Origin of the sequence: Nocardia sp. NPDC050713, from assembly GCF_040654315.1 — a bacterium.
GTDB lineage: Bacteria > Actinomycetota > Actinomycetes > Mycobacteriales > Mycobacteriaceae > Nocardia.
In genome coordinates this window covers 56,213-111,431 of record NZ_JBFAHS010000009.1, presented here as the reverse complement: position 1 = coordinate 111,431, position 55,219 = coordinate 56,213, and the positions used below count along the sequence as shown (strand labels likewise).

Annotated in this window: 58 protein-coding genes and 1 pseudogene (2 of these 59 cut by a window edge); 32 read left to right on the top strand and 27 right to left on the bottom strand. The window is 67.8% G+C overall.

From position 1 onward, the window contains the following. The 3 genes from AB0H49_RS18490 to AB0H49_RS18480 form a co-directional block, all read left to right on the top strand. A protein-coding gene (locus tag AB0H49_RS18490; protein WP_354999012.1) for an adenylate/guanylate cyclase domain-containing protein crosses the window boundary here: on the top strand, window positions 1–770 show its 3' portion. The gene continues 751 nt to the left of window position 1, outside the view; the window shows 770 of its 1,521 coding nt (coding positions 752–1,521); its start codon lies beyond the left edge, outside the window; the stop codon is at window positions 768–770. A 5-nt stretch (window positions 771–775) separates the two neighbouring features. Next, the gene (locus AB0H49_RS18485; RefSeq protein ID WP_357252876.1) at window positions 776–1,870 is read left to right on the top strand and encodes a YbhN family protein; all 1,095 of its coding nucleotides are present in this window, start codon (window positions 776–778) and stop codon (window positions 1,868–1,870) included. Window positions 1,871–1,999: 129 nt separating this feature from the next. Beyond that, window positions 2,000–2,359, top strand: a complete 360-nt coding sequence (locus AB0H49_RS18480; protein ID WP_354998474.1) for a DUF3054 domain-containing protein — start codon at window positions 2,000–2,002, stop codon at window positions 2,357–2,359. A 95-nt stretch (window positions 2,360–2,454) separates the two neighbouring features. On the opposite strand, the gene AB0H49_RS18475 is transcribed toward AB0H49_RS18480, so the two are convergent. Continuing rightward, complete coding sequence (locus AB0H49_RS18475; RefSeq protein ID WP_357252871.1) at window positions 2,455–4,065, bottom strand: NTF2-like N-terminal transpeptidase domain-containing protein; 1,611 nt, start codon at window positions 4,063–4,065, stop codon at window positions 2,455–2,457. Window positions 4,066–4,519: 454 nt separating this feature from the next. Between AB0H49_RS18475 and AB0H49_RS18470 the strand changes: the two genes are divergently transcribed. Together AB0H49_RS18470 and aroQ are read left to right on the top strand one after the other, a co-directional pair. Next, entirely contained in the window at window positions 4,520–5,116 is a 597-nt protein-coding gene (locus AB0H49_RS18470; protein WP_354998472.1) for a hypothetical protein, read from the top strand. Window positions 5,117–5,130: 14 nt separating this feature from the next. Next, window positions 5,131–5,568, top strand: a complete 438-nt coding sequence (aroQ, locus tag AB0H49_RS18465) for a type II 3-dehydroquinate dehydratase (protein WP_354998471.1) — start codon at window positions 5,131–5,133, stop codon at window positions 5,566–5,568. A 136-nt stretch (window positions 5,569–5,704) separates the two neighbouring features. On the opposite strand, the gene AB0H49_RS18460 is transcribed toward aroQ, so the two are convergent. After that, a complete protein-coding gene (locus AB0H49_RS18460; protein WP_357252867.1) occupies window positions 5,705–6,151 on the bottom strand; it encodes a nitroreductase family deazaflavin-dependent oxidoreductase in 447 nt (148 codons plus the stop codon). Window positions 6,152–6,573: 422 nt separating this feature from the next. On the opposite strand from AB0H49_RS18460, the pseudogene AB0H49_RS18455 reads away from it, so the two are divergent. The 3 genes and pseudogenes from AB0H49_RS18455 to AB0H49_RS18445 all read left to right on the top strand — a co-directional run. Continuing rightward, a pseudogene (locus AB0H49_RS18455) lies at window positions 6,574–7,365 on the top strand (ABC transporter ATP-binding protein); the annotation flags it as partial. Beyond that, window positions 7,362–8,213, top strand: a complete 852-nt coding sequence (locus AB0H49_RS18450; RefSeq protein ID WP_357252864.1) for an ABC transporter permease — start codon at window positions 7,362–7,364, stop codon at window positions 8,211–8,213. The pseudogene AB0H49_RS18455 and the gene AB0H49_RS18450, both read left to right, overlap by 4 nt. Further along, window positions 8,203–8,445, top strand: coding sequence for a helix-turn-helix transcriptional regulator (locus AB0H49_RS18445; RefSeq protein WP_354998467.1), 243 nt, complete (start codon window positions 8,203–8,205; stop codon window positions 8,443–8,445). The genes AB0H49_RS18450 and AB0H49_RS18445 overlap by 11 nt, the downstream gene beginning before the upstream one ends. Before the next feature lie 135 nt (window positions 8,446–8,580). Here the strand turns inward: AB0H49_RS18445 and AB0H49_RS18440 are convergent, their stop codons facing one another. Beyond that, window positions 8,581–9,435 carry an NAD(P)-binding domain-containing protein gene (locus AB0H49_RS18440; protein ID WP_357252860.1) on the bottom strand — a complete coding sequence of 285 codons (855 nt, stop codon included), beginning with the start codon at window positions 9,433–9,435 and terminating at the stop codon, window positions 8,581–8,583. Window positions 9,436–9,443: 8 nt separating this feature from the next. Then, complete coding sequence (locus AB0H49_RS18435) at window positions 9,444–10,325, bottom strand: NAD(P)-binding domain-containing protein (protein ID WP_357252857.1); 882 nt, start codon at window positions 10,323–10,325, stop codon at window positions 9,444–9,446. Window positions 10,326–10,463: 138 nt separating this feature from the next. Here AB0H49_RS18435 and AB0H49_RS18430 point away from each other — a divergent pair, with 138 nt between their 5' ends. Then, a complete protein-coding gene (locus AB0H49_RS18430) occupies window positions 10,464–10,817 on the top strand; it encodes a helix-turn-helix domain-containing protein (RefSeq protein WP_357252854.1) in 354 nt (117 codons plus the stop codon). Window positions 10,818–10,921: 104 nt separating this feature from the next. Beyond that, complete coding sequence (locus AB0H49_RS18425; RefSeq protein WP_357252852.1) at window positions 10,922–12,037, top strand: glycerate kinase; 1,116 nt, start codon at window positions 10,922–10,924, stop codon at window positions 12,035–12,037. Window positions 12,038–12,079: 42 nt separating this feature from the next. On the opposite strand, the gene AB0H49_RS18420 is transcribed toward AB0H49_RS18425, so the two are convergent. After that, window positions 12,080–13,660, bottom strand: a complete 1,581-nt coding sequence (locus AB0H49_RS18420; RefSeq protein ID WP_357252849.1) for an alpha/beta hydrolase — start codon at window positions 13,658–13,660, stop codon at window positions 12,080–12,082. A 160-nt stretch (window positions 13,661–13,820) separates the two neighbouring features. Here AB0H49_RS18420 and AB0H49_RS18415 point away from each other — a divergent pair, with 160 nt between their 5' ends. Continuing rightward, window positions 13,821–14,132, top strand: coding sequence for a GNAT family N-acetyltransferase (locus AB0H49_RS18415; protein WP_354998461.1), 312 nt, complete (start codon window positions 13,821–13,823; stop codon window positions 14,130–14,132). 22 nt (window positions 14,133–14,154) lie between these two features. On the opposite strand, the gene AB0H49_RS18410 is transcribed toward AB0H49_RS18415, so the two are convergent. Beyond that, window positions 14,155–14,916, bottom strand: coding sequence for a 1-acyl-sn-glycerol-3-phosphate acyltransferase (locus tag AB0H49_RS18410; RefSeq protein ID WP_354998460.1), 762 nt, complete (start codon window positions 14,914–14,916; stop codon window positions 14,155–14,157). Between the two features lie 174 nt (window positions 14,917–15,090). On the opposite strand from AB0H49_RS18410, the gene AB0H49_RS18405 reads away from it, so the two are divergent. From AB0H49_RS18405 to AB0H49_RS18395, 3 genes are all read left to right on the top strand, one after another. Further along, the gene (locus AB0H49_RS18405) at window positions 15,091–15,735 is read left to right on the top strand and encodes a YqgE/AlgH family protein (RefSeq protein WP_354998459.1); all 645 of its coding nucleotides are present in this window, start codon (window positions 15,091–15,093) and stop codon (window positions 15,733–15,735) included. Between the two features lie 67 nt (window positions 15,736–15,802). Further along, on the top strand, window positions 15,803–16,378 hold the full coding sequence (locus AB0H49_RS18400; protein ID WP_354998458.1) for a sigma-70 family RNA polymerase sigma factor: 576 nt from the start codon (window positions 15,803–15,805) through the stop codon (window positions 16,376–16,378). After that, window positions 16,375–17,085 (top strand): zf-HC2 domain-containing protein, encoded by a 711-nt coding sequence (locus AB0H49_RS18395; protein WP_357252844.1) that lies wholly within the window; start codon window positions 16,375–16,377, stop codon window positions 17,083–17,085. Before AB0H49_RS18400 ends, AB0H49_RS18395 begins: the two co-directional genes overlap by 4 nt. A 45-nt stretch (window positions 17,086–17,130) precedes the next feature. Here AB0H49_RS18395 and AB0H49_RS18390 read toward each other — a convergent pair whose 3' ends face one another. From AB0H49_RS18390 to AB0H49_RS18380, 3 genes are all read right to left on the bottom strand, one after another. Beyond that, window positions 17,131–17,901, bottom strand: coding sequence for an ABC transporter permease (locus AB0H49_RS18390; protein ID WP_357252841.1), 771 nt, complete (start codon window positions 17,899–17,901; stop codon window positions 17,131–17,133). Beyond that, complete coding sequence (locus AB0H49_RS18385; protein WP_357252838.1) at window positions 17,898–18,875, bottom strand: ATP-binding cassette domain-containing protein; 978 nt, start codon at window positions 18,873–18,875, stop codon at window positions 17,898–17,900. Before AB0H49_RS18385 ends, AB0H49_RS18390 begins: the two co-directional genes overlap by 4 nt. Before the next feature lie 133 nt (window positions 18,876–19,008). Beyond that, on the bottom strand, window positions 19,009–19,524 hold the full coding sequence (locus tag AB0H49_RS18380; protein WP_357252835.1) for an EXLDI protein: 516 nt from the start codon (window positions 19,522–19,524) through the stop codon (window positions 19,009–19,011). Window positions 19,525–19,686: 162 nt separating this feature from the next. Between AB0H49_RS18380 and AB0H49_RS18375 the strand changes: the two genes are divergently transcribed. From AB0H49_RS18375 to AB0H49_RS18355, 5 genes are read left to right on the top strand one after another with little or no spacing between them, the layout of a single operon-like run. After that, the gene (locus AB0H49_RS18375; RefSeq protein WP_357252832.1) at window positions 19,687–21,357 is read left to right on the top strand and encodes a thiamine pyrophosphate-binding protein; all 1,671 of its coding nucleotides are present in this window, start codon (window positions 19,687–19,689) and stop codon (window positions 21,355–21,357) included. After that, entirely contained in the window at window positions 21,354–22,013 is a 660-nt protein-coding gene (locus AB0H49_RS18370) for an SRPBCC family protein (RefSeq protein WP_354998452.1), read from the top strand. The genes AB0H49_RS18375 and AB0H49_RS18370 overlap by 4 nt, the downstream gene beginning before the upstream one ends. 8 nt (window positions 22,014–22,021) lie before the next feature. After that, a complete protein-coding gene (locus AB0H49_RS18365; RefSeq protein WP_354998451.1) occupies window positions 22,022–23,065 on the top strand; it encodes a 3-oxoacyl-[acyl-carrier-protein] synthase III C-terminal domain-containing protein in 1,044 nt (347 codons plus the stop codon). Next, window positions 23,062–24,096, top strand: coding sequence for an aminotransferase class I/II-fold pyridoxal phosphate-dependent enzyme (locus AB0H49_RS18360; protein ID WP_357252829.1), 1,035 nt, complete (start codon window positions 23,062–23,064; stop codon window positions 24,094–24,096). The genes AB0H49_RS18365 and AB0H49_RS18360 overlap by 4 nt, the downstream gene beginning before the upstream one ends. Window positions 24,097–24,139: 43 nt before the next feature. Further along, window positions 24,140–24,526 (top strand): cupin domain-containing protein, encoded by a 387-nt coding sequence (locus AB0H49_RS18355; protein WP_354998449.1) that lies wholly within the window; start codon window positions 24,140–24,142, stop codon window positions 24,524–24,526. Between the two features lie 350 nt (window positions 24,527–24,876). On the opposite strand, the gene AB0H49_RS18350 is transcribed toward AB0H49_RS18355, so the two are convergent. Together AB0H49_RS18350 and AB0H49_RS18345 are read right to left on the bottom strand one after the other, a co-directional pair. Further along, window positions 24,877–25,137: a hypothetical protein gene (locus AB0H49_RS18350; RefSeq protein WP_357252826.1), complete on the bottom strand. Its 261-nt coding sequence runs from the start codon at window positions 25,135–25,137 to the stop codon at window positions 24,877–24,879. Between the two features lie 72 nt (window positions 25,138–25,209). Beyond that, a complete protein-coding gene (locus AB0H49_RS18345) occupies window positions 25,210–25,617 on the bottom strand; it encodes an SdpI family protein (protein WP_357252823.1) in 408 nt (135 codons plus the stop codon). A 114-nt stretch (window positions 25,618–25,731) separates the two neighbouring features. Here AB0H49_RS18345 and leuS point away from each other — a divergent pair, with 114 nt between their 5' ends. Further along, entirely contained in the window at window positions 25,732–28,578 is a 2,847-nt protein-coding gene (leuS, locus tag AB0H49_RS18340; protein ID WP_357252820.1) for a leucine--tRNA ligase, read from the top strand. Window positions 28,579–28,662: 84 nt separating this feature from the next. On the opposite strand, the gene AB0H49_RS18335 is transcribed toward leuS, so the two are convergent. Then, window positions 28,663–29,364 (bottom strand): SDR family oxidoreductase, encoded by a 702-nt coding sequence (locus tag AB0H49_RS18335; RefSeq protein ID WP_357252817.1) that lies wholly within the window; start codon window positions 29,362–29,364, stop codon window positions 28,663–28,665. A 206-nt stretch (window positions 29,365–29,570) separates the two neighbouring features. Here AB0H49_RS18335 and AB0H49_RS18330 point away from each other — a divergent pair, with 206 nt between their 5' ends. Beyond that, a complete protein-coding gene (locus AB0H49_RS18330; protein ID WP_357252814.1) occupies window positions 29,571–30,908 on the top strand; it encodes a glycogen debranching protein in 1,338 nt (445 codons plus the stop codon). A gap of 61 nt (window positions 30,909–30,969) precedes the next feature. Here AB0H49_RS18330 and AB0H49_RS18325 read toward each other — a convergent pair whose 3' ends face one another. Next, window positions 30,970–31,395: a hypothetical protein gene (locus tag AB0H49_RS18325; protein WP_357252811.1), complete on the bottom strand. Its 426-nt coding sequence runs from the start codon at window positions 31,393–31,395 to the stop codon at window positions 30,970–30,972. Continuing rightward, window positions 31,392–31,625: a hypothetical protein gene (locus AB0H49_RS18320; RefSeq protein ID WP_357252808.1), complete on the bottom strand. Its 234-nt coding sequence runs from the start codon at window positions 31,623–31,625 to the stop codon at window positions 31,392–31,394. The genes AB0H49_RS18325 and AB0H49_RS18320 overlap by 4 nt, the downstream gene beginning before the upstream one ends. Before the next feature lie 124 nt (window positions 31,626–31,749). Between AB0H49_RS18320 and AB0H49_RS18315 the strand changes: the two genes are divergently transcribed. Then, window positions 31,750–32,475, top strand: coding sequence for a glycoside hydrolase family 25 protein (locus AB0H49_RS18315; protein ID WP_354998442.1), 726 nt, complete (start codon window positions 31,750–31,752; stop codon window positions 32,473–32,475). A gap of 87 nt (window positions 32,476–32,562) precedes the next feature. Here AB0H49_RS18315 and AB0H49_RS18310 read toward each other — a convergent pair whose 3' ends face one another. From AB0H49_RS18310 to AB0H49_RS18300, 3 genes are all read right to left on the bottom strand, one after another. Next, window positions 32,563–34,629 carry a PhoX family phosphatase gene (locus tag AB0H49_RS18310; protein ID WP_357252805.1) on the bottom strand — a complete coding sequence of 689 codons (2,067 nt, stop codon included), beginning with the start codon at window positions 34,627–34,629 and terminating at the stop codon, window positions 32,563–32,565. An 86-nt stretch (window positions 34,630–34,715) separates the two neighbouring features. Beyond that, window positions 34,716–35,519 (bottom strand): hypothetical protein, encoded by an 804-nt coding sequence (locus tag AB0H49_RS18305; protein WP_354998440.1) that lies wholly within the window; start codon window positions 35,517–35,519, stop codon window positions 34,716–34,718. 125 nt (window positions 35,520–35,644) lie between these two features. After that, the gene (locus AB0H49_RS18300) at window positions 35,645–36,181 is read right to left on the bottom strand and encodes a lipoprotein LpqH (protein WP_357252801.1); all 537 of its coding nucleotides are present in this window, start codon (window positions 36,179–36,181) and stop codon (window positions 35,645–35,647) included. A gap of 134 nt (window positions 36,182–36,315) precedes the next feature. On the opposite strand from AB0H49_RS18300, the gene AB0H49_RS18295 reads away from it, so the two are divergent. The 6 genes from AB0H49_RS18295 to AB0H49_RS18270 all read left to right on the top strand — a co-directional run bounded on the left by AB0H49_RS18295 (window position 36,316) and on the right by AB0H49_RS18270 (window position 42,699). After that, window positions 36,316–38,046 (top strand): hypothetical protein, encoded by a 1,731-nt coding sequence (locus tag AB0H49_RS18295; RefSeq protein ID WP_357252798.1) that lies wholly within the window; start codon window positions 36,316–36,318, stop codon window positions 38,044–38,046. Beyond that, entirely contained in the window at window positions 38,046–39,038 is a 993-nt protein-coding gene (locus AB0H49_RS18290; RefSeq protein ID WP_357252795.1) for a hypothetical protein, read from the top strand. The genes AB0H49_RS18295 and AB0H49_RS18290 overlap by 1 nt, the downstream gene beginning before the upstream one ends. Then, window positions 39,038–40,549 carry a tetratricopeptide repeat protein gene (locus AB0H49_RS18285; RefSeq protein WP_357252792.1) on the top strand — a complete coding sequence of 504 codons (1,512 nt, stop codon included), beginning with the start codon at window positions 39,038–39,040 and terminating at the stop codon, window positions 40,547–40,549. The genes AB0H49_RS18290 and AB0H49_RS18285 overlap by 1 nt, the downstream gene beginning before the upstream one ends. A 163-nt stretch (window positions 40,550–40,712) precedes the next feature. Then, window positions 40,713–41,975 carry a CHAT domain-containing protein gene (locus AB0H49_RS18280; RefSeq protein ID WP_357252789.1) on the top strand — a complete coding sequence of 421 codons (1,263 nt, stop codon included), beginning with the start codon at window positions 40,713–40,715 and terminating at the stop codon, window positions 41,973–41,975. A gap of 98 nt (window positions 41,976–42,073) precedes the next feature. Then, window positions 42,074–42,403: a type II toxin-antitoxin system RelE/ParE family toxin gene (locus AB0H49_RS18275; protein WP_357252786.1), complete on the top strand. Its 330-nt coding sequence runs from the start codon at window positions 42,074–42,076 to the stop codon at window positions 42,401–42,403. Beyond that, a complete protein-coding gene (locus AB0H49_RS18270) occupies window positions 42,367–42,699 on the top strand; it encodes a helix-turn-helix transcriptional regulator (protein WP_357252783.1) in 333 nt (110 codons plus the stop codon). The genes AB0H49_RS18275 and AB0H49_RS18270 overlap by 37 nt, the downstream gene beginning before the upstream one ends. 61 nt (window positions 42,700–42,760) lie before the next feature. Here the strand turns inward: AB0H49_RS18270 and AB0H49_RS18265 are convergent, their stop codons facing one another. From AB0H49_RS18265 to AB0H49_RS18255, 3 genes are all read right to left on the bottom strand, one after another. Further along, window positions 42,761–43,057, bottom strand: coding sequence for a hypothetical protein (locus AB0H49_RS18265; protein ID WP_357252780.1), 297 nt, complete (start codon window positions 43,055–43,057; stop codon window positions 42,761–42,763). Window positions 43,058–43,268: 211 nt separating this feature from the next. Further along, window positions 43,269–43,994, bottom strand: coding sequence for an amino acid ABC transporter ATP-binding protein (locus tag AB0H49_RS18260; protein ID WP_354998433.1), 726 nt, complete (start codon window positions 43,992–43,994; stop codon window positions 43,269–43,271). Window positions 43,995–43,997: 3 nt separating this feature from the next. Further along, window positions 43,998–45,791, bottom strand: coding sequence for an ABC transporter substrate-binding protein/permease (locus AB0H49_RS18255; protein ID WP_354998432.1), 1,794 nt, complete (start codon window positions 45,789–45,791; stop codon window positions 43,998–44,000). A gap of 392 nt (window positions 45,792–46,183) precedes the next feature. On the opposite strand from AB0H49_RS18255, the gene AB0H49_RS18250 reads away from it, so the two are divergent. Then, window positions 46,184–47,440 carry a cytochrome P450 gene (locus tag AB0H49_RS18250; RefSeq protein ID WP_357252776.1) on the top strand — a complete coding sequence of 419 codons (1,257 nt, stop codon included), beginning with the start codon at window positions 46,184–46,186 and terminating at the stop codon, window positions 47,438–47,440. 18 nt (window positions 47,441–47,458) lie between these two features. Here the strand turns inward: AB0H49_RS18250 and AB0H49_RS18245 are convergent, their stop codons facing one another. The 5 genes from AB0H49_RS18245 to AB0H49_RS18225 form a co-directional block, all read right to left on the bottom strand. Then, window positions 47,459–48,253, bottom strand: coding sequence for an LLM class F420-dependent oxidoreductase (locus tag AB0H49_RS18245; RefSeq protein WP_354998430.1), 795 nt, complete (start codon window positions 48,251–48,253; stop codon window positions 47,459–47,461). A 404-nt stretch (window positions 48,254–48,657) separates the two neighbouring features. Beyond that, a complete protein-coding gene (locus tag AB0H49_RS18240) occupies window positions 48,658–49,077 on the bottom strand; it encodes a hypothetical protein (protein WP_354998429.1) in 420 nt (139 codons plus the stop codon). 154 nt (window positions 49,078–49,231) lie between these two features. Further along, window positions 49,232–49,570, bottom strand: a complete 339-nt coding sequence (locus AB0H49_RS18235; protein ID WP_357252772.1) for a hypothetical protein — start codon at window positions 49,568–49,570, stop codon at window positions 49,232–49,234. 198 nt (window positions 49,571–49,768) lie between these two features. Next, complete coding sequence (locus AB0H49_RS18230; protein ID WP_357252769.1) at window positions 49,769–50,197, bottom strand: hypothetical protein; 429 nt, start codon at window positions 50,195–50,197, stop codon at window positions 49,769–49,771. 158 nt (window positions 50,198–50,355) lie between these two features. Next, window positions 50,356–50,691 carry a hypothetical protein gene (locus AB0H49_RS18225; protein WP_354998427.1) on the bottom strand — a complete coding sequence of 112 codons (336 nt, stop codon included), beginning with the start codon at window positions 50,689–50,691 and terminating at the stop codon, window positions 50,356–50,358. A gap of 437 nt (window positions 50,692–51,128) precedes the next feature. Here AB0H49_RS18225 and ugpC point away from each other — a divergent pair, with 437 nt between their 5' ends. After that, window positions 51,129–52,220 (top strand): sn-glycerol-3-phosphate ABC transporter ATP-binding protein UgpC, encoded by a 1,092-nt coding sequence (gene ugpC / locus AB0H49_RS18220; protein ID WP_354998426.1) that lies wholly within the window; start codon window positions 51,129–51,131, stop codon window positions 52,218–52,220. A 162-nt stretch (window positions 52,221–52,382) separates the two neighbouring features. Here ugpC and AB0H49_RS18215 read toward each other — a convergent pair whose 3' ends face one another. Continuing rightward, window positions 52,383–52,886 carry a helix-turn-helix domain-containing protein gene (locus AB0H49_RS18215; RefSeq protein WP_354998425.1) on the bottom strand — a complete coding sequence of 168 codons (504 nt, stop codon included), beginning with the start codon at window positions 52,884–52,886 and terminating at the stop codon, window positions 52,383–52,385. Between the two features lie 110 nt (window positions 52,887–52,996). On the opposite strand from AB0H49_RS18215, the gene AB0H49_RS18210 reads away from it, so the two are divergent. After that, window positions 52,997–54,166, top strand: a complete 1,170-nt coding sequence (locus AB0H49_RS18210) for a thiolase family protein (protein ID WP_357252764.1) — start codon at window positions 52,997–52,999, stop codon at window positions 54,164–54,166. A 73-nt stretch (window positions 54,167–54,239) separates the two neighbouring features. Here AB0H49_RS18210 and AB0H49_RS18205 read toward each other — a convergent pair whose 3' ends face one another. After that, on the bottom strand, window positions 54,240–54,557 hold the full coding sequence (locus AB0H49_RS18205; RefSeq protein ID WP_357252761.1) for a hypothetical protein: 318 nt from the start codon (window positions 54,555–54,557) through the stop codon (window positions 54,240–54,242). Window positions 54,558–54,671: 114 nt separating this feature from the next. Here AB0H49_RS18205 and AB0H49_RS18200 point away from each other — a divergent pair, with 114 nt between their 5' ends. Further along, window positions 54,672–55,219, top strand: partial view of an o-succinylbenzoate synthase gene (locus tag AB0H49_RS18200; RefSeq protein ID WP_357252759.1) — the 5' portion only. The gene runs 424 nt beyond the window's last position; the window shows 548 of its 972 coding nt (coding positions 1–548); it begins with the start codon at window positions 54,672–54,674; its stop codon lies off the right edge, out of view.

Genomic DNA, 55,219 nt, shown 5'->3' with positions numbered 1-55,219 from the left:
GCGCCCGCGACGTGCAGGTCGAGGTGTTCGACGGCAGCGAGATAGGTCTGCTCCAGGTCGGCTTCAACCGGATGATGGAGGAGGCGGCCAAGCGGCGCCAGCTCCAGGAACTGTTCGGCCAGCACGTCGGCGAGGAGGTCGCCCAGCGCGCCCTCGACTACGGCACCGAGCTCGGCGGCGAGACCCGGTTCGTCGCGGTGCTGTTCGTGGACATGGTCGGCTCCACCGCGACCGCCGCCGAACGGCCGCCCACCGAGGTGGTGAGCCTGCTCAACGAGTTCTTCCGGATCGTGGTCGACGTGATCGACCGCCACCACGGGTTCGTCAACAAGTTCGTCGGCGACGCGGCGCTGGCCATCTTCGGCGCGCCGCTGGACCGGCCGGACGCGCCCACCGCGGCGCTCGCGGCGGGTCGCGAACTGCGCGAGGCGCTGCGCGAAGTGCCCGGGCTCGACATCGGCATCGGCGTCTCCGCCGGTCTCGCGGTCGCCGGAAATATCGGCGCCGCCAATCGTTTCGAATACACGGTGATCGGCGACCCGGTCAACGAGGCCTCCCGCTTGACCGAATTGGCCAAAGACCAACCCGGCCGGGTGCTCGCCTCCGGCAGCGCGTTGTATTTCGCGGAGGAAAGCGAGCAGGAGTTCTGGATCGCGGGCGAGGAAGTGCAGCTGCGCGGTAGGCGACGGAAAACGCGATTGGCCTGGCCGAAAGAAGGCGCCGACCCGCGCACCGATGCCGACGCCGAAACAATTCCTTCGCTAGGCTGATCGGCGTGACGGCCAACGGGGATCCAGCGGGCGAGCCTGCACCGCGAGCGTCCACCGTCGAGCAGGGCCGGCGCAAATTCTGGTGGGTCAAATGGTTGCTGGGCGCCGCGCTGCTGGCTTTGTTGATCGGCGAAGGCGTCTATCTGTGGCCGCGACTACACGAATCCTGGCGAAAGCTCACCGAAATTCATTGGGGCTGGGTCGCGGCCTGTATCTGGTTTCAAGCGCTTTCGATGAGCGGATTCGGCCGGGTGCAGAAACAACTGCTGCACGCGGGCGGCGTCGATGTGAGTCAGCGCAAATCCGTGGCAGTCGTCTACGGCGCGACCGCGATGTCGGTGACATTGCCCGCGGGACAAGTCTTCTCCACCGCGTTCACCTATCGACAGACCCGGCGTTGGGGCGCGAGTCCGATCGTCGCTTCCTGGCAGCTGGTCATCTCCGGTGTGATCGCCACCGCCGGGCTGGCGCTGCTCGCCGTCGGCGGCGCGCTGCTGGTCGGCAACCGAGTCGGGCCGTTCAAGCTGATCCTCTCGCTCGCCGCGGTGGCCGCCCTGATCTGGGCGGGCAACTACATCTCGCGCAATCCGGGCTCACTGGAGAAGGTGCTGCGGAGGCTGCTCGCGCTGGTCAACCGGATTCGTAAACGGCCAGCGGACCACGGGATGGCGAAGGTCGCCGAGATCCTCACCCAGCTCGAGTCGGTGGATCTCGGCAAACGCGACGGGTTCTGGGTGGCGGGCTGGGCCGTCGTGCACCGATTCGGCGACGTCGCCTGCCTCGGCGCGGCCTGCTACGCCGTCGGCGCCGAGCCGAAACTCGCCGGACTGCTCATCGCCTTCACCGCGGGCAAGGCCGTCGGTTCCATCCCGTTCGCCCCCGGCGGCATCGTCTACGTCGACGCGACACTGATCTACGGCCTCACCGCGGGCGCTGGACTGCCCGCCGCCCAAGCGGTCGCCGCGGCGTTCGTCTACCGCATGATCAGCTTCATCCTGGTCGCGATCGTCGGCTGGATCGTCTTCGCGTTCCTCTTCCGCACCCCGTCGGCCGACGAGGTCGCTTACGAAAAGGAATTCGAAACCCGCCGCACGCTGTGACCACCTCACGCGACCGGTCGGAGTAGATCTTCGCCGGGGATGCTGTGAACCGCCGCGTGACTCGTCAGGGCAGGTCTCGGGGCGGTGTCGTGATCGAGATCGAAATGACGCCGCACTACGCTTGCGCAGGTGAAGAGACTGGCTCCGGTGGCGGCAGACGCAGTGTTGGTGATCTTGTTCTGTGTCATCGGGCGGCGCAGTCATGACGAGGCGGTGATCGCGGGGCTCCTGAAGACGCTGTGGCCGTTCGCGATCGGGCTGGCGATCGGGTGGGCTATCGCGCTGGCCGTCGGCGGTCGCGCGGGGCGTTTCGACGGGACGGTCGTGTGGCCCACGGGAGTCGTTGTCTGGTTGTCCACGCTCATCGGCGGTATGGTGCTGCGCGCGATCAGCGGGCAGGGGACCGCTTTCAGCTTCGTGCTGGTCGCGGGCACGGTGCTCGCGTTGTTCCTGCTGGGTTGGCGCGCGGCGATCCGGGCGCTCAACTGATTCGCGGAACCGATTGGACCCGCTCGACCCGCTCTTCCGTCGTCACGATGAAGGCCTCGGGCCCGAGCGCCGCACGAGCGATCAGCCCCTGCTGATCACGGCTCCGGCGTCGCCAGCGACTGCAACATCCGGGCCGCCATCCGAGCGGTCGCGTTCCCGCTGTCCACATCGTTGATGTGAATAGCGAACGCCAGATCGCCCATGTTGGCGATCAACCAACCGTCCTCGCCCGCGGTCGCCGCGTAGGCGATCACGGGGTGCGGTCGCAACGGTGTCAGATGGGGAGCCCCGGTGGCCTCGCGCAACATGGTGCGCAGCCGTTCGGTCAGCTCGCCGCCCAACGGCGCCAGCTGCGCGTCGGTGCCGCCGGTGCGCGCGACCTCGATCTTCGGCGCGGGCACCTCGCCGCGCGCGATCGACGCCGCCGCGATCGCCATCCCGAACGGGCTGGCCAGCACCGCGTCCGACCCGCCGCCCTGGCGTACCTGCTCGGCGCTGCGCCCGGCGATGGCGAGCCGTCCGGTGACCTCGTCCAGCCCCGGCACCTGGTAATCGATGCCGATGCCGAGCCTGCTCGCGGCCTCCGCCGCTTCCTGCACCGAGACGTCCTGCGGCGCCTTGCCATTGGTCGCCGCCGCGACGGCACGGAACAGCTCGATATTGCCGCCCACCGGATACAGACCCGTGAACGCGACCGGACCGTGCGCGCTGGCCTGGCTGTTCTGCGCGACCGCGACCACCGCGCCGCTGGACGGCTGGATCGCCACGATGGAGGCGGGCGTGCCGACGCTCACCACCGCGTCCTCGGCGGCGCGCTGCAAGCGCTGGTCCATGGTGGCGATGATGTCCGGCCCCGGCGGACCCTGGTAACCGGCGACCTGGCTGATGAATCGCCCGTCCGGCTCGAAGATCTGCACGCCCCAGCCGGAGTGCTCCTCCTGGCTGGTCTCCCATACCTTGCGCAGCGCGTCCAGCTGCGGTGACCAGACCCGGCGGTCCGAGGAGATCAGGCGCGGGTGCTTCTCCATCACCACACCGGGAATCGGCGCCATGCGCGGTTCGAGGATCGCGAAATCACCCTCGCGCAGGTTGACCGCGACGATCGGCTTGCCCTGCGAGGACGCCAGCTGCTGCATCAGCGACGGACCGGTGATCAGCGGCGCGACCGGCTCGATGGCCTTGGCCAGCGCGTCGGTGGAGGCGACCGGGTCGGACATCCGCGTGGGATCGAGCTTGATCACATTGATGACCTGCTCGTGCATCAGCGGTGCGCCGACCATGTCGAGCACCCGGGGCGGCGGCTTCGGCGTGGTGCGCACCAGCTTCACGGTGCGGTTGCCTTGCAGCTGCGGCATCACGACCGACGGCTCCCACGAGATCCGCCAGCCGATCGCGAGCTTGCGCACCGTGCCCTGGATGCTGTATTCCCAGTTCTTGTTCTCGCCGAAGCTCCAGTCGACGTCCATGCTGAAGATCGCCGACTGCGCGTCCAAGCCGATGAATTGGGTCTTCTGGTAGTCGACCTTGCCGGGAGCGAGACCCTCGAACATTTGCTTCAGCGTTGCGGAAGCGGCGTTCGGGTAGGAGGTGAGCTCCGATGCCTTCTTGTAATCCTGCTGATCGAGAAGTTCGGTGAAGCGCTCGACGACGGCCGCGGGCTCATTGGGTTCCTCGCGAAACCCGCAGGAGCCCATGGTGACTGCCACAGCCGCCACTCCCGCGAGTGCCATTGCGCCCCGAACGCGAAAGCGGCGGGATCCCCACACATCCATGTCGCCCACTCTTCACTCTTGTCACTCCAGCAACAAGACCACCGTACCTGAAATGAACCTGTTCGCGACGTCCCGGTGACCGGGCCGTTACCCATGCTCAGCATTGTCAATTGTGCCCGAAGACAGCTTCTCCGATGGCCCGAACGATAACGGCATCCAGTCACAAGGCGATAACCGGCGCCGCTACCGTACCGGCCGGAACGCGAACGCGGGCGATAACCACCTACGCCGATGATCCGTCTCGAGCCGAACCCGCTCGGCACAATGCGACCTCCCTGGAGTACCCCCTTCCGACCCTGTTCACGCAGAGCGGAACCGCCGTGCTGTCTTGCGGCGTAATCTTGTAATCATTGAAAGCACTGCACGACAGTAAGTCAGGTGACGCGCCATGAGAAACGAACATCGCGGACGAGGTTTCGGACGCCCCGGCGGTTGGCAGCAGGCCGATCTCCCCGACCCCGCCGACGTGCCCGACTGGTTCGCCGGACGATTGCCCAGCGACTGGTTCGTCGGCAAACCGGTCATCGAAGTCGACCGCGACGAGATCGTGGTGATCGGCGAACTGCCACTGCCCAAGCCCGAGCGCGCCGACGGCGAGGACACCGAAGCGCCCACCGAGAAGATCCCGACCGCGACGAAAGAGGGCGCCGTCGCCCGCTTCCGCGAATCCACCCGCCCCGCGCGGATGCAGATCGCGGGCGAGGCCCAGCGCCGCTACGCCCGCAATGTCGCGTGGGGCGTCTCGGTGGACGGCGAGCGAATCATGTTCACCCAGCTGGCAGTTCCCGTGATGACGCGGCTGCGCCAGCAGGAGCGCAAGGTCCTCGACACCCTTGTCGACTCCGGCGTCGCCCGTTCCCGCTCGGACGCGCTGGCCTGGACGGTGAAACTCGCGGGCAAGCACGCCGAGGCGTGGCTCGAGGAGCTGCGCACCGCCATGCGCAAAGTGGACGACCTGCGTTCGGAAGGTCCGAAGGGTCTGTGAATTAGGGTGACGGCATGGCCGATACCGCACCGATCCTGGTACTCAACGGGCCGAACCTGAACATGCTCGGCACCCGCCAGCCCGAGGTGTACGGTTCGGCCACGCTCGACGACGTGGTCGAGCTGTGCGAGCGGACCGCGGCCAGGTTCGGCAGGGAGGTCGTCGCGTTCCAGTCCAATCACGAAGGGGCGCTGATCGATCGGATCCACCAGGCGCGGGGAGCCGAGTCGGGGATCGTGATCAATCCCGGCGGACTGACCCACACCTCGGTGGCGTTGCGCGACGCGCTGGTCATTCCGGAGGTGCCGATCGTGGAGGTGCACATCAGCAATGTGCACGCGCGGGAGGAATTTCGGCACCATTCGTTCATCTCGCCGATCGCGACGGCGGTGATCGCGGGAATGGGGATTCGGGGATACGCCGCGGCGATCGAATTTCTCGCTACTCGCTGAAGTAACCCCGCCTGCACGGCCGTTTTCGGCGGACTCCGCGCATTCCTCCGACCTTCGCTGGACTTCCTTCAGCGTGCGCCGTGGTTTCCCCTATCGGGCGCAGCGGATTTCGGCGGACTTTCCGCCGACGCAGGAATCAGGCGAGGCGGAAGACCGGGAAACCCGGTGCGATAGCGGCGAGTTCGGCGTCGGTGGCGTTCTTCGTCACGCCCTCGAAGAAGCGGTTGACCTCCCAGCCCCACTTCTCCAGGTACACCCGCAGCACCGGAACCTTGTCCGCGTCGGCGACCTCGGTGGCCGTGAACGCCTCGGCCTTGCGCCCGAGCCGCAGCTCGCCCTCGCCCGCGACCCGCAGATTCCGCACCCACTGCGTGTGCCCGCGCGGCGCGACCAGGTAGCGCGTGCCGGTCTCGTCGACGAGCAGGTTCACCATCGTCGTCCGCCACTCGCCGCTTTTGCGACCCCGGACGGCCAGCAGCCGCGAATTGGCGATGCTGATCCCCAGCTTGGGCAGCCAGTTGAAGATGCGGTTCATGACGGGATCGAGGCCGGTGGGGGCGATGTAGCGGATGCTGGCGTTCATGGCGACTCCTGTTGTGAGCGGTGCTCTCTGTTGAGAACAATGATCCACCCGCCTGGCCGTAAAAGTCAAGAGCACTGCTCTCGCTATCTTCATGGTGCCCGTACGACCCTCACCCTTCGGGTAGCGGGATCAGCTCCAGATGTTCGGCCTCTGACGTTTCAGCGGCTCCGCCGTGCCCGGCAACCAACTCCACACCCCCACCGTGCGAAACCAGCCATCTACCGCACACGCAGCGCAAATAGCGAACGGAACGATGCGAGGACACGAGCATCGGCGAGGACCACGAGCAGGTGGGGCAGGTGTCGGGCATAGCTCACCCTGAATAACCAACGCCCATAAGGCAACGCCCCACGCCGCGCGGCTCCGAACTCGAGATCCATTCCGATCGGCAGGACTTCGCGCTCTCCGGTTATGTCCGCTGCCAGCCCACCACGATCGAAATCCTCGAAGGCTTCCGCATCCGTTCGGCGGGCCGGGTCGAGGTGCTCGGCGCGGATCCGGCGCACGGCGACGAGGCCTGGCGGGCACGCATCGGCGTCGTCCTGCAATCCTGGCGTGATCATGGCAAATGGCGTGTGCGCGAGCTGCTTTCACACCTCGGTGCCTACTACGCGCCGTACGGCTCCGAGCGGATCCGCCGACCTTGGGACACCGACGACCTCATCGCGGCCGTCGGCCTGACCGAACAGGCGGGCGCGAAGATCATGTCGCTGTCGGGCGGCCAGCGCCGCAGGCTCGACGTGGCCATCGGCATCGTGGGCCGCCCGGAACTGCTCTTCCTCGACGAGCCGACCGCAGGCTTCGATCCGCAGGCCCGCCGCGAATTCCACGACCTCGTACACCGTCTGGCCGACGACCAGCAGACCACCATCCTGCTCACCACCCACGACTTGGACGAGGCCGAGAAGCTGGCCGACCGCATCCTGATCCTGGCGGGCGGGCGGATCATCGCGGACGGCTCGGCCGACGAACTGTCCCGTCGCATCGCGGGCGAGGCCGAGGTGCGCTGGACCCGCGACGACCAGCGCTTCGTGCACACCACCACCGAGTCGACCAAGTTCGTCTACGAGCTGTTCATGCAGTACGGCGAGGACATCGGCGAGCTGGAGGTGCGGCGCGCGTCGCTCGAGGACACGTATATGACACTGGTGCGACAGTTCGAATCCGGCGAGGTGGAGAACGAGGTCCACGCCTTGGAGGAGGTGAAGCGATGAACCCGACGACGAACGCGGTCCGCGCCGGCTTGTCCCGCGGCTGGATCGAGCTGCGGCAATCGGTGACCAACGGCCAAGATCTGTTCGGCATGCTGTTCTGGCCGGTCATCATGGTCGTGGTGCTGTTCTTCATGCGCGACGCGACATTCGAAGCCAGCGGTTTCGATCTCGGCTCGCTCGCGCTGCCGAGCATCCTTGGCATGCTCGTCGCCTTCAACGGGATATTCGGCATCGGCCAGTTGCTCAGTATGGAGCGCGAGGACGGAACCTTGTTGCGCGCCAAGGCGACTCCGAACGGAATGGTCGGCTACTTGGTCGGCAAGGTGGTCACGGTGTCGGGCTGGGTGCTCGTGCCGTTCGTGATCGTGCTGATTCCGGGGTTGTTCCTGGTGGGCGGCACCGAGCTGAACACCGTCGGCGCCTGGCTGTCGCTGATCGGTATCGTGTTGCTCGGCATGCTGGCCACGCTGCCCATCGGCGCGTGCATCGGTTCGCTGTTCGTCAGCCCGCGCGGTGTCGGGTTCGCCTCCATGCCCATCATGGGACTCGTCGCGGTGTCCGGCATCTTCTACCCGATCACCTCGATGCCGGGTTGGGTGCAGGGGCTTGCTCAATGCTTCCCGGTGTACTGGCTCGGCCTCGGCATGCGCGCGGCGATGTTGCCGGACGAGGCCGCGTCCGTCGAACTGGGCGGCTCCTGGCGGCATCTGGAAACGGTTGCGGTGCTGGGCATCTGGGCGGCCGCCGGGTTCCTCGTCGCGCCGATCCTGTTGCGCAGGATGGCGCGGCGGGAGTCCGGTTCCAGCGTCGCCGCCCGTCGCGAGAAGGCCATGCAGCGTGCCTACTGAGGTCATCTACAACCGGATCGCCATGCTGCGCGCCGAACGCGGCATCTCCCGACGCGAGCTGGCGGAGGCGCTCGGCGTGCACTACCAGACGATCGGTTACCTCGAGCGCGGCGAGTACAGCCCCAGCCTGCACTTGGCGCTGCGGATAGCGCAGTATTTCGAGGTGGCGGTGGAGGTCGTGTTCTCCACCGCACCGTTCCCCAGGCTCGGGTCGGCGGCCGAAAGCGCTTGACCGTGAGGCGCTTTCGGTTGTGATGCCGCACGCTCCCGTGCCGATGGCGAATCTGTCCGGGGCGCAGTTGGTTCGGCTGGACCGGATCTGCGGCTCGGACCGACCACGGCGGTGAGGTCGAACCGCCCGGAGACGCTATTCGACCGCGCCGCGGAGCAGCTGGTACGTCGGCACCGGCTCTCCGGCCCGTTCGCTCTCCGCCAGCGCCCGGTCCCAGATCGCCCGCGCCGACCGCAGCAGCGAGGTGTCCACCCCGAGGTCGTCGCCGGTTTCGACGACGTGCGCGGCGCCCGCCGCCATCATCCGCAGATTGCCGAGATCACCCCAGCCGCCCGCCCGCGCGGCGGACGCCATCGCGGCGTAGAAGTCCTCGGCGTCGTGCATCGCGCGCTGCGCGAAAGGCAGGAAACGCCCGATGTCGTCACCGGCCCGGTCGATCATCGCGAACGCCTGCTCGATACCGAGAAACCACGGCAGGAACGCCGCGTAGACGGCTTGGTAGTAGAGCTGCGCCAAGCCGTCGTCGTCGCCGAGGTACTCATGGGATGCCAGGAGATCCAACAGTTCTCGATGTTCCTCGAACACCTCTCGCGGCCCGCTGTAGAAGATGTACGAGGCGGGCAGGGCGAGACCCTCGGGCTGCGCCATGACGCCCGCGGCGAGGAACCGCCCGCCCCGCTCGCGCACCCATGCGGCACCCGCTCGCGTGTCGGCGGGCGAATCCGACGACGCGTTGACCACGACCTTGCCGGACAGGCGGCCCTCCGCCTGCCCGAGCACGTCGTACATCGCCGCGTAGTGGGTGAGGCTGAGCACGATCACCTCGTTGGCATCGAGCGCCTCGGCAACCGTCGCCGCGCGCTCGGCGCCGAGTTCGACGACGGCGTCGGCGCGGGCGGCGGTGCGGTTCCATACGGTCACCCGGACACCGGCGTCCAGGAAGGCCCGCACCATCGCCTGGCCCATCGGACCGAGCCCGACGACCGTCACCGAGCGGGTCATACCTGGCGCTCGCCCAGCATGAGCTCGTAGGTGGAGACCGCCTCGCCGCGTTCCTCGCTGGCGGCGACCGCCTTGCGCCAGAAGTCCTGTGCGGTGTGCGAGAAGGTGGCGTCGACGCCGACCTCCTCGCTGGCGTCGATGATGTGCTGCGCGCCCGCGACCATCATCTTCAGACTGGCCAAGGACGCCCAGCCGCCCGCCTGGTTGGCGACGGAGAACTCCTGCATGAAGTAGGGGTACGCCTCGCTGGAACGCACCGCGTACGGCACGAATTGCGCGATGTCGTGACCCGACTTCGCGATCATGGCGGTGGCTTGGTCGAAGGCGAGCAACCACGGATGGAAGGTGGTGAGCAGCGCCTGGTAGAAGATCTGGGCCAGACCGTCGTCCTCGCCCAGGTACTCCTGCGGGCTCAGCGGGCGCAGCAGTTCGGCGTGCGCGTCGAACACCTCGCGCGGACCGCTGTAGAAGATGTAGGACGCGGGGTGGGTGATGTTGTCACCGGCCGACATCACGCCGCCGGAAATGAACTGCGCGCCGCGCTCGCGCACCCATGCCGCGCCCGCGCGGGCCTTTTCCGGCGAATCGGAGGACAGGTTGGCGATCACCTTGCCCGCCAAGTGGTCCTCGGCCTGGCCGAGCACGTCGTACATCGCGGCGTAGTGGGTCAGGCTGAGTACGGTCACCTCGTTGGCGTCGAGCGCCTCGGCGACCGTCGCGGCCCGCTTGGCGCCGAGTTCGACCATCGCGTCGACCTTGTCGGTGCTGCGGTTCCAGACGGTCACCTCGACGCCCGCCTCGAGGAACGCCCGCACCATCGCTTGGCCCATCGGGCCGAGCCCGACGACGGATACGGAGCGGGTGGACTGCTCGGACATTGTGTGCCCCTTCGGTTCTGGTTCTGCTGGTTCGCGGCGCCGGAAACGATGGTCGTCTGTGCAGGTAGAGTCGACAAGACCGTACGTCGAGGTGGGGATACTTACCTCGAGGTCCGAAATATGGTCAGGAGGTCGGCGATGAACGGCAACAGTGGCGTAGATCACGATGCGTGCGGCATGTCGGTCGCCATCGACGTCGTCGGCGGGAAGTGGAAGCTGCACCTGATGTGGGTGCTCGGCGAACAACCACAACGCTTCGGCGAGATCCGGCGCCTGCTCCATGGTGTGAGCGAGAAGGTCCTCGCCGAGAATCTGCGGCAGATGGAGGCCAGCGGTGTGGTGCATCGCGAGGTGTTCCCGGAGATTCCCCCGCGCGTCGAGTACTCGCTGACGCCTATCGGGCAGGAGCTCGCGGTGGCGCTACGGCCGCTCGAAGAGTGGGGCGACAAGCACCGGGCGGAGTTGCTGGGGAATCTCGCGTCGGTGGGGTGAACGAGCCCGCTGCCCGGTTGTGCCGCGGCGAGGTGGCTGACCGGGCTACGAGCGCGCGGACGGCGTGACATGCGACCGCCTCCCGCCGCGCCGACAATGTGGGGATGACCGCCGCACCGCGGGTGCTGCTCGCGCCTGACAAGTTCAAGGGTTCGCTGACCGCCTTTGAGGTGGCGGCCGCGCTGGCGGCCGGGATCGCGGCGGTGCGTCCGGATGCGGAGATACGGCGGGTTCCGATCGCCGACGGCGGTGACGGGACCGTGGACGCGTTCGTCGCCGCGGGGTGGGAGCGAGTCGAGACGATCGCGCCGGGACCGACGGGTGTGCCTGCGCCCGCCGCCTACGCGGTGCGTGGCGATACGGCGGTCGTGGAGCTGGCAGAGGTCGTCGGACTGCTGAAACTTCCTGGCGGCCAGTTCGATCCGCTCGGCGCGGGTACGGAGGGGCTCGGCGTCGTCATCGCGGACGCACTCGACCGCGGAGCGACGCACATCGTGCTCGGCTTGGGCGGCAGCGCGTCCACCGATGGAGGTGCGGGTCTGCTGCGCGCTCTAGGAGCCCGCGTGCTCGATGCCACTGACCTCGAATTGCCCTCGGGTGGAGCGGCTTTGGCGCGCGCGACGCGGATCGATCGCAGCGGCCTGCACCCGAAAGCCGCCGCGGCCCGTTTCACACTCGCCTGCGACGTGGACAACCCGCTGCTCGGCCCGAAAGGCGCGGTCGCGGTGTACGCCACGCAGAAGGGCGCCGACGCGGAGCAACGGACGATTCTCGAAGCGGCGCTGACCACTTGGGCGAACCTACTCGGCCTGGAGTTCGCCGAACGCCCAGGCGCGGGCGCGGCGGGCGGCACCGGCTTCGGCGCCCTCGCGGTACTCGGCGCCCGAGTACGCAGCGGCATCGAGGTACTACTCGAACTCCTCGACTTCCCGGCTCTGCTCCGCGACGCGACCCTCGTCGTGACGGGCGAAGGCGCCCTCGACGCGCAAAGCCTGCACGGCAAAGCTCCCATCGGCGTATGCCACGCGGCGCGCACCGCGGGCGTCCCGGTCGTCGCGGTAGCCGGTCGCGTCCAGCTCCCCCTGGATGCCCTGCACACCGCGGGCTTCACCACCGCGTACTCGCTGAGCGACCTCCAACCCGATCCCGCCCGTTCCATGGCGAACGCCGCACAACTGCTCGAACAAGTCGGCGCGCGCATCGCCGAACACGAACTCTGACACCGACGCCCACTTCGAAGCACGTTCAAGCCGCGGCCCGCGTCACCGACTCGGCAGCGGGGCCTGTTCTGCGTGGGTGGTCGCGACCTGGCCGGTGCGCAAGTAGGTGAGCACCGCGTCGTCGACCGCGGGGTTTCCACGACCGAAGGTGCCGTGGTCGCCGCCCTCGACCGTGATCAGCGAACCCTGGAGCGCTCGCGCCATCGCGGGTCCGCCCTCGTACGGCGTGAGTGCGTCGTGGCGGCTTTGCAGCACAAGGGGTTTGACGCGAAGGTCGGCGCCGGTGAGGGGGACCGGCTCGGCGATAGGGCGCCAGGATCCGCAGCTGAGGCCAGCGCGGACCAAGTCGGCCCGGGCGTCCATGGCGTTGCCACCGGAGGCGATGGTGCCGATGGCGGCGCCGATCAGTTCCGGGCGGCCGGGCACCGCGTTCTCGTTGCAGGTGATGGCGGAGAAGACGAAGCGGCCGGTGGGGTCGGTGGCGGTGGCGCCCTCGATGGCGAGCAGTCGCTGCACGTTCGCCGGATCGACGTTGGCGTCGGACATGGCCCGCGCGAAGGTCGGCCAGAAGGAGCGGGTGTAGGTGGCCACCGCGGTCGCGCCGACCAGCGGCACCTGGGCGGAGCTGCCGCCGGATATCAAGGTGCGCACCAGATTTTGCAGTTTGCCGCCCTGCTCCATCGTGCCGTTGTAACCGTCGCGGGCGAGCTCGGCCAGCGGTTCGGGCAGTTCGCCGGGCAGATCGGCCACGCTCGCCGGCGGCGGCGTCAGGTTGGCGTACCAGCCGCCGCCCTGCGCGGAGACCAGCCGCACCCAGTTCTGGTAGACGCGCAAAGCCGTGTCACCGAGCCGGTATTCGCCGTTGTGCTCGGCGATCCAGGCGAACAGGTCGTCGAGACGCTGCTTGCCCGCGGCTTGCTGCTGGGCGAACTCCTCGGTCCACACCCAGTCGGGGTGCACGTTGGAGTCCAGCACCATCCGCTCCACGCGGTCCGGGAACAGCGAGGCGTAGACGGCGCCGAGATAGGTCCCGTACGAAGTGCCGAGATAGCTGATCCGCTCGACGCCGAGCGCGGCGCGCACCGCCTCCATGTCGCGGGCGGTGTTCTCGGTGGTGATGGTGTCCAGGTAGCCGGGCTGTGCCGCGTCGCAGGCCTTCTTGATCTCGTCGCGGCTGCCGCCGCCGATCGACACCTGTTGTCCCTCAGCTGTTTCCGATGCGCAGCGGAGCGGAGTGGCCCAGCGCAGACCGCGCGGCTGCACCGCTATGCGGTCGTAGTGGGCGTTCAGCTCGGTGGGCATGACCTCGATCCGCTGCGCCCAGTAGGCGAGACTGTCCGCGCCGGGACCGCCGGGGTTGGTGAAGATGACGCCGTGCCGTTCGCCGGTGGCGGCGATCCGGCTGACGGTGAGATCGATACGCGGACCGTCGGGTTCGGCGTGGTTCATCGGCACGCTGATCACCGCGCACTGCACGCCAGCGCCTTCGGGCACCGAGCCGTCCGGGCAAGATCCGAAAGCCGTTGTGGGAGCGGCCTCGGCGAGCCCCGTCACGACCGACCCGCCGAGCATGCTCGCCGCGGCGAGGGCGGCGGCCACCCGTGAAATACGCGTCCTCATCATGTTTTCGCACCTCCGCCGGGCCACGGCTCTCGGGGAGCGCGCGACGCGACCAAGAGCATTCTGCTCAGGCGGCCACCCGGTAGACAAGTCGAACCGGCTATTTCACACCGGGATCCGCTGCGATGTCTCGCCATCGGGCGCATCAGAGTAGCGTCGAACCATGTCGACCGAGGTCCGCAACAACACCGCCATGGAACGATTCGAGATCTACGTCGACGGTGCGATCGCCGGGTACGCCGAGTACCAGGACACCGCGTCCGAGCGGGCGTTCGTGCACACCGAGATCTACCCCAGCTACGAGCGCCAGGGTTACGCCACCCAACTGGTCGGCACGGCGCTGGCGGGCACCCGCCGCGAGGGCTTCGGCGTGCTGCCGATGTGCCCGCTGGTGCAGCACTTCGTGCAGACGCACCCCGAGTACATCGCCTCGGTGCCCCACTGGGCCAGACAGCGACTCGGCCTGCCGCAGTAGACGCGCCCTGCGGATCACTCCCTCAGTAGTTCGCAACCGCCCCATCGAGCGCCAGCTGCAAATCCGCGCGCACCAGCCGCGCGATGTCCGCGGGCTTGTTCGGCAGATCGGTGATCGGCGACTGGAAGTAGAAGCTGGCCGACTTGGCCTCTTCCTTGGTCGGCTCGATCTTCGGGTCGGGGCGGGGACCGTAACTGAGACCGAGGCTGACCAGCGCCGGGTGCACGCCGAGCTTCATGGCCCGGAACGCGATGTGCCCGATGCCGCTGCCGACGGCCTGCACCTGGGTCGGGTCGACGTCGTTGCAGGTGCCTTCGGGGAAGACGGCGATGTGGTCGCCGCGCGCCAGCCGTTCGGCGCAGATGTCCATCATTCGCTGACCCGCCGCGTTCACCGCCCTGATGCCGTGGTCCTTGCCGCGGAACACCGGGATCCCGCCCATCATGTCCACCTTGCGCCGCTGGTCGGGATCGATGAACAGCTCGTCCTTGGCCAGCACCCGAACCTTGCCGATGACCGAGCGCAGCGGGCTGCGCCAGGCCGCCGCGGCGACCGTGTACGGATCGCTCTGCGACAGGTGGTTGATCGCGAAGATGATCGGTCGTCCGCTCTTGGTCAGCGTCCGCACCGCCTCCTTCGCGCGCTCGGCGTAGCTGATCCGCGGATGGTAACGGCGTCCCAGAAGGGCATAAGCGGCCATCGCCTTCAGCCGGTTCTGCCGGTGATCGCGATAGTAGTCGTAGACGCTGTCACTGTTCTCGAGGACGACCTCGGGCGGTTCCATACCGCCGACTCTACGACGTCGCCGGGCATGCGACACATCGGGCGGGCGAGAGATATCGCACGTCGGTAAGCTGGCCCAGACAGTTCGCGCGTCGAACGCCGCCGAATGAACTTTCGCCGAAATCCACGGGCCTGGAAACGAGCACTCGGGCGCACAAACTGCGATGATGTCCGGGTGGCACGCGGAGACGACCCGGATGATCGGAAAACTCACGGCGGGCACGGTGACCGTCGCCGGCGCGATTTCCGGCGCGGCGAGCAGGCGGTGCGCGCGGGCACCCTGCTGCTGGCGGCGACGGACCTGGTCGAGCCGACCTTCCGAAGAACCGTCGTGTACATCATCGAGCACAACGACTCCGGCAGTCTCGGCGTCGTGCTGAACCGCCCCACCGACACCGCGGTACACGACGTGCTGCCGCGCTGGGCGGATCTGGCCACCACACCGCGCACGCTGTTCAGCGGCGGACCGGTGAAACGGGACGCCGCACTGTGCCTCGGCACCCTGAAGGCGGGCGCCACCACCGCCGGGGTGCCCGGTCTGCGCCGCATCGACGGCCGCGTGGTGCTCGTCGATCTCGACGCCGATCCCGAGCGCATCGGCCCGCTCGTCGAGGGCCTGCGCATCTTCGCGGGCTACTCCGGCTGGACCTTCGGACAACTCGAGGGCGAACTGGAGAACGAGGACTGGATCGTCCTCTCGGCTCTCTCCTCCGACCCGATCAGCACCGGCCGCTCGGATCTCTGGGCGCATGTCCTGCGCCGCCAGCCGCTCCCGCTCTCGCTGCTGGCCACGCACCCGATTGAACTGGAACGCAACTGAGCTCGTGTACTCCTCGAAACGAGAAGGAGTCCACACCGTGAAACGCACGAACTGACCCGGTGAGCGCATGGGTATCCCACCGGAACAACCCCGGCCCACCGACGCGGCCGCAGCCCAGCGCGGCGCGGCGGGCGAGCCGGACGACCAGGCCGAGCTGATGCGCGTGCTGTACCAGGAGCACGCGCCCGCGCTCTGGCGCTACACCCTCGGCCTGGTGCACGACGCCGGACGCGCCGAGGACATCGTGCAGGAAACGCTGCTGCGCGCGTGGCAGCGGCCGAACGTGCTCGATCAGCAGACGATGTCGGCGCGCGCGTGGCTGTTCACGGTCGCCCGCAACCTGGTCGTCGACGAGCATCGCAGCGCACGCAATCGCAGGGAGTTCCGCACCGACAGTCCGCCCGAACAACCCGCACCCGATCAGGCCGATCGGACGTTGGACGGCTGGCTGGTCGCCGACGCGCTGGCCCGGCTGAGCGCCGACCACCGCGAGGTGATCGTGCGCGCCTACTATCGCGGCCTGTCCACCCACCAGATCGCGGCCGAACTGGAGATTCCGCCCGGCACGGTGAAATCGCGCATGCATTACGGTATGCGGGCGCTGCGGCTGGCGTTGCACGAGATGGGGGTGACGAACCGATGACGCAAATCGCCGACGACTACACGACGTGGGACGCGCCCTACGTGCTCGGCTCCCTCACCGGCAGCGAGCGCCGCGAATACGAGGAGCATCTGGCGCGCTGCGCCGACTGCCGCGCCTCCGTCGCCGAGCTCGCCGGACTGCCGGGCATGCTCGCGCTGGTGCCGACCGAGACCGCGCTCGGCATGATCGGCACGGCCGACGGCGCCGCGCCCGAGGCAGAGCCGCCGGTTCCCGACCTGCTGCCGAGACTGGCCGCCGCGGAACAGCGGCGCAGGCGGCGCGGCCGATGGGCGGCGCTCGGCGGGGCGGTCGCTGCCGCCGCCGCGGCCGTCGCGATCGCCATCCCGGTGCTGAACACGACGACCGTGCCGGAACCTCCGGTGGTCGAGCAGGTGATCGCGGAACGGTCGATGAGCCCGCTGGAGCCGACCCCGATCTCGGCCAGTTTCAAGCTGATGGCCGACGGCGAGCGGGCCCGTGTCGTGATGAGCTGCACCTACGGGCCGAGCGACCTGCGCTACACCTACAAGTACACGCTGCTGGTGACCGGCGCCGACGGCCGCCAGCTCGAGCTGGACGAATGGCCCGCGGGCCCCGGCACCGTGCTGACCGTGGACCGCACCATCGACATGGCGCCCGACCAGGTGCAGAAGGTGGAGATCAAATCGTCCGCTACCAACAAGGTGGTCCTCACCGGGACGGTTTGAGCGCCCAGAACCGCCGCGACACCCGGTGATGTCGCGGCGGTCGGTTCAGACGGTCTGCTTGCGGAACAGTGACGTCGACCAGAAGTAGCCGACCAGGCCGAGGCCGGCGCACCAGGCGAGCGCGATGATGCCGTTGGTGCCGATCTCCGTACCCATCAGCAGACCGCGCAGCGTCTCGGTCAGCGGAGTGAACGGCTGGTACTCGGCGAACTGGCGCATGCCGACCGGCATGGTGTCGGTGGCGACCAGCCCGCTGCCGAGGAACGGCATCATCACCAGCGGGAAGGGCAGGTTGCTCGCACTCTCCGGATTGACCGCGATCAGGCCGAGCGCCACCCCGAGCCAGGAGAACGCGAACATCACCAGCGCGAACAGTCCGAACACGGCCACCCATTCCACCGGGTTGGCGTCCGGCCGGAATCCGATGAGCAGCGCCACCGCGACCATGATCACGACGCCGATGAGCGCCTGGATCAGCGCGCCGATGACATGCCCCGCCAGCATCGAGGGCTGGAAAATCGCCATGGTGCGAAGGCGGTTCACGATGCCCTTCGTTTTGTCGGACGCGATGGAGACCGATACCGCGACCGTCAAGTACGCCGGGAGCATCAGCATCATGCCCGGTGTCAGGTAGTCGATGTAGTTGCCGCCCGAGGACTTCTCCAGCGCGCCGCCGAACACGAAGTTGAACACCAGCATCAGAATCACCGGCATGATCACCACGCCGAAGGTCAAGCTGGGATACCGCTTGGCGTGCAGCAGATTTCGCCGCAGCATGGTCACCGAATCGGCGAGGGCAAACGAAGTAGCGTTCATCGCGCGATCTCCTTCTCGGCAGTCGGGTGCCCGGTGAGGGCGAGGAAGACGTCGTCCAGGTTCGGGGTGTGCACGGAGAGGCCTTCGACCTCGATGCGCGCGTCGTCGAGCCGATCCAGCACGAAGCGCAGCGATTTCACGCCACCGTCGCTCGGCACGGCGAGCGTCAGCTCCTCGTCGCCGACGCCGTCCAGCACGCGGGCCGTCTCACCGAGAACTCGGGCCGCGGCGGAAAGCTCGGCGGCGGTGCGGAATTCGAGCCGAATGTGTCCGCCGGGCACCAGCTTCTTCAGTTCGGCCGCGGTGCCCTCGGCGACGATGCGACCACCGTCCAGCACGGCGATCCGGTCGGCGAGCTGATCGGCCTCCTCGAGGTACTGGGTGGTGAGGAAGACGGTCACGCTGTAGTCGTCGACCAGCGCGCGGATGATCTCCCACATGGAACGCCTGCTGCGGGGGTCGAGACCGGTCGTCGGTTCGTCCAAGAAGATGACGCGCGGGTCGCCGACCAGCGTCATCGCCAGGTCGAGTCGCCGGACCATGCCGCCGGAGTAGGTCGCGGCCGTCTTGTCGGCAGCCTCGACCAGGTCGAAGCGGGCCAGCAGATCGTCGGCCAGACGTTTGCCATCCCGCCGCGGCACATGGTGCAGATCTGCCATGAGCAGCAGGTTCTCCCGGCCGGTCAGCAGTTCGTCCACCGCCGAGAACTGACCGGTCACCCCGATCACCGAGCGCACCTCGTTGCGCTCGACGGCGAGATCGTAACCGCCCACCCGGATTTCGCCGGAGTCCGCGCCGATCAGCGTGGTGAGGATCTGCACGGTCGTGGTCTTGCCCGCGCCGTTCGGCCCGAGCAGGGAGAAGATGGTCCCTTCCGGCACGGTGAGATCGATGCCGTCGAGCACCACTTGCTCGCCGTACGATTTGCACAGGCCGAACGCCGAGATCGCCGGCGCACGATGACCGTTGATCATGGTGATCCTTTCGGCAAAATTCATTAGTCAATGCGAATAAGTGCATGTTTCACCCGCACCGCCGCCCAATCGCGGTGCGGTGTCGCTTTTTAGAACGCGCTGTTCGGTTGTCGCGGAGCGCTTTTCGCGCGACCTAGATGTCGAGATCCTCGATATGCGGGCGGTCGGCGATGTAGGCCACGCGCTCGTAGAGCTTGGCGGGCATCTTGTCCTTCAGCTCGTCGAGCGTGTCGGCGATCTCCATGACGAAATCGCCCCAGTCCTGATCACCGATGCCGGTGATCCGCCGCCACTGCCTCCAGTCCTTGAAAATGTTGGTGTCGGTGGGAAGTTCGGACCAGTTCGAGTACTGCGCGTGCAGCACGAACTTGCCCTTGCGCGACCGGAAGACCCGTACGTGCTCCGTCCGCGTGTCGTTGACGTCGCGCCACTCGCCGAGCAGGGATCCGGCGAAACGCACCTGCCGGACACCGTTGTGGCCGACCCGGAGGACCACTTCCTCGTACCCTTCTTGGCGCCCCTCTTCCAGCTCGATGAAACGGCGCAGCGCCGTGGTCACCGCGCCGGACAGATTGCCCCCCACCAGCTCCTGGGCGCGCTGGAACAGCGGTAGATCGTCGTCGGCTACGTAGATGGTCTTGTTGGGCATGAACTCACTATACGTAGATGTATACGTACATGCAAGGCCTCTTCCCCACCGGCTCGGCCGTTCGATTTGAACCGCGCGGCGGGGCATCTCGTATTCCTCGTGTACGAGGTATGCGATCGGCCGGGCGCACCCACTGTGTCCGCATCCGGGGAAGGAGCATCCATGCCGGACAGGGTCGTGGACTATCTGGTTCGGGCGGTTTCGACACTCGGTGTGCGGCATATCTTCGGGGTCGACGGCGCCAATATCGAAGACCTCTACGACGCGCTGTTCGACTCGGAGGTCACCGGCGTGGTGGCCAAGCACGAATTCTCCGCGGCCACCATGGCCGACGGATACGCCAGGGTCACCGCGGGATTCGGCGTCGTCGCCGCGACATCCGGCGGCGGTGCGATGAATCTCGTTGCCGGACTGGCCGAATCGTATGCGTCCAGAGTGCCGGTGCTGGCGCTCGTCGGTCAGCCGCCGACGGCGCTGGAGGGCCGAGGGGCGTTCCAGGACTCCAGCGGGCGTGCGGGCGCGATCGATGCGGTCCGCCTGTTCGGCTCCGTCAGCCGGTACTGCGCCCGTGTGGAAACGGCGGCCCAGCTGCCCGACAGTGTGGTCAGGGCAGTCGCCGCCGCCCGGCGCGGTGGGCCTGCCGTCCTCCTGCTGCCCAAGGATGTGCAGCAGGCCGGGCTCGACACGGTCCCGCCGTTCCGGTTGCCGCCCCGCTCGCACCGTCGCGATGCGAGCGGGCTCACCGCGGTGCGCGCCGCGCTCGTCGCGGCGCGCAGCACGGGAAAGATCGTGATCATCGCGGGAGATCAAGTCGCCCGCGACGACGCGCGCGACGAATTGGCCCGCCTCGCTACGGCTCTGGACGCCACGGTCGGTGTCGCCCCGGACGCCAAGGACGTCTACGACAACTTCGATCCCGGATTCTGCGGCGTCGCGGGCAGCATGGGCCACCCCGAACTCACCGCGGACCTCCGATCGGCCGCGCTCTGCCTGGTGATCGGCACCCGCCTACCCGTCACCGCGCGCGCCGGGCTCGACGACCTGCTCGGCGACCTCATCGTGGCCAGCGTCGGCATCGCCCCGCCGTACCCGCCGACGATCCACGCGACGAGCACCGACCTGTCGATCACACTCGGCGAACTCGCCGACGAATTCGCTTGCACCGCAAGGGCAACGCATGCGACGCCGGACGCAGCCGCCCTGACACCGCTCCAGGTACCGGCCGCCGACGGGCCTGGTCTGCGCTATCGAGAACTCGTCGAGACCATCGACGCGGCACTGCCCGCGGGCACCGACGTCTTCGCCGACGCGGGCAACACCGGCGCCGCGGTGGTCCACCACCTGCGCGTGCCGCGCGGCGGACGGTTCGTCGTCGCCCTCGGCATGGGCGGGATGGGCTACGCCTTCGGCGCGGGCATCGGCGCCGCGTTCGCCCGGCGCGGGCCCGGTCGCACCGTGGTGATCGCGGGCGACGGGGCTTTCTACATGCACGGCATGGAGGTGCACACCGCCGTCGAACACCGGCTGCCGATCACGTTCGTCGTGCTGAACAACAACGCGCACGCCATGTGCGTCACGCGCGAACAGCTCTACTACCGAGATCGCTACAGCTTCAACAGGTTCCAGCCCGCGTTCCTCGGCGACGGCATCGCCGCCATGTTTCCCCGCATACCCGCCTACACCGTGCGCACACCGGCCGAACTCGCCGACGCGCTCGGCCGCTGCCTAGCGACATCGGGGCCGTCGTTCCTCGCGATCGACTGCGACCCCGACGAGATCCCCCCGTTCACACCGTTTCTCACCACACTCGAGAACTCCAGGAGGACCCCGTGACGACCAGCGCCCTGCCCGCGCTCAGCGACATCCCGGAAGACGTCGTACCCGGCGTGCTGCGGATCGAGAACTCCGACAAGGACGAGACCACCCCGATCATCATGGACATGCTGCGGTCGGTGTACCCGCACGACCAGATCTTCGGGGACTTCTGCCCGGTCCAGGGCTATGTCGCCGCGCCGCCCCGCGAGGTGTACGAGTACCTGGCCGATACGAGGTCGCTGGAGGAATGGACCTACAGCCTGCGCGGATTCACCGAAACCGAGGAACCGGGCCTGTGGCTGGCCTACGACCGGCTCGGCGATTCCACGAAGATCTACACCCGCACGGTGGCCAATCCGGACGCGATGACGGTCGACTACCACTGCGCGTGGGATCAGGGGCGGCACCTGTGGATGGTCTACCTGATGCGGGTCGTCGACGCGCAAGTGGTGCTGAACAAGCCGGGTTCGGTTGTGCTGTGGACGAATTGCCGTCACCCGTTCTACGACGAGAACCCCTATCCCGAGACCGCGCCCGCCGGGCGTCCGGTATGGGTCGGCGACTTCTGGGAGATGTTCTCCGCGGGTCATCAGCTCGAGCTCGACAACCTCAAGGCGATCTGTGAATGCCGGGCCGCGCACGGTTTGCCGATCAAGCCCGACTGGATGAAGTGAGGACGGCCATGTACGCGACCGATCCGGACGCTTCGTCGCTGCCGACCGTCAGCCTTGTCGACGTGTCCTCCTACCTGCCGGGTGCGCCCGTCGATACCGAATACTTCACCCAGTTCGCGCGCTCGGACCGGATGGCGAAGAACGTGATGTTCCGTGCCCCGCGCGGTCGGCACCACGTGGCGCGGGACGAGACCGCCGTCGACATGATCGAGCGCGCGGTCGAGCCGCTGCGGCAACGCCGTGGGGCACAGGAGCTTTCGAGCGTCGACGTGCTGATCACGCACACACAGTTGCCGGACAACCCGGTGCTCGGCAGCGGGCCCGAGGTCGCCAGGCGGCTCGGTATTCGCCCGCGCGTCGTCTACGACATCCACAACGGCGGCTGCGCGGCCTTCGTGCACATGATGGCGCTGGCCCGAATGATCTTGCAGACCACCGACGCTCGCACCGCGCTCATCGCGGTCGCCCAGAACTGCGCGGGACCGGTGTTCACCCAGACCGAGATTCGCAAACTCGCGCAGGCGCCGGTGCCCGGCGACGGCTGCGGTGTCGGGCTGCTGGTCAAGGACGACAGCGCGCCGATCCTCGACATCGAATGCCGCACCTACCCGGAATTCGCCGGGGACATGGATTTCACCACCAACGGCGAGCGCAAGTACTGGGAACCCGGTCCCGGCCAGGCCTGTGTGAGCTTCACCGAATCCAAGGTGACCAAGGTGTTCGCGCGCGGCAACCGGCTGGTGCCGGAAGTGGCGCTCGCGGTGTGCGATCGGATCGGTGTGAAGGGGCGCGACATCGACACGTTCGTCACCAACCAACCGAACCGGCTGTTCCTGCGCAACTGGCACGACGCGCTCGAGCTGCCAGCGGAACGGCACCCCGACACCTTCGACCGGTGCGGAAACCTGTTCGCCGCGGGAATTCCCGTCACCTTGGACGTGGAGAATCAGGCCGGGCGGCTGCGCAACGGGTCGGTGGTGCTGATGTCCGCGTTCGCGCACGCGGGCGATTTCGCGGCCGCCGCGGCGGTGCGCTGGGGCGCGGCGGGATGAACATCGGGTCCGCCGAGGACACCCGATCCTCGCGACACCACCGTCGGCGATCGCGGCCGGTGCGGTTCGACCTCTCGCTGAGCGAGAATCCCTTCCCGCCGCTGCCTTCCGTGCTTCGTGCGGTGAATCTCGCTCTCGCGCAGGCGAATCGGTATCCCGAGTTTCTGCCTCGGCTGCTACCCGAGATCATCGCGCGGCACGTCGGCGTGCGCGGCGACCAGGTGGTCGTCGGGTCCGGGGCGACCGGAGTCGCCATGCAGATCATCCAGGCCGTCACCGGCGAGGGCGCGGAGATCGTCACGGGCACGCCGACCTTCGACGGGTATCCGATCATCGCGGGGATGCTCGGGATGAATATGGTTCCGGTGCCGTTGGACGCCTCGGGCAATCAAGATCTTCCCGCGATGCGGCGGGCGATCGACAAGCGGACGGCGCTGGTCGTGGTGTGCCGTCCGCACAACCCCACCGGCACCGTCGTGCCCATCGGTGAACTGAAATCCTTCCTGAGCGCCGTGCCGCACCGGGTGACGGTCGTGCTGGACGAGGCGTACGCCGAGTTCCTCGGGCCCGCCGAGCGGACGGACACGCTCGCACTGCTGCGGAAGCATCCGAATCTCCTCGTGCTGCGGACGTTCTCGAAGGCATATGGACTCGCGGGGCTACGCATCGGATACGCGTACGGGCGGCGCGAACTCGTCGAACGCGTACGACGACTGCAACTTCCCTTCGGCGTCTCCGCCTCCGCCGTCGCCGCCGTGTCCGCGTCCTACGCCGCCGAACCGGAACTCGAGGCCCGGATACGGCTCATCACCGCCGAACGCGAGGCGTTGCGCAACGCACTGCTCGCCTGCGGCCACACCGTCCCCCGCAGCCACGCCAACTTCCTCTACCTCCCCGGGCCGGGGGTGGCGACGGCGTTGCGGCGGGCGGGTATCGCGGCGAAGGTCTACCCGGACGGGAGTGCACGCATCGCCGTCGGCGATCGGGAGGCGGGACGGGCGGTGTTGGCGGCCGTCGCGGGATTGCGTTGACCAACGTCCGGAACGCCTCCCGAACGGATGGTTCGATGGATGGGTGCGAATCCCACGTCTGCCCGCTCTGGCGCCCAACGCCGCGCCCGCGTCGGGCACCGCGAGCCGAGTACTCGCGCGCTTCACCATCGCAGGCCGCGACATCCTGCTGCGCCAGACAGTGATCGCTCCCGGCGGCACCAGTGGCTGGCACTATCACGACGGCACCCTCTTCGTCCTGGTCGCCCGCGGCACCCTCGACCACCCCGGACCCGACGGCGCCCGTGTCATCTACCACCGCGGCCGAATGTTCCGTGAACCAAGTGGTCCCGAGTATCCCCACGTCGCCCGCAACCTCGGCCCCGCCCCGGTCACTCTCTTCGTCCTCTACCTCAACCCCAAGGACAGCCCACTCTCCCGCAGCATCCCACCACCCCCGGGCATCGACTGACCCGAATCGACGGGAGAGAAATGGGCAGCTACTCGCCCACCGGCGTCTCGGGCCGAACCCTGCTGGGGCGCAGATGTCAGCTACCGCCGCCGCAACCCCCGCCGCCTCCGCCGCAGCCGCCGCCACCACTACAGCTGCTGCCGCCGCCGCAGCCGCCGCTCCGACCGTCACTGCCGCCGCCATCGCCGAAGTAGGTGAAGCCACCCGCACTTGCCGCGGCTCCCCAGCCTTTACCCCTGCCGCGGTGTCGCGGCGAGGTGGGTAAGGGTGGGCGACCGAGCTTCACTCCGCCCGCCGCAATCGCCCCGCACTTGTCCGCGACTACCGCATCGCAATGCGGCAGGCAGCGATCAATCGCCTCCGCCTCCGCCACCACAGCCGCCTCCACCGCAGCCACCACCGCCCCCGCAGCCGCCGCCGTCGTCCGAGCCGCCGCTGCCACCCGCCCACCACCGCCCCCTCGGCCGAGCCGTGTTGCGCTTGATCTGGACGACACCGATCACCGCGAACACCGCGGCGATCGCGAAGATGACGCCCGCCACCGCGAGACCGTAGAAGTCGAGGATGGCGAAGCCGAGGACGGCGACGATCGTCGCCAGGACGAAGAACATAAAACCCCTCCGAAGGCGAATCGCCCGCTGATGAAGCTCAGGGTACGCGCAGGGAGGGGCTCGAGAAGTGGATCAGCTCGCGGGCTGGCAGGCGTCGCGCAGGGAGCACGCGCCGCAGGACTGGCCGCAGCCGCCGATGTCCTTCGCTGGCACGAGAGCGGCGATCGCCTCGCCCGCGGCGTTCGCGCCCGCACCCAGGGTGAACAGGGCGATGACGGCCGTGGCGCCGCCCACGACGAGAGCCACGACACCGCCCGCGGCGAAGGCGACCAGACCACCGGCGAACAGCAGCGCGCCCGCGGCGACCGAGGTCGGGGCGGCGACGCGGTTCGCGATGCGGAAGGTCTCTTCGGAGGTCAGCGCGGCTTCGGTGTGCACACCGACGAAGCGGTTGGGCGGGAGCTTGCCGATCAGTCCGAGCACGCCGGTCGCGATGGCTACGGCGGCCAACACGAACAGGACGAGAACGACTACGAACACCTATGCAGGCTAGCGCACGGACTCGCGCCGCCCGATTTTCGGTCCCTCGGACCGCACGTTCTACCCTGTAATACGAAGTTTGTCCAGGATCGGCGAGAACAAGAAGGCAGGACCGTGCAGGACAGTCGTGCAACCGATAGCGATGTACCCCAGCACCGGTACAACGCTGACCTCGCGGGCCGCATCGAGCGCCGGTGGCAGCAGAACTGGGTGGAGCGTGGCACCTTCCACGCGCCGAACCCGACCGGCCCGCTCGCCGGGGACACTCCCGCGGACAAGCTGTTCGTCCAGGACATGTTCCCGTACCCGTCGGGCGCGGGCCTGCACGTAGGCCACCCGCTGGGCTACATCGCGACCGACGTGTTCGCGCGCTACCACCGCATGCACGGACGCAACGTGCTGCACGCGCTGGGCTACGACGCCTTCGGCCTGCCCGCCGAGCAGTACGCGGTGCAGACCGGCGCGCACCCGCGCGACACCACCGAGTCCAACATCGCCACCATGCAGCGCCAGCTGGACCGGCTGGGTCTCGGCCACGACCGGCGTCGCTCGTTCGCGACCACCGATCCCGAGTACTACCGCTGGACGCAGTGGATCTTCCTGCGCATCTACAACGCCTGGTACGACCTGGAGACCGGCCGTGCGCGCCCCATCGCGGACCTGGAGGAACAGTTCGCCTCCGGCGCGCGTCCCGCGCCCGACGGCAAGGACTGGGCCACCATGACCGCCGCCGAGCGCGCCGCGGTGATCGACTCGTATCGCCTGGTGTACCAGACCGATTCGATGGTCAACTGGTGTCCCGGTCTGGGCACCGTGCTGTCCAACGAGGAGGTCACGGCCGAGGGCCGCAGCGAGCGCGGCAACTTCCCGGTTTTCCGTAAGCGCCTGTGGCAGTGGATGATGCGCATCACCGCCTATTCGGACCGGCTGGTCGACGACCTGGATCTGCTGGACTGGCCGGAGAACGTGAAGGCCATGCAGCGCAACTGGATCGGTCGTTCGCGCGGCGCGCAGGTGAAGTTCGATTCGGACGCGGGCCAGATCGAGGTGTTCACCACCCGCCCCGACACCCTGTTCGGCGCGACCTACATGGTGCTGGCCCCCGAACACGAGCTGGTCGACCGGCTGACGGCGGCGCAGTGGCCGGAGAACACCGACCCGCGCTGGACCAACGAGAGCGCGGCGACTCCCGCCGACGCCGTCGCCGCCTACCGCAAGGCCATCGCCGCCAAGTCGGATCTGGAGCGCCAGGAGAACAAGGAGAAGACCGGCGTCTTCCTGGGCGCGTACGCAACCAATCCGGTGAACGGACAACGGATCCCGATCTTCATCGCCGACTACGTGCTGATCGGCTACGGCACCGGCGCGATCATGGCGGTACCCGGCCACGATCACCGCGACCACGAATTCGCCACCGCCTTCGGCCTGCCGATCGTGGAGGTCATCTCCGGCGGCGACGTCGCCAACGGCGCCCATTCGGGCGAGGGCGAGCTGGTGAACTCCGATTACCTGAACGGTCTTTCGGTCGAGGAGGCCAAGGCGACCGTCATCGGCAGGCTGGAGGCCGAGGGCCACGGCACCGGCACCATCCAGTACAAGCTGCGCGACTGGCTGTTCGCCCGCCAGCGCTACTGGGGCGAGCCCTTCCCGATCGTCTACGACGAGCAGGGCGCACCGCACGCGCTGCCGGAATCCATGCTGCCCGTGCGGCTTCCGGAGCTGGACGACTTCGCTCCGGTGACCTTCGATCCGGACGACGCGAGCTCCGAGCCCTCCCCGCCGCTGGCCAAGGCCACCGACTGGGTGCACGTCGAGCTGGATCTGGGCGACGGGCCGAAGAAGTACCGGCGCGACACCAACGTCATGCCGAACTGGGCGGGCAGCTCCTGGTACCAGCTGCGCTACGCCGACCCGACCAACCCGGAGGCGTTCTGCGCCAAGGAGAACGAGCAGTACTGGCTGGGTCCGCGCACCGCGGAGCACGGCCCGAGCGATCCGGGCGGTGTCGATCTGTACGTCGGCGGCGTGGAGCACGCGGTGCTGCACCTGCTGTACGCGCGCTTCTGGCAGAAGGTGCTCTTCGACCTGGGCGACGTGAGCAGCAGCGAGCCGTACCGGCGGCTGTTCAACCAGGGCTACATCCAGGCGCACGCCTACACCGACGAGCGCGGCGCGTACGTGCCCGCCGCCGAGATCGTCGAGCGCGACGGCAAGTTCTTCTGGACGGACGCGACCGGCGTCGAGATCGAGGTGTTCCAGGAGTACGGCAAGATCGGAAAGTCGTTGAAGAACGCCATCTCTCCGGACGAGATGTGCGATCTGTACGGCGCCGACACCTTCCGCTTCTACGAAATGTCGATGGGTCCGCTGGACACCTCGCGGCCGTGGGCGACCAAGGACGTCGTCGGCGCGCACCGGTTCCTGCAGCGGGTCTGGCGTCTGGTGGTCGACGAGGAGACGGGCGCGCTGCGCGTCACCGAGGACGCGCCGTCGGAGGAGACGCTGCGCCTGACGCACAAGACGATCGCGGGCGTCGACGAGGATCTCGCCGCGCTGCGCGACAACACGGCGGGCGCGAAGCTCATCGAGCTGACCAACCACCTGACCAAGAACTACCCGGACGGCGCACCGCGCTCGGCGGTGGAGCCGCTGGTGCTGATGCTGGCCCCGCTCTCCCCGCACATCGCCGAGGAGCTGTGGGAACGGTTGGGCCACAGCGTTTCCCTGGCGCACGGGCCGTTCCCGGTCGCGGATCCCGCGCTGCTGGTCGAGGACACGGTCGAGTACCCGATCCAGGTGAACGGCAAGGTGCGCAGCCGGATTCAGGTCCCCGCCGACGCCGACAACGCCGCCATCGAGGCGGCCGCGCTGGCCGACGAGAAGATCGCCGCCCTGCTGAACGGCGCCGCGCCGCGCAAGCTGATCGTGGTGCCCGGCCGCCTCATCAACATCGTCGCCTGATCTCCCGACCGAAGGTGACCCCGAGCCCGGCGGACCGGCCGAATGTCACCTTCGGTCGGACCCCGCCCACCGAACCGTGTCGGTTCAGCGGGCGATGGGCCGCAGCACGATTTCGGTCGGGTGCGCATCGCGCGGTGTCTCGACGGCGTGCCGCACCGCCGCCGCGACCGTCTCGGGGGTCAAGAACTCCTCCGGCCGGTACTCGCGGCCCTCGTTCGCGGTGATCTCCCGCTGCATGTCGGTGTCGATGCGGCCGGGGAAGATCGAGGTCACGCGCAGCGCGGGTTCCTCGAGGCGCAGCGCGTCGGCGAAGGCGCGCAACCCGAACTTGCTCGCCGCGTAGGAGGCCCAGCCCGCGTTGGCCCGCAACCCTGCGCCCGAATTGATCAGCACCACATGGCCGTTCGACGCGCGCAACGCGGGAAGCAGCAGCCTGGTCAGTTCGGCGACGGCGACGAGGTTGGCCTCCAAGGTGTTTCGCCACTGCTCCACCGAAGACTCCGCGATGGTGCCGAGATCGGCGATCCCGGCGTTGTGCACGAGCACGTCCAGCCGTTCGACCGCGCCGACCGCCGCGGCGACGGCCTCGTGTTCGGTGAGCTCCACCGGCCACGGCATCGCCTCCGGCAGCTCGGTGAGGATGTCGCGCAAGGCGTCTTTCGAGCGCGCGCCGAGCAGCAGCTCGTGTCCCGGCGCGAGTTCGCGGGCGATGGCCGCACCGAGCCCGCGGCTGGCTCCGGTGATCAACGCGGTCGGCTTCGGTGTGCTGGTGACGGCGGTGTTCATGCGCCCCACCGTAGTCGGCGCGCCGAAACCGACCTCGAATCCGTAGCACTGCGCCGATTCGTAGCGATGCACGCATACGTCGGTAACAATCTCCACAGACGGGGCATGCGAGAGTGAGATCCGCCGAACACCCGGTGCGCCGCGCTGCGACGCAACCCACCGCCGCTGATCGGGCATATCTGCGCGTCGGATCGCAGAATAGGGGGATGGCACATCCGGGTTTCACCCCAACTCAGCTCGCGGCGCGCGCCGCCTACCTGCTGCGGGGCAACGACCTGGGCACGATGACCAGCGCCGCGCCGCGCCTGTATCCGCACATGTGGAGCTGGGACGCGGCGTTCGTCGCGGTCGGACTCGCACCGCTGAGCGTGGAGCGCGCCGTCGTCGAGCTGGACACGCTGCTCTCGGCGCAGTGGAAGAACGGGATGATCCCGCACATCGTGTTCGCCAACGGCGTGGACGGCTACTTCCCCGGCCCGGCCCGCTGGGAGTGCCGCAAGCTGGCCGCCAACGCGCCCGACGGACCGGACACTTCCGGCATCACCCAGCCGCCGGTGCACGCCATCGCCGTGCAGCGCATCCTCGATCACTCCCGCCGCCACGGCCGGAGCACCAGGGCCGTCGCCGAGGAATTCCTCAACCGCCGCTGGCCGGATCTGGTGCGTTGGCATCGCTGGCTCGCGCACGCCAGGGATCCGAAGGAGAACGGCCGGATCACGCTGTACCACGGCTGGGAATCCGGCATGGACAACTCGCCGCGCTGGGACCGCGCCTACGAGCAGGTCGTCCCCGGCGACCTGCCCGCCTACCGCCGCGAGGACGTGCTCGTCGTCTCCGATCCGACGCAGCGTCCCACCGACCGCGAGTACGACAGGTACCTCTGGCTGGTCGAGCAGATGCGGCGGGCCGGATACGACGACTACCAACTGGCCTCGACCATGAGCTTCGCCGTGCAGGACGTGTTCGTCACCGCGGTCTTCGCCTTGGCCTGCGAGGTGCTCGCCAACATCGGCGAGGAGTACAGACAGCCGCACGCCGACGTGCGTGATCTCTACGCGTGGGCCGAGCGCTTCCGCGCGGGCGTCGTCGCCACCGCCGACGCGCGGACCGGCGCGGCCCGCGACTTCGACGTGCGCCTCCAGCGCTGGATCGATACCGACACCTTGGCGGTCTTCGCTCCGCTGCTGTGCGGCGGCCTGCCGCGCGACACCGAACGCAGCCTGCTTCGCCTGTTCGAGGGCCCGCGATACTGCGGCCACCCGGACCTGCGCTACGCGCTGCCGCCCTCGACCTCTCCGGTCTCCAAGGACTTCCGGCCGCGCGAATACTGGCGCGGCCCGGTGTGGCCGGTGATGAGCTGGCTGTTCTCCTGGGTCTTCGCCCGCCGCGGCTGGGCCGAACGCGCCTTCATGCTGCGCGCCGAGGGGCTGCGGCAAGCCAGCGACGGCAGCTTCGCGGAGTACTACGAACCCTTCACCGGCGAACCGCTCGGCAGCATGCAGCAGTCGTGGACCGCCGCCTCGGTCCTGGACTGGCTCGGCTGAGGACACCGGCGGCGCGCGCTGTCTGCCCCGGCCGGCTACGACGGACAGCCTCGGCCTCCATCTAGTTCGCCTGCTCTGGCTCAGCGAGTTCGACCAGCTCGAGCGGCCACGGCAAGCCTTCCTCGAGCACCGCCCATCGCTTACGGTCGACGGTCACGATCGGCCAGTCGAGACGCTTCGACACGTAGATCGCGTGCGCGGCAGCGGAATCGGGTGGACTGCCGCAGACTCCGATCACACGGGACAACTCGGTGATTTGATCGGTGTGCACGAGAGGGTCGAGCTGCACGTGCTCGAGGCTGTCTATGACGCCGTCGATGTCGTCGCACTGCTCGTCCGAGAGCGCCGCCTGCGCCACCGCGAGCGTGATCGCCGGGACCGCCATTCTGATCTGCCGACCATCGAGGCCCGCGATCAAGCGAGCGACGTTGTCGCTGCCATGGCCGTACGCGTCGAGAACGGTGTCGTCGAACACGTATCCCGTCACCGGCGGCCCGCCTGTCGCTGCTCGGCGCGTTCGACCAGGTCCGCCACGGTCTGCTCCGCCCATGCCACCGCGACCGGATTGGCTTCCGCCCGAGCCAGACGCGCTTCCCACGCGAGCCGTTGCCGCGTCTTGACGTGTTCGTAGGAGTCGATCAGCTTCAGGATCGCCTCCTCCATCGTCTCGCCCTTCGCGGCGAGAGCAGCTAAACGATCCCGTGTCTCGCTGGACACCTTTACCGTGGTAGGCCCGTTCATACTTTGAGTATACCCCCCATACTCGAGGTATTCCCGCCTGCGATTGGACCACGGCGCGGCGGGTGAACGAAGACGAGGCGGCCGCCTAAGGTCGAAGGGCATGGACAGCACTCGTTGGAGAACGACCCGCAGTCTTGCGTTGTCCACGATCGTGGTGGGCAGCATCCTTTCGGCGACCGGGCAGACGGCGGCCGCGCCGGTCGGGCCGGACGTCTCGTCCTGGCAGCACATCGACGGCCGGTTGATCGACTGGTTCGCGGTCAAACGGTCCGGCCACGACTTCGCCATGGTCAAGGCGACCGAGGGCCTGAGCTACATCAATCCCTACTTCGTTCCGGACAGTCTTTTGATGCGGGCGGCGGGCATCGCGCGCGGCACGTACCACTACGCGCGACCGCAGCTGCCGCCGGAACCGCAGGCCGTGCTCTACGCGGCGACGGTGCTCGGGCAGAACGGTCCGCTGGACCTGCCGCCGGTGCTCGATCTCGAGCACTCCGGCGGTCTTTCCCCCGCGGCGCTGATCAACTGGACGCACCGCTATCTGAACACGGTGCAGGTGCTGACCGGCCGGGTGCCGATCATCTACACCTATCCGAACTTCTGGAAGACCGCGATGGCGAATACCAGCGAGTTCACCCGCTATCCGCTGTGGATCGCCGACTACCGCGACAACCCACAACCCGAGGTCCCCGGCGGCTGGCCGACCTGGACGTTCTGGCAGACCACCGACAGCGGCAGCATCCCCGGTATCGCGGGCCGCACCGATCTGAACGTATACAGCGGCGCCCAAGGGGATTTCGCCCGATTCGCCAATATGGGTGGCTAGACGAGAGAACGCCCCCAGCCGTCCGATCCGGCTGGGGGCGAACAGTTTCCGGCTGTCGCAGTACCGAAAGTTCTGCGACAGAGAGGATTACACGCCGATCCGGCCGCCGTCCTTCTTCCACACCACCGCGACGGACGGCCGCGGCTGCGCGGAACCCCCGTCGGGCCAGTGCGAGAACGGGTTCTCGGGGGTGGCGTCGTCGGACTCGCCCGGGTGCTGCACGCACACGATCACCCGCGACTCGGTGACGATCGGACCGCAAGTCTCCGCGCCGCGCGGCACGGTCAAGAACTGTTTGGTCTCACCGCGATTCGCGCCGTCCAGCACCACCGAGAAGAGGCCGTCGTTGGACTTCAACGCATTGCCGTCGGTGGAGATCCACAGGTTGCCGTACGGGTCGAAGGCCAGGTTGTCCGGGCAGGAGATCGGGCTCACCTTGGTCTTGTCGAACCCGGCGTAGTAGGTGTCCGCCGCGTTCGGGTCGCCGCAGACCAGCAGCAGCGACCAGGTGAACTCGGTGCCGGTGTGATCGTCGTCGATCTCCAGGACCTGGCCGTTCTTGTTGAGGTTGCGCGGATTCGCCTCGTCGGCGCCCGCCTTGCCCTCCTTGCCGCGGTTGTCGTTGTTGGTCAGCGCGACGTACACCTTGCCGGTGTAGGGGTTGGCCTCGAAGTCCTCCGGACGGTCCATCTTCGTGGCGCCGACCTTGTCGGCCGCGAGCCGGGTGAACACCGCGACCTCTTCGGCGGTCATGCCGTCGACCAGCGACTTGCCCTTGCCCTCGGCATTCGTCTCCAGCAGCGGAATCCACTGCCCCTTACCGGTGAAGCCCTTGTCCGACGGCTTGGCTCCGGTGCCGTCGATCTTGTCCGCGTGGTCACCGGTGAGCTCGGCGACGTACAGCGTGCCCGCGTCGAGGATGGTCATGTTGTGCCGCCTGCTCGCCGCGCCGGTGCCGGACTGCACCTTGCGGGACGACACGAATTTGTACATGTAGTCGAACCGTTCGTCGTCGCCGGTGTAGGAGACGACGTCGCCGCCCTTGGTGACGTAGATGTTCGCGCCCTCGTGCTTGAGCCTGCCCATGGCCGAGTGCTTGACCGGCGTCGAGTTCGGGTCCCACGGGTCGATCTCGACGACGTAGCCGAATCGGTTGGCCTCGTTGGGTTCCTGGGCCAAGTCGAAGCGCTTGTCGGCCCGCTCCCAGAGGTTGGCCGTCGCGCCCGCGGCGAAACCGTAGCGCTTGGCGCGCGCGACAGCGGCGTCACCGCCCGCGGGCTTGTCGCCGTTGGCGAAGTAGCCGTGGAAGTTCTCCTCGCCGGAAAGCACGGTGCCCCACGGTGTTACGCCGCCCGCGCAGTTGGCGAAGGTGCCGAGCACCTTGGTGCCCGTCGGGTCGGCGGAGGTCTTCACGAACTCGCTGCCCGCGGCGGGGCCGGTGAGGGTGAACTCGGTGGTGGCGGTGATGCGGCGGTTGTACTTGCCGAAGACGGGCGTCAGCTTGCCGGTGCCGGACTCGCCCTTGACCTCGACGACGGTCAGGCCGTGCGCAGCCATGGTGATGGCGAGCTGCTCGGGTGAAGGGTTCGCTTTGTCGTAGCCGCGGAACATGTGCGGCGCGGTGGTGTACTCGTGGTTGACCACGAGCAGGTAGCTGTTGGCCTGGCCCTCGATGGGCAGCAGGGCCGCGAAGTCGTTGTTGTAGCCGAACTGCTCGGCCTGCGCGGCGGCGGTCTGCCGGTCGAAGTCGAAGGCGGGAGCGTCGGCGAAAATCGGGTCGCCCCAACGGATCACGACCGACTGCTCGTAGCCCTCCGGTACGACGACGGCGTCTTCCTTGTTGGGCGCGACCGCGGTGAAGTTGGTTCCGGTGCCGGGCGGGCCCGCCGGGGTGGTTCCGGTGGAACCTGCGGCCTCGTCGTCGCCGCAGGCCGCGAGCGCGGAGGCGGCGCCGACCGCGAGAACCGCGGCCGCGCCGCCCTTGATCAGCCCACGCCGGTTCAGTGAGCTGACGATGTCGCCGAAGTACTCGCCGCCCGAGGTGTTGGGCGTCTCGTGGAAGCACGCGTTGGCGCATTTGTACTCGCAGGTCACGGCGGCGCGCGCGGAGCGGCCGTCGTGCTGCACGAAGAGGGCGAGTGGTTTCAAGGTCACGATCACTCCTGCTCTGGGCTGTCGGCCGCACGGTAAACGTCGCAGGCTATTCCCAGGAAACACCCAGGTGAACAGCCGACCAAGTCTCAGGCGTTCACCGGAACCGCGATGACCACCTCCTGCTCGTTCTCCGGCAGGTAGTGCACCTGCACGATCCTGCCCACCTGCACGTTACCCACGCTGGCCGGTGGCAGGAACTTCTCGGCGCTGGTGCGGAAGGTGCTGCCGTCGGGCCTGGTGACGGCGAGCCCGATCACCACCTTGGAGTAGCCGTCCCGAATCTCGCCGGGCACCGACAGCGACTGCACCACCGCCTGCGCCGCGATGCCGCGCGCCGCGATGTCCAGCTTGGCCTTGGTGGTGAAGCCCTTGCGAATCATGGATTCGTTCATCACCCGCTGCGCCTCGACGCTGTCGCCGGAGAGATCGACCTCGACCTTGTCGGTGCGGTCCGGCAGGTAGCGCACTGGCAGCACGACGCCGGGGCGCAGCAGGGCCAGTTCTGTGAGCGGCACGATCATCTTCGCGGCGGAGTCGAAGACTTTGCCGTCCACGCCCTCGACGCTGAATTCGATGCGGATCTGCGGCTGGTCGTTGACGGTCAACCCGGTCTGCCGGAACGACTTCACGGTGCCGATGCCGAGCAGCCCGCCGCGAAATTCCGTGGTGTTGAGGCCGGTGAAGGCGGACATGATGCCCTCACCCGTGAAGGCGAAGACCATCACCACAAGGGTGAACGCGACGATCGGCAGGGCGATGAAGCCGTTGAGCCAGGCCGTGAAGCCGGGCTCCCACGGGCTGCTCGGTTCGTAGGTGAGGCCCTGCCAGAGGTAGAGGCCGATCGCGGCGAGTCCGAAGACGATCGCGGCGGCGCGCAGTTTGGTTGCCATGGTGTGCTCCTTGGATTTTGGTCGGTCGGACGTTCCGAGTTCCGGGCCACCCCGTCGTCCCGTCCTGGCGCACCCCTCGGTGGCGCCGGGCTCGCGGGACGACGGGGAGCCGAGCAGTCGGACCGTCAGGCGCCGACGATGGTCGAGCAGGCGAAGGTGATGTCGAAGGTCGAGGTCGAGGGGCCCGCGAGGGGGTTGGTCAGGTCGGGAGCGCCGACGCCCTCGCCGGTCACCTTGAAGGTGTTGCCGTCCTTCACGAGCTTCGCCGAACCGCCCGGCTGGCCGTTGCCGTAACCGACCGCGTAGGGCAGACCCGAGGAGCCGCCCTGGCTGCCCGCGATGCCGACGGCCTGCACGGTGTCGCCGGTGATGGTGGCGCTGACCGACAGCTGGCCGTAGGTGGCGTTGTTGTTGTCGGTCAGCGCGAGGGCCAGGGTGTCGCCCTGCTTGGCGCAGGTGGTGTCGAACGTGCCGTTCAGCGCCTTGCCGTCGACCAGCGCCGCGGACTTGCCGGAGGCCGGCCCCGCGGGTGCGGCGGCGGTGGTCTGCTGCGAGGTCGCGGGCGAGCTCTTCGCGGAGTCGTCACCGCAGGCGGTGAGGAAGCCGGTGAGCGCGAGGGCGGCGAGGGCGGCGGTGCCGATGCGGAAGTTCTTGGCGTTCATGGTGATCTGTTCCTGTCTGTCTCGGTTGGTCCGGCCCCGTGTAGGCCGTTGTGAGAAAGGTAGGAATCGCGCGCCGCCTACCGATCCCAGGTTTCGGCGGCCCGAACCGACCACAGGTCCGTTAACCTGGTCGAATGCGACGACCGCGCGCCATGGTGCTCGACGAGGTGTGGCGCAAGCTCGACGGTGTCGAAGCACTCAGCGGCCCACAGGGTGGACCGCTGCGCCGTACCGTCAAACTCGTGCTCGACCCGCTGGTCATCCGGCCCGTGCAGCATCCGAGTTGCGCGGGCGCGATCCTGACCGCGGACGGCGCGACGCTGCTCGCCACCCGGATATACGCCGCCGCCGACGTGCTGCGCGCCACCGCCGCCTGGTTCACGCTGCTCAAACAGGTCCGCCGCGCGCTGCGCATCACCGAGGGCAATCCCCAGGATCTCTACTTCCAGCGCTGTTTCGAGCTCGCGACGACCGCGGGGCACCCGGATCCGGTGCGGGACAGGCAGTCCGCGGAGGCCGCGCTACGCGATATCCACGAATTCGCGGCGGGCCGAACCACGCAGGCGCTCAAGGACCATCTCACCGACGCGGAGACGGCTCGGGAGTTGGGTGGGTTGATCGAGATCGCCTGGCGGCGGCGTCCGGTGGGGGCGGTCGGCGGTGACCACACCGCGGCGTTCGAGGAGCTGCTCGACACGTGCGCGAACAGTCGGGTGACCGGTGACGGTCAGCCAGAACTGAACCGCCTCGTCGCGGCGCACGCGGGCACCCATTCCGGTATCGACCTCTGGCACAGGGCATCCGGCGGCAGCGCGAACGAACTCGGGCTCACCGCACACCCACTGCCGCACCCGCCCGCGCTCGGCGCGTCGGCATCCAAGGCGGATCTGGGGCTGCCGTTCGACCGCACGATCTACGAACGGGTCTTCACGGTGTTGCAGGCATCGAGCGAACGCGCTGAGCTACCGCCGATTCCGGAGCTGGTCACCGACGAGATCGCCCGCAGTTGTGCGCCGTGGGCGCTACTGGACGAGACGCTGCGGGTGGCTGCTGCTATCGGAGCCGCGCTGGCCGTGGGGCTTTCGCCGTTCGGCGTGGTGTCGGGCGAGAGCGTCGGGCGGGTGCGCCATTTGGCCGACGCGGCACGGACGGAGGACCGGGGCGGCGTGGCGATGGCCGAACGGTCGGGTCGCGGCGGCGCAGCGCACATCATGCGGCCCGATCGCGACCATGCGGCGGGCGCCCCGCCAGTGGAACGCGGCAGCGCAGCAGACGCCTCCCGGCCGGATCACAGTGGCGCGGCATACTCCATGCGGCCGGATCGAGGTGGCGCAAGGGACACAACGCGGACGGAACACAGTGGCGCGAACGACGTAACACGGCCGGATCCCGGCGGTGCGCGGAGCGTCGCTGAGGCGGATCGGGGTAGCGCGGCAGACAGCGCGCGGCAGGACGCCAGCGGCGCAGCGGACACCGCGCGCGGGGCCAGGCAGGTCGTAGCACCGGGTCGGGTAGCCCGCGAAACTGCGGCGCATCAGGCGATCAACAACCGCTGGCGGCGGGAAGCCTATGTGCTGCAAGCGCGGCGGCTGACGGTGCACGAGGCCGGCGAAGCGAGCGGTCCGCTAGCGCAGATCGCCGCGGAACTCCGCACACCGTGGCGGCCCTACCTGCGACGGCTCTGGGTTCGGTTGCACGGACGCGATGTTCGCGCGGCTCCGGTGGAAGAACCCGATGAGCTGTGGGATCTGCTGGATGGCGTGGCCCGCTCGGTCATCCTCGATCACCGCACCAAGGTGAAGAACGCGCTGAGCGCGAATGCGGTCGCGGGTGAGTTCGGTTCGACGGAATCGAGGGCGAGCTGATGAACGCGGTGCTCGTGCGCGAACAGTCGAATGGAATCTGGATCGTCGCTCCCCGTGGCGCGCCAACGGTTTTGGATGACGCGCCCGCGCTGGACACCCTGGTATTGGAGGTGCTCGGCGGCCATCTCAGCTGGAGCCTGCTTGCCGACGAACAGGTACCGGCTGCCGTGCTGCACGACCCCGACGTCGCGCAGGAATGGTTGTGGGCCGTTTACGGCGAACGCGTCGCACTGACCGTCGCCGACAAGCGAACCGGTGAACTCCCGGCCGAGCCCGCGCTACCCGCCCTGGTGACCCGGGCCAGGCGGCTGGCCTACGCGCACTGGGCGGCCCGATGGTGGCCCGCGTCCACCATCGACGGAATTCCGGCACTCGATCAGGGCTTGCTCGATACCGAGATCGCTACGCTCACCGAAGAATGCGAGTCGCTGGTGGACGGCGTAGACGCGCACTTCGAGCCGGTGACCGCAGCCTCCGCCGCGCTCGGCCGGGCAGCGGATTACGCGCTGGCCGCCGGGCCGGGTGCACGGCACGGCGAGCTGGTCTTCGGGCGAGGCAGCAGCGGGTGGGATTGGCGGCGTTGCCCGCCCGGCTTGGTCGATGCCTCCGAACGCGCGGTGTCCTGGGAGTTGACCAGGGCCGAGGGCGCGACGCTCGTGCGGGTTCGAGCGGTGGCCGCTCCCCAACTGATCACCGCGCCCGCGCATTTGCGACCACGTGCGTCACTCGACACCGCGGCAGGTGTGGTCGACACGGAACTCGAGCTGTTCGGCGACACCTGGCAGGGTGCGGCGTCGGTTTCGTCGGACGAAGTCGCCGCGGTGCGGGTCTACGTTCCCGGCGTGGGCCCTGCGGAGCTGGGCGCTGCTGAACGCGAAGAGCGGCAACGTATTCGCGATTTCGCGATCGCTCGGCTCGGCCGTGCCGGGGCTGGCGACGAAGACGCGCTGCTCGCGGAGACCAGCGCCGCCGCAACGGATTCGGACTTCTGATGAGTGACGAAGCACCGCCAGGCCTGGAACTGCTCTACGAGGGGGCCGCCGCCTATCAGCGTGGTGAGGTCGCGGAGGCGCTGCGCATCTTCGAGCACGCGGTAAGCACCACCTCCGACGGCGTGCGGGTCAGCGCGCTGGTGAACGCGGCGAGCATGTGCGACGAGCTCGGCGACCACGCGGGCGCGGTTGTCCGGTTCCAGTCGGCGCTGGCGGAGATTCCCGAGGACGCCGTCGAGAAGCGCGCGTCTACGCTCGTCAACTACTCGCAAGCGCTCCAGCACCTCGGCGAACTCGACGACGCGCAAGCGGCGCTCGAGCAGGCCAGGGCGCTGCTCGCGGACAATCCCGAATTCGGAGCGCTGCGCGTGCCGTGCCTGCTCTCGCTGACGGCGGTCGCGTTCCACCGGGCCCAATGGGTGCGCGTCATCGAACTCGCCACCGAAACGCTCGACGTCGCAGAGCTTTTCGCGCCGCACCTCGCCGGTCATCCGCTGATGAACCTGGCGGGCGCGTACTTCGAGACCGGACGCAGGGAACTCGGCATCGACTTCGCCGAACAAGCGCTGGCCGCGTTCGAGGCGGCGGGCGACCGCAACGCGGTGGCGGAAACCCAGCAGAATCTCGCGACGCTGTACACCAGGGTCGACCGGTTCGAGGCGGCGGAGGAGCCGCTGCGGGCGAGCCAGGAGTACTTCGAACAGGCCGGACTCGAGTATCGCGCCGGAGTCGGGCTCAGGATCATGGGATTCGTCGCCGAACAACGCGACGACGAACAGGCCGAGGCGCTGTACCGGCGCAGCCTGGCCTGCTTCGAGGCGTCCGGCGCGGCGCTGGACGTCGCCGCGGTGCAGACCCGCCTCGCGACGGTGGCGTTCAAAGGGTTCCGTGTCGACGAGGGGCAGCAGTTGCTCGCCGCCGCGTTCGACGCGTACGCCTCGCGCGGCCTCGGATTGCACTGCGCGCAGGTCGATTTCTGGCACGCCGTGCTGCTGGAGGCGCTCATCGACAGCCTGGACTCGCCGACGCCCGAGCTGCTGGCGCTGGCGCGCGATGTCGCGGTGCCCGCGGCGATCGCCATCGACGCCGTGCGATACACGCTGCCGAACGGCAACCAGCGCGCCCAGTGGAATCGCGAGATCGCCGACCCGGCCATGCGTTTGGCGTTCCGATTCGCCTACCTCTGCGGCGACGGACCGCTCATCGCGGATCTCATCGAAACGCAATGCGCTGGAACCACCTTGGATGTCGAGGCGACGGACCACCATCCCCGTCCCCAGCTTCCACTCGAACCGCTGTCGCCGATCGAGACTTCCCCGTCGGTAGGTGATTCCGCGCTCCAACTCGGATCGGCGTTGGCCAAGGTCGCCGCCGCGGCGGGGTTGCGAGTAGCGCCACCGCCACGGTTGGCAGTCGCGCCCGACGGGCACATCGCGCTCGCCGAGTACATCGCCGCCGCCGAGGGGCGTTATGGGCGCGCGGTACGGGAGGGACGGGTGCTGGCGGTATGAATGAACCGAGAGACGAGGCCTGGTCGATGGCAGCGACCACGCAGGACGGATCGGCGGCGGGTCGCGGCGCATGGTCGGACTTCCGCGCGCGGGTGCGGTGGACTCGCGGCGCGACTGGTCGGCGGCCTGGGTCAGCACGGCGCGAGGGCCATGGGGCTCGACCATGACGACATCCGACCAACCGACGGTCGTAGTACGGATGGCCGATGCCGGTGACGTCTACATGTCCTGGCGGTGGGAGGACGATTCCGCGCCGCGCGGCGCCGCGATGCTGCCGGGTGATCCGATCACGGAGGCCGTGCGGGCGCTGACCGACGCGCTGCCGAACCCCACCGTGCCCGGCGGGCTCGAGCACGCCCTCACGGCCGGAGCCTTCGCCTCACCCGATGCGGAATACGCACTCGCACAGTCGCTTTCCCGGGCGCTGCTGCCGTACGGCCTCGCGGAGCAGTTGCACGGGCTGTACACGCGCGGAGTCCGTCCGCACATCCGGCTGCAACCCTCGCCGCGGGTGGCGCAGGTGCCGTGGGAGATCATCGCGCCCGACCCCGCCTTGCGGCTCGTCGATTTCGCCGACGTCAGCCTGCTCGCGCCCGCGGGTGTCGTGCACGCGCCGGATCGTCGCCCGCGCTCTTGGGCCACCGACCGCGAGCGGCCCGTGGTGGCGGTCCTCGATCCGCGAGTGCCGGGTTTTCGCGCCGACTCCGCCCTCGGTTCGGTCCTCGGGCGGATGGACGGCACCGGCCCGCTGGCCGAGCGCGTCGCCGAACACATTGCGGGGCAACGTCTCCGGCCTGTGGTGGCAGATCCCGTGGAAGTCTTCCGCCGCACCGACTTGGATCGCGCGTGGCTCTCCGAAACGCTCCGCGCGGGGGCTTCCCGGCTGATCTACGTCGGTCACGTCACGGCCGCGACCCCGGAATCCGGTCAGAGCGAGAACGCCGAACTACACCTGGCCTGCACCGCAGACACCACCGGTTTCGCCGAACCGCTGCGCGCGCACCGCCCGCTCTCCGCCAAGGACCTCCTGCTCGGCACGCACACCCTGGACCCAGAACCGGTTGCGGGGCCGGACCTTTGGCCGATTCCGAGCCGGGTCGCCCTGATCGCCTGCGAAAGCGGCGGCGACCTCCGCTTCACCGAAGCGCTCGGCCTCATCGCCGCCATGATCAACGGCGGCGCCGAACTCGTCACCGCCACCCGCTGGCCACTCCCCACCGACCTGGCCTTCCAACGCCTCGCGGGCGCCACCACCGCCACCCCGCTACAAGACCTCATCCGCGCCATCGACACCGCCCACGACCACCCCACCCCCCTCCTCCCCCTCACCACCTGGCACCGCACCCGCCTCACCACCTGGCGCGAAACCGGCGCCATCCACCACTCCCCCCTCCTCTGGTCCGCGATAGCCACCTTCCACACCTGACCCCACCCGCCCCAGCGATTGCCCTCTTGACCAATCCGCGATTCGGCAGACCAGATCCTTGATTTGCGTATAACGTCCGTGTTATGAATTGGGGAGAGGTGGAGCTGGAACCGGAGGTAGTCCAATGGTTCAGATCGCTGAGCCACGACGATCAGGAGACGGCAGCGTTCTATGTCGATCTTCTGGCGCAGCGCGGCGCGCTACTCGGCGAGCCGTATACGCGGCAGCTGAACGGCAAGCTGCGCGAACTCCCGTTTCATCTCTCCCGGGACGCGGTGCGGATTACCTACTGGATAGCGTCCGGCAGACGCATCATCTTGCTGACGGCATTCCGCAAGCAGCAGATGCGAGAGACCGCCGAGATCGAGCGGGCCGTACGAGCGATGTCGCGATGTATCGCGGAGGCTCACACGGCGGAGGAGGACTGATTCCGATGGGTGAACGGAAGAGCTGGGCCGACCTTCGTTCCGAACTCATGGATCGCCCGGGAGCTGGAGCCGCGTACGAAGCGGCGCGAATCCGGTTCGAACTGGGGGCCGCGGTTCGTGCGCGACGCGAGGAGCTCGGGATGACCCAGGCCGAACTGGCCGAGCGAGCGGGCTTGAAGCAGCCCGCCGTGGCACGGTTCGAGGCGGGCGGCACCATGCCGACGATCCCGATGCTGGAGCGGTATGCGGAGGCGTTGGGGTTGCGGCTGGAGGTGCGGTTGCGGGAGGCGGGGTAGGCGCCCTCCAATGACGTCCCTCGGCGCTGCCCCGGACAGTCACAAGGCGGGCGGGCCGGGGTCAGTGTTCGTCGTAGTGACCGTCGTGGGGCGCGTGGCGGTGGCCGTCGTGGATGTAGTCGATGTGGTCGCCGTGGGGAACGGCGACGTGGCCGCAGCCTTCACCGTGCACGTGGTCGTGGTTCGCGGCTTCGGTGTGACCGGAGGGTTCGCATTCGTCGAAGTGGCCGTCGTGGGCGCGGTGCAGGTGGCCGTCGTGGACGTAGTCGATGTGGTCGCCGTGCGGGACGGCGACATGGCCGCAGCCCTCGCAGTGGGTATGCGCGTGGCCGGTGTGCTCGGAGTGTGCCGCAGTCATCAGAAAGCCTTCTTCCATCGTGATGGACAGGTGTATCTGTGAACAAGAACACATTAACACTCACGCATGAATAGCGGTTGCCGAGCGTGCGCTGCGAGGATTGCTCGACGCGGGAGCAGGGCGGCTGATCGGTCCACAGATTCCGCCGAAGCACGGCGCCCCGCGGAGCGTCGCCGAAGGACGGCGGCCCGCAGCGAACAGCGGCGGCTGCTCACAGCACCTGCGACAGAAACTTCCGCAACCGCGGCGTCTCGGCCGCGTCGAACAACGCCTCCGGCGCGCCGGTCTCAACCACCTGTCCCTGGTCCATGAAGACCACCTTGTCCGAGACGCTGCGCGCGAACCCCATCTCGTGCGTCACCACGATCATCGACATGCCGCCCGAGGCCAGCTCGCTCATCAGTCCGAGCACGCCCTTGACCAGCTCGGGATCCAGTGCCGAGGTGGCCTCGTCGAAGAACATGATCTCCGGCCGCATGGCCAGCGCGCGGGCGATCGCGACCCGCTGCTGCTGGCCGCCGGAGAGGTTTCCCGGACGCGTGTCGGCTTTGTCGGCCAGCCCGACGATCTCCAGCTGCTCGATCGCCAGCGCCCGCGCCGCGTCCTTCGACAGGCCGCGCAGCTTGCGCGGCCCGAGCGCGATGTTGTCCGCGACCGTCTTGTGCGGGAACAGGTTGAAGTGCTGGAACACCATGCCGATGCGCTGGCGCAGCCGGTCCGGGTCCTCCCGCAGCACCGACTTCCCGTCCAGCAGCACATCACCGCGGTCGGGCTCGTGCAGCCGGTTGAGCACCCGGAGCAGGGTCGATTTGCCGGAGCCCGAGGGCCCGATGACAGTGGTGGTCGTGCCCGCGTCGACGTGGATGTCGATACCGCGCAGCACGTGGTTGCGGCCGAGGGTCAGGTGCAGGCCGGTTCCGGTCAGAGATGCACTCATGGTTCAGCGCCCTTCGGTGATGGTGGCCTGCTCCAGCTCGTCGATCGGCTGGTCCGGCCTGCCGGTGCGCATCCGGTGGTCGATGTAGTTGACGAGGTGCGTGAGCGGGATGGTCAGCACCAGATACATCAGACCCGCGGCGACGAGCGGCGAGAGATTTCCGGTCTGCGCGTTAAGATCTCGGCCCACCGCGAACAGTTCGCGCTGGCTGGCCAGCAGGCCGAGGAAGTAGATCAGCGAGGAATCCTTGATGAGCGCGATGAATTGGTTCATCAGCGCGGGCAGCACTCGGCGCACGCCCTGCGGGATCACCACCAGCGTCATCGCCTGCCGGTAGCCGAAACCAATGGCGCGCGCCGCCTCCAGCTGCCCAGCCTCAACGGATTGGATTCCGGAGCGGAAGATCTCGCCGATGTAGGCCGAGGCGAGCAGCGCCAGCGCGACCGCGCCGAGCCAGTACGGATTGTTGCCGGTGATGTTGCGCGCCACCGGCCCGATGCCCAGGCCGATGAGCAGGATGATCACGACGGCGGGAAGTCCGCGGAAGATGTCGGTGTAAACCCGTGCGGGCCAACGCAACCAGCGCGTTCGGGAGATTCCGGCGACGGCGAGCAGCATGCCGATCACGGTGCCGAGCGCGCCCGAAACGAGGGCCAGGATCAGCGTATTCGGCAGACCGGTCTTGATCAGGTCGGGAAAAGCCTTGCGGTACAACGACCAATCGAAGAACGTCTCCCGCAACTGCTGCAAGGTCGACTTCGGCGCGTTCTGCTCCTGGCTCTCTTCCGTCCGATTCTCCGCGGCCAGCGCGGCGAAGTCGGGCAGCTGCGGCGTCGGCGCGGCCTTGGAACCCGGCTTCCAGCCCGGCGGCAGCTGCCTCGGCACCCAGTCGCTGTAGAGGCGGGCGTAGGTGCCGTCCGCGATCACCGCGTCCAAGCCGCTGTTGAGCGCGTCGGTCAGCGGTTTGTTGTTCTTGCTCACCGCCCAGGCGGCGAAATTGTCCAGGCTGAAGGCGTTCTGGACCACCGAGGTGCCGTCACCTGGCTTGATCGCGCCTTCGGCCTGCGCCGAGGGCGCGACCCAGGCGTCGACCTGACCGGTCTTCAGGTTGGCGTAGGCGGTGTTGTAGTCCGGGAACTTCACCGGGTCCAGGCGCAGAGTGTTGACCACGTAGTCGTCCTGCACCGTGCCCTGCACGACGGCGATGCGGGTGCCCGGCCCCAGATCCGCGAAGCTCCTGATCGGGCTGCCGTCGGCGACCACGAGGGCGAAGTAGCCGAAGTCGTACCCGTTGGTGAAGCCGACCAGTTCACGGCGGGCGTCGGTGGTGGTGATGTTGGACGAGCCGACGTCGAAGCGCGCGCCCGCGACTTGCGCGAGCAGTCCGGAGAACTCGGTGCCCGAGAACTGCACCCGCAGACCGAGTTTCGCGGCTACCGCGCGCAACAGCTCGTTGTCGAAACCGGTGAAGGTCCCGGCGGAGTTCACGCAGATGCTCGGCGGCGCGTCCGAGAGCGTGCCGACGCTGAGCGTGCCGGGCGTGATCAGCCCGAGCTCGGTCACATCGATGGATTCCAGCGGAACCGTGTTCGCGGTGGTGTAGCGGTCCGGCCCCGCGGTGGCGGATGAGGCGAGGTTCGTCGGCGCCGCGGACGCCGCGCTCAGTCCCGGCGGCGCGCAGAGGTCCCTGGTGTCGGCGGAATCGTCGCCGGAACCACAGCCCGCCACCGTCAGCCCCACGGCGAGCAGTAGCAAGGTGATCAGGGCACGACGCCGTGCAGCGGGCAGACCAGCCATGTTCCCGACCATAGCGGGGATGCACCGCAAACCCACAGTTACGCGCGGCCGACGCGACGAGGGTCACTCGGGGCGGAAACGCACGGCTGTGCGAGAATCCCTCGGGAATTTGCCCCGGGTACGCGGACATTTCGTCGGTGCACTTGGTCCCGTGGCTTGTTCATTGTTCACACCGATCGAAACTGCTCGACGTTCCACCGATGCAGCAGGCGGCCGACTTCGCCTCGGCACCACCACGATCGGACAGCGAGCGATCACCGCTGTTACCGCTTCTCGAGACTGTGTCGGGACTGAATCAGAACCGTTCGACCTCGAAAGGAAACAGGGCTAGTGAACTACCTGGATTCACGTTCGGCTTCGGCGGGCTCCGCGTCGAGGACCGGGGGCGCCTCGTGACGGCCGCCAACGAGATCATCGAGCTGACCGACGACGACTTCTACCAGGACCCGCATGCCGTCTACCGGAGGTTGCGCGAACGCGGTCCCATCCACCGCGTCCGCTTGGACGGAGTGCTGAGCTGGCTGGTCGTCGACCAGAACGTCGCCAAACAGGCCTTCGTCGAGCCGAATCTCAGCAAACGGGTCACCTCGCCGGAAGGCCAAGCGGCCATCGCCAAGAACGGCGGAGCCGAGAAGTTCGCGGGCGCTGTCAACGAGAACATGCTCTTCGCCGATCCTCCGCAGCACACCCGGCTGCGCAGCCTGGTGGCGAAGGCGTTCGCCAGCCGCGCGGTGCGTGACCTCGGCCCCCGTATCACCGCGATCGCGGACTCGCTGCTCGACGAGCTGAGCGTCAAGGAATCCGCCGACCTCCTCGACGACTACGCGTTCCCGCTGCCGATCATGGTGATCTGCGAGCTGCTCGGCGTGGCGGACGACGACAAGGACGACTTCCGCGCTTGGACGGAGATCGTGGTGAACGAGTCGGCCAGCGTCGAGGAGCGGACCAGCGCCGGGATCAGCTTTTTCACCTATCTCACCGAACTGATCGCCGTGCGCACCGACAACCCCCGCGAAGACCTGCTCTCCGAGCTGATCGTCGCAAAGGACGACGGCGATCGACTCGATCAGCAAGAACTCATCTCGATGCTGTTCCTGCTGCTGGCCGCCGGACACGAGACCACCGTCAACCTGATCGGCAACGCGGTGCTCGAGCTGCTGCGCGATCCGGCCACCGCCGAACGGCTGCGCGCGGACCCGATCGGCGTACCGGCCTTCGTCGAGGAGATCCTGCGCTGCCACGGTCCGGTGCATCTGGCGACGGCCAGGTTCACCACCGCGCCGATCACGTTGGGCGGTCGAGACATCGACGCGGGCGAGTTCGTCATGATCTCCCTCGCGGCGGCCAACCGCGACCCGCGGCGATATCCGGACCCGGACGGCTTCGAGCCCGACCGCACCGACAACCGGCACATCGCCTTCGGCCACGGCATCCACTACTGCGTCGGCGCGGCGCTGGCCAGGATGGAGGCCACCATCGCGCTCACCCGGCTGCTCGACCGGATTCCCGCGATGTCGCTCGACGGCGATTTCGCCGAACTCAGCTGGCGCAAGAGCCTGCTGATCCGCGGCCTCGCCGCACTGCCGGTCCGCCTGTCGCTGCCCGTCGAGGGGGCAGCGGCCGGTGACCTCCGGTATTCGGCGAACTGACCGCGGTGGAACCCGGACTCAGGCCAGTCCGCTGACCTGTTCCGGGTTCACCTCGTCGCGCCAGCGGATGGCCTGCTCGAGTTCGCCGAGGTCGTAGCCGGGGCCGCTCACACCGACGGTGAAGAGCCCGACCCCGGCCTCGACGAACTTCGGCGCCTGCTCCGCGCCTGGCCACGGCACCGAGCGCTCGATACGGGACACGTCGGCGCCGATGGCGGCGGCGTGCTGCGCGAGCACCTGGTTCTTGTGCTTCAGTCCCGCGAGGTCGGCGAAGCTGTGCCAGATGTCGGCGTACTCGGCGACCAGGCGCAGTGTCTTCCGCTCGCCACCGCCGCCGATCAGGATCGGGATCTCCCGGACCGGCTGCGGGTTCAGCTTCTTCAGCCGCGCGGTGAGCCGGGCCATGCTCTCCTTCAGCAGATCCAAACGGCTTCCCGCCGTGCCGAATTCGTAGCCGTACTCGTTGTAGTCCTTCTGGAACCAACCCGCGCCGATGCCGAGGATCAGCCTGCCGTCGCTGATGTGATCGACGGTCCGCGCCATATCCGCCAGCAGTTCCGGATTCCGGTACCCGCCGCCGGTGACCAGCGCGCCGATCTCCACCCGCTCGGTCTGCTCCGCGAACGCCGCCAGCATCGTCCAGCACTCGAAGTGCGCGCCGACCGGATCCCCGCTGAGCGGATAGAAATGATCCCAGTTGAACACGACGTCCACACCGGCGTCCTCGGCCCGCAGCACGGCATCGCGAATCAACCCGTACTTGGGCGCATGCTGCGGCTGCAGCTGAACTCCGATCCGAACCGGTCGACTCATCTCAGGCCCTCCTCGTCGCTCGCTGGTCTCCGCGATCGAGGCTACCGGCGCGAGGCCGCATCATCATGAGATCGACCGGCTCCGCCGCACCCGGTCGCAATGTTCGGCGCGAACCCCAGGCGCTGCTCGAAGCGACCTGAGAGGTGGTGGTCGACATCGGCCACAAGTCGCGCATGCCGGGATCGCTCTGCTGGCCATAGTTCGGCTGGGGCACAAACACCCTGTGCCACAAGACGATCCGGCTAGCGAGCCTGCTCGACAAGGCCCCCTGGCCAGTTACCTCGCAACAAGGATTACTTGGCAACCAGGACGGACCTCGAGCCCGCCCGAATACGGAATTCGGATTGACACTGGTTCGAGGTCCGGCCGGGTAGCCCGCACCCGGTAGCTTCCGTCGCTTCATTTCAAAGATCGTGACATTCCAAACCGGCCAGTCCAATCTCCAGGAAAGGTGGCCCGAGTCGGCGCAGATACCAGCTGAAGTCGGTGATCCGCCCAGAATCGAGAAGGGCCCGATCAGCGTCGAGTATGAACGTTACTGTCATCGCCTTCGGGGGCACCAGAAAACTACCACCGAACTCGGAGTCGATGAAATGCGCCGAAAGCCCGACTGTCTCCCCACGGTCGTGGTGCCGGCAAATATTCTCCAGAACAGTGTCGATATCGTCGAAGGTCCTCGACTCCCATTCGAAATCGTCGGTCAGATGAAAATTCACACTGCCGCCCGAATCGAGCGTCATACCGCTTTTCGCAACAGCATCCAGAAGCACCGATACTCGAATCGGATGTTCGAATTGAAAATCAATGTCTACCATCTTACCCATGGGACACCAACGTTCCTAACCGCTAGCCAGCACCCTCGATGGAGGGAATGCTTTCTCCCCAACCACAACTTTACCTCGCAAGGGATCGGATACTCCACCCGAATTCCGCACCGTTCGGAGCTGTGCACGGTGAGCGACTCCGATCCGAGCGAAGTTACGACACGTCGGTCGATCCGGACATACTTCGACTCGAGCCGAACGGAGTAATGAAAGGAAAGGAATCGAAGAACTCGCCGAGAACCTCGGGGTGGCTTCGAATTGCGACTTCGGCAGCCCTCCTGGTTATCGGCGGATCGTAGACATCAACTCCCCTCTGGAACGCGATACCATAGATTGCCGGCTCGATGAGCGAAACCGCACCGTCATCCGGGGAAAACCCGATAGTACGAACAACACCAGCTAATGAACCTTCATATTCGACCAACTCGAAGATATACGGCGGGATATCCTCCACCCGATTCGACATCACTACATGCAGGGACCACTGTTTCATTTCGTCGAGACTTATAGCTCGACAAAACAGGCACGTCAGAACAAAACAAATGGTTCTCGGATCCTCTTGGGTCAATCCGTCTACATTCCGTGTCACCCTACCACCCTTCACCCTCACTAGATCGACCCCATCAACGTGCAGAACGCGAGCAGAATCGGAACATCCGGAAAATGCCGACACCGGGCGGATCGAATCAACTTATTCACCCCAGGGAAACCATGACAACTCTGCAGGCAATTTCTCAGGGTCCGAGTATATGGCCGTCAAGCCCTTCCTCAGAATTTCCGGAGCGACGCGAGACTTCCCCGGAAATCTTCTCTCATGTGCAACCTCATAATAAGAAACCATCGAGTCGTCGAGCGAGTCACCACAAGAACAGAACTGCCCACCACTCCCCCATACAACCAGCGTACCGAAGCCGGTATTCAGATCGACACCGACTCCTACATTTGCGACATGAATCCCGCCCGAACCGATTACGAATATCGAGCCAAAATTTCGAGTTGGATCAGCTGCTTGAATCAAGTAGTCGACGATGGCCGCCAACTCGTCTCCTGAGCGTGCGACAACGAGCGTTTCACGATGCTCCGGCAAGAACCCGAATTCTACGGAATAGGACATAGTCACCAATCGATTCTGACGTGCCTATCGTGCGATACCCGAGTAAACATTGGCGCCACCACGGCAGGTCCGGCGGAGCGGATCATGAGTTGGCGGTTGCCCTCCTCCAAATCGGTAGTCCTCGCCCATGACCCGTATCCACTGCGCAGCGTTGACCACAGAGATCATTCCCCGCTCCCAAAAGCACGACCGTTTCTGATGTCTTCTATCAGCCGTCGGTAGTAGCGTCCGGCTTCATCGACTCGCGCTCGATCGTCCGAACGGAGATTCCGCCTCTCGTCCGCGAGCAGCTTCTGCGCCGCCAGTGCCGCATCGATTACCGCTCGGTCCGGCTCTTGCTTCTTGTACTCCGCCGAGATACGCGCGCTGTACGCGCCGACAGCCGAATTGATGAGATCCAGCACGGCTTCATACGCGGCGACATCCATGGTGTGCCATTCGTACGACGGAAGTGCACCGGTTACCGAAGACTTCCAAGGCTGCTCGTCCTGCCCGGTCATATGCGTCCCCCAACTTCCCGGGACACCGGCTCGCGGCGCGCCCAGCGTCGATCCTACTGTCCGCCTTGCATTCGTGCCGCTGGCGCACTATCGGATCAGCTGAGAAGGGGGATTGCCCTGGCTCGGCGTCTGCGCGACGCGGCGGATCCGGAACGGGTGTTCGTGTCGGATCTGCCCCGTCGGCTGCGGTTGGTCGACGACGAGCCGGTTCCCGCCCGCCGATAGCGGCGGACCATCGGTTACTGCTCGTCTCACCCCTGGTGGGAAAGCGCCGAACTCGCGAGCGGTTCCTCGACGAATCGGGACGCCCGCGCGCCGGACTCGGCTGCGGTGAGATCGAGCGACCGATACCATCGTCCGGACCGTCCGCGTGCGACGGTGACCCCTCTACTCGGATCGTCCGGCACGTTCCTGCCGGTGAAGGGATGTGATCTGCCGTGGCTACGGTGACCTTCGAGCGGGCTACCCGCCTCTATCCCGGCGCGACCAAACCGGCCGTCGACGAGCTGAATCTGGAGATCGCCGACGGCGAGTTCCTGGTGCTGGTCGGTCCGTCCGGCTGTGGGAAGTCGACCTCGCTGCGGATGCTCGCGGGGCTGGAGGAGGTGAACGGCGGGCGCATCCTGATCGGGGCGAACGACGTCACCCACGCGGAGCCGAAGGAACGCGACATCGCGATGGTGTTCCAGAACTACGCGCTCTACCCGCACATGACGGTCGCCGAGAACATGGGCTTCGCGCTCAAGCTGGCCAAGGTCGCGAAGGCCGAGAAGGACCAGCGCGTGCTGGAGGCGGCCAAGCTGCTCGACCTCGAGCCGTACCTGGACCGCAAGCCGAAGGCGCTGTCCGGCGGCCAGCGGCAGCGCGTGGCGATGGGCCGGGCGATCGTGCGCCAGCCGCAGGTGTTCCTGATGGACGAACCGCTGTCGAACCTGGACGCCAAGCTGCGCGTGCAGACCCGCACCCAGATCGCGCAGTTGCAGCGGCGGCTCGGCACCACGACGGTGTACGTCACCCACGACCAGGTCGAGGCGATGACCATGGGCGATCGCGTGGCGGTGCTCAAGGACGGCCTGCTCCAGCAGTGCGCGACCCCGCGCGACCTGTACCGGGATCCGGCCAACGCGTTCGTCGCCGGTTTCATGGGCTCGCCCGCCATGAACATGTTCACGCTGCCGGTGTCCGACGGCGCGGTGGCGCTGGGCGGGCACGCGCTGCCGGTGCCGCGTTCGGTGTCCGACGCCGCCGAGGGCAAGGTCGTGGTCGGCATCCGCCCCGAACACTTCGAGCTCGGCAACGGACTCGGCAAAGGCATCGAGATGGAAGTGGACGTGGTGGAGGAGCTCGGCTCCGACGCTTACATCTACGGCCGCACCATCGCCGAGGGGCAGATCAACGGTGCCGGGGAAACCATTGTGGCGCGGGCGGATTGGCGCAACCCGCCCGCCAAGGGCACCCGCCTGAAGCTGTCGACCTCGCCGGAGCACACGTACTTCTTCTCCGCGGCCGACGGGCGTCGCCTGAACTGAGTTCCGGGGCAACCGCCATTTCTCCTCCGTCGGTGGAGAAATGGCGGTTGCGCTGGTCTGGGGGGCATATCGATCTTCGACAGCCGCCTTTCTCTCCGGTCGGATTCCACCTCGGTTCCGGTGCCCGACGCGGCGCGTCCTCCGATGGGCCGAATCACGGTCCTACTCAGAGCGTTCGCGCCGCTTCCGGAGGTAGTCCTCGTTCACTCGGATTCCGAGTTCCTCCAGTTCGATTTCCTTGCCTGTCGCGCTGCGCACCTCGACGCGGACCGGCGCGCCGGTCGCCTCCTCCACCAGCAGCAAGGGGGCCGGTCCCGGCTGCAAATAGGCGTCGCCCCATTGCATCAGCGCCAAGACGGCGGGAAGCAGGTCGCGGCCCATGGGGGTCAGCACGTATTCGTGGCGGGTGCGTTTGCCTTCTTCCTGGTACGGCTGCTTGGCGAGCAAGCCCGCCGCGGTGAGTTTGCGCAGCTGGGCGGCGGCGGCCGCGTCGGTGATGCCGACCCGGGCGGCGAAACCGTCGAAGCGCCGGGTTCCGTAGTAGGCCTCGCGCAGGATCAGGACGGCCGAGCGCGTGCCGACGAGGTCCATCGCCTTCGCGATCGAGCAGTCGACGGCCTGCCACGAGCTGAGATCGGCCAAGGGTCCTTCCATCACGGCTGCCATGACGCACATCATAGCGATTACTGGCTTGAGTCGAATATATCCAGGCGTTAACCTGACTATAAGACGATGGAGCCAGGGTGAAAAAGCCCCGGTCACAGGAAGGATCCACCATGAGAGACGCGGTGATCGTCGAAGCGGTGCGCACGCCGATCGGCAGGGGGAAACCGAATGGGGCGTTGCACGACGTGCACGCGGTGGACCTGCTCGCGCACAGCCTGCGCGCGGTGGTCGAGCGCAGCGGTACCGATCCCGCGCTGATCGATGACGTGATCGGCGGTGTGGTGACACAGGTCGGCGAGCAGGGCGCGAATGTGACGCGACGGGCGGCGCTGGCCGCGGGCTACCCCGAATCGGTGCCCGCGACAACGGTGGACCGGCAGTGTGGCAGCAGCCAGCAGGCCATCCACTTCGCCGCGCAGGGCGTGATGGCTGGCGCGTACGACATCGTGGTCGCCGCAGGCGTCGAGTCGATGGGCCGAATTCCGATGGGCGCCAACCTCGTCGGTTCCGAGGACGTCTCGGGCGTGGCGTTCGCCGAACGCTATCCGGAAGGTCTTGTACCGCAAGGCATCAGCGCGGAACTCATTGCCGCGAAGTGGGGACTCACCCGCACCCAGCTCGACGAATTCGCGCTGACGAGCCACGAAAAGGCCGCCCGGGCAACGAAGAACGGCTTGTTCGCCGCCGAACTCGCGCCGATCAACGGACTGGAAACCGACGAGGGCATCCGCGTCGGCAGCACCCTCGACACCCTCGCCGGACTGCGACCCGCCTACTACGACCCCGCCATGGCCGAACGCTTCCCGCAGATCGGCTGGCAGATCACTGCCGCGAGCGCCAGCCAGGTCAGCGACGGCAGCGCCGCGGTGCTGATCATGACCAGCGAACGCGCCGAGCAGCTCGGCCTGCGCCCGCTGGCCCGCCTGCACAGCTTCGCAGTCGCGGGCGACGACCCGCTCATGATGCTCACGGCGGTGATCCCGGCGACCCGAAAGGTGTTGCAGCGGGCCGGTCTTCAGCTCTCCGATATCGACCTCGTCGAGATCAACGAGGCGTTCTCGCCGGTGGTGCTCGCGTGGGCGCAGGACACCGGGGCGGATATGTCGAAGGTGAACGTCAACGGTGGGGCGATCGCGATCGGTCATCCGTTGGGCGCCTCGGGAGCCCGGCTGATGACGACACTGGTGCACGCCATGCGTGATCGCGGGGCGCGGTACGGGTTGCAGACGATGTGCGAGGCAGGTGGGCTCGCGAACGCGACCATTCTCGAGCGGTTGTGAGCGAGTGGGCGCCCGGTTCCGCCGGGCGCCCACTCTCGGCACGATTGGTGGACGAGCTGGTCGGAGCCAGGATCTAGCCGACCACGAGTGCGACGAGGCATCCGAGTAACCAAGACTCGATCGCCAAGGGAACCGCCACCAGTGGCGTCCATCCGATCGGCCTGCGGGTGCGTAACTTCGAGACGACCATCGCCGCAGTCGCCACACCCGCCGCGGCGATGCCCGTCCAGGCGAGCGCGTAGGCGACCGGTAGATACCGCTGTTCCTCGTCTACGAGGAAGTCGTACAGCGGGACGAGAAGTGCTGCTGCCCAGCCGACTCCGAGGGCGATCAAGGTGGCGAGGGCGGGACGAATTAGGTCTCCCAGGTGCCTCCCCAACGCCGAGCTCATACGTCCAGGGTGCCCGCACAGGTGCCTGGACAATCGCGCGAAGGTCATCGCTTGCCGTGCCGACCGGCTTGCCGGTCGATATCCGCGACGCCGACGCCCGTACCCTGGCGAGCGATGACTGCCGCCACCTTTCCCGAGCCCGTCGTCTACGCGATTCCGCTGCGCACGCGGTTTCGCGGGATCACCGTGCGGGAGGGGATGTTGATTCCCGGGCCGCTGGGCTGGGGGGAGTTCTGCCCGTTTCCCGAGTACGACGATCGGGAGGCGGCGGGCTGGCTGGCCACGGCATTGGAGCAGGTGACGGCCGGCTGGCCGGAGCCGGTGCGGGAGCGGATTCCGATCAATTGCACGGTGCCCGCGGTCGATCCGGAGCGAGCGCATGGGATCGTCAGTACGTCGGGATGCCGCACGGCGAAGGTGAAGGTCGCCGACCACCCGGATTCGCTCGCCGAAGATCTGGCACGGGTCGAGGCGGTCCGCGACGCCCTCGGGCCGGGCGGCGGGATTCGGGTGGACGCCAACGCGGTGTGGGATGTAGACACCGCGATCGCGCATATCGCGCGAATCGACCGCGCCGCAGGCGGTTTGGAATACGTGGAGCAACCCTGCCGCACCATCGAGGAACTCGCCGCGGTGCGCAGGAAGGTCGACGTGCGCATCGC

What these genes read in the sequence shown, in the direction of transcription:
- AB0H49_RS18470 (WP_354998472.1), top strand. Translation starts at nt 4,520, where the DNA reads ATGAGAAACGAACATCGCGGACGAGGTTTCGGACGCCCCGGCGGTTGG.
- aroQ (WP_354998471.1), top strand. Translation starts at nt 5,131, where the DNA reads ATGGCCGATACCGCACCGATCCTGGTACTCAACGGGCCGAACCTGAAC.
- AB0H49_RS18460 (WP_357252867.1), bottom strand. Translation starts at nt 6,151, where the DNA reads ATGAACGCCAGCATCCGCTACATCGCCCCCACCGGCCTCGATCCCGTC.
- AB0H49_RS18450 (WP_357252864.1), top strand. Translation starts at nt 7,362, where the DNA reads ATGAACCCGACGACGAACGCGGTCCGCGCCGGCTTGTCCCGCGGCTGG.
- AB0H49_RS18435 (WP_357252857.1), bottom strand. Translation starts at nt 10,325, where the DNA reads ATGTCCGAGCAGTCCACCCGCTCCGTATCCGTCGTCGGGCTCGGCCCG.
- AB0H49_RS18430 (WP_357252854.1), top strand. Translation starts at nt 10,464, where the DNA reads ATGAACGGCAACAGTGGCGTAGATCACGATGCGTGCGGCATGTCGGTC.
- AB0H49_RS18425 (WP_357252852.1), top strand. Translation starts at nt 10,922, where the DNA reads ATGACCGCCGCACCGCGGGTGCTGCTCGCGCCTGACAAGTTCAAGGGT.
- AB0H49_RS18420 (WP_357252849.1), bottom strand. Translation starts at nt 13,660, where the DNA reads ATGATGAGGACGCGTATTTCACGGGTGGCCGCCGCCCTCGCCGCGGCG.
- AB0H49_RS18415 (WP_354998461.1), top strand. Translation starts at nt 13,821, where the DNA reads ATGTCGACCGAGGTCCGCAACAACACCGCCATGGAACGATTCGAGATC.
- AB0H49_RS18410 (WP_354998460.1), bottom strand. Translation starts at nt 14,916, where the DNA reads ATGGAACCGCCCGAGGTCGTCCTCGAGAACAGTGACAGCGTCTACGAC.
- AB0H49_RS18400 (WP_354998458.1), top strand. Translation starts at nt 15,803, where the DNA reads ATGGGTATCCCACCGGAACAACCCCGGCCCACCGACGCGGCCGCAGCC.
- AB0H49_RS18395 (WP_357252844.1), top strand. Translation starts at nt 16,375, where the DNA reads ATGACGCAAATCGCCGACGACTACACGACGTGGGACGCGCCCTACGTG.
- AB0H49_RS18390 (WP_357252841.1), bottom strand. Translation starts at nt 17,901, where the DNA reads ATGAACGCTACTTCGTTTGCCCTCGCCGATTCGGTGACCATGCTGCGG.
- AB0H49_RS18385 (WP_357252838.1), bottom strand. Translation starts at nt 18,875, where the DNA reads ATGATCAACGGTCATCGTGCGCCGGCGATCTCGGCGTTCGGCCTGTGC.
- AB0H49_RS18380 (WP_357252835.1), bottom strand. Translation starts at nt 19,524, where the DNA reads ATGCCCAACAAGACCATCTACGTAGCCGACGACGATCTACCGCTGTTC.
- AB0H49_RS18375 (WP_357252832.1), top strand. Translation starts at nt 19,687, where the DNA reads ATGCCGGACAGGGTCGTGGACTATCTGGTTCGGGCGGTTTCGACACTC.
- AB0H49_RS18365 (WP_354998451.1), top strand. Translation starts at nt 22,022, where the DNA reads ATGTACGCGACCGATCCGGACGCTTCGTCGCTGCCGACCGTCAGCCTT.
- AB0H49_RS18360 (WP_357252829.1), top strand. Translation starts at nt 23,062, where the DNA reads ATGAACATCGGGTCCGCCGAGGACACCCGATCCTCGCGACACCACCGT.
- AB0H49_RS18350 (WP_357252826.1), bottom strand. Translation starts at nt 25,137, where the DNA reads ATGTTCTTCGTCCTGGCGACGATCGTCGCCGTCCTCGGCTTCGCCATC.
- AB0H49_RS18335 (WP_357252817.1), bottom strand. Translation starts at nt 29,364, where the DNA reads ATGAACACCGCCGTCACCAGCACACCGAAGCCGACCGCGTTGATCACC.
- AB0H49_RS18330 (WP_357252814.1), top strand. Translation starts at nt 29,571, where the DNA reads ATGGCACATCCGGGTTTCACCCCAACTCAGCTCGCGGCGCGCGCCGCC.
- AB0H49_RS18315 (WP_354998442.1), top strand. Translation starts at nt 31,750, where the DNA reads ATGGACAGCACTCGTTGGAGAACGACCCGCAGTCTTGCGTTGTCCACG.
- AB0H49_RS18305 (WP_354998440.1), bottom strand. Translation starts at nt 35,519, where the DNA reads ATGGCAACCAAACTGCGCGCCGCCGCGATCGTCTTCGGACTCGCCGCG.
- AB0H49_RS18300 (WP_357252801.1), bottom strand. Translation starts at nt 36,181, where the DNA reads ATGAACGCCAAGAACTTCCGCATCGGCACCGCCGCCCTCGCCGCCCTC.
- AB0H49_RS18295 (WP_357252798.1), top strand. Translation starts at nt 36,316, where the DNA reads ATGCGACGACCGCGCGCCATGGTGCTCGACGAGGTGTGGCGCAAGCTC.
- AB0H49_RS18290 (WP_357252795.1), top strand. Translation starts at nt 38,046, where the DNA reads ATGAACGCGGTGCTCGTGCGCGAACAGTCGAATGGAATCTGGATCGTC.
- AB0H49_RS18285 (WP_357252792.1), top strand. Translation starts at nt 39,038, where the DNA reads ATGAGTGACGAAGCACCGCCAGGCCTGGAACTGCTCTACGAGGGGGCC.
- AB0H49_RS18280 (WP_357252789.1), top strand. Translation starts at nt 40,713, where the DNA reads ATGACGACATCCGACCAACCGACGGTCGTAGTACGGATGGCCGATGCC.
- AB0H49_RS18270 (WP_357252783.1), top strand. Translation starts at nt 42,367, where the DNA reads ATGTATCGCGGAGGCTCACACGGCGGAGGAGGACTGATTCCGATGGGT.
- AB0H49_RS18265 (WP_357252780.1), bottom strand. Translation starts at nt 43,057, where the DNA reads ATGACTGCGGCACACTCCGAGCACACCGGCCACGCGCATACCCACTGC.
- AB0H49_RS18260 (WP_354998433.1), bottom strand. Translation starts at nt 43,994, where the DNA reads ATGAGTGCATCTCTGACCGGAACCGGCCTGCACCTGACCCTCGGCCGC.
- AB0H49_RS18255 (WP_354998432.1), bottom strand. Translation starts at nt 45,791, where the DNA reads ATGGCTGGTCTGCCCGCTGCACGGCGTCGTGCCCTGATCACCTTGCTA.
- AB0H49_RS18245 (WP_354998430.1), bottom strand. Translation starts at nt 48,253, where the DNA reads ATGAGTCGACCGGTTCGGATCGGAGTTCAGCTGCAGCCGCAGCATGCG.
- AB0H49_RS18240 (WP_354998429.1), bottom strand. Translation starts at nt 49,077, where the DNA reads ATGGGTAAGATGGTAGACATTGATTTTCAATTCGAACATCCGATTCGA.
- AB0H49_RS18235 (WP_357252772.1), bottom strand. Translation starts at nt 49,570, where the DNA reads ATGAAACAGTGGTCCCTGCATGTAGTGATGTCGAATCGGGTGGAGGAT.
- AB0H49_RS18225 (WP_354998427.1), bottom strand. Translation starts at nt 50,691, where the DNA reads ATGACCGGGCAGGACGAGCAGCCTTGGAAGTCTTCGGTAACCGGTGCA.
- AB0H49_RS18215 (WP_354998425.1), bottom strand. Translation starts at nt 52,886, where the DNA reads ATGGCAGCCGTGATGGAAGGACCCTTGGCCGATCTCAGCTCGTGGCAG.
- AB0H49_RS18210 (WP_357252764.1), top strand. Translation starts at nt 52,997, where the DNA reads ATGAGAGACGCGGTGATCGTCGAAGCGGTGCGCACGCCGATCGGCAGG.
- AB0H49_RS18205 (WP_357252761.1), bottom strand. Translation starts at nt 54,557, where the DNA reads ATGAGCTCGGCGTTGGGGAGGCACCTGGGAGACCTAATTCGTCCCGCC.